General features: G+C 69.2%; 54 protein-coding genes (2 of these 54 only partly in view). 29 read left to right on the plus strand and 25 right to left on the minus strand.

The annotated features are described in order from the left end of the window. On the minus strand, positions 1–332 hold the 5' end (the start) of the coding sequence (thiC, locus tag OIB37_RS18860; RefSeq protein WP_330458771.1) for a phosphomethylpyrimidine synthase ThiC. 1465 nt of this gene lie to the left of the window's left edge; only the first 332 of its 1797 coding nucleotides appear in the window; its start codon is at positions 330–332; its stop codon lies beyond the left edge, outside the window. 237 nt (positions 333–569) lie between these two features. Between thiC and OIB37_RS18865 the strand changes: the two genes are divergently transcribed. Further along, complete coding sequence (locus OIB37_RS18865; RefSeq protein WP_330458772.1) at positions 570–2084, plus strand: YibE/F family protein; 1515 nt, start codon at positions 570–572, stop codon at positions 2082–2084. A gap of 100 nt (positions 2085–2184) precedes the next feature. On the opposite strand, the gene OIB37_RS18870 is transcribed toward OIB37_RS18865, so the two are convergent. From OIB37_RS18870 to OIB37_RS18885, 4 genes are all read right to left on the minus strand, one after another. Then, positions 2185–2622, minus strand: coding sequence for an SsgA family sporulation/cell division regulator (locus OIB37_RS18870; RefSeq protein WP_330458773.1), 438 nt, complete (start codon positions 2620–2622; stop codon positions 2185–2187). Between the two features lie 98 nt (positions 2623–2720). Then, positions 2721–3506, minus strand: a complete 786-nt coding sequence (locus tag OIB37_RS18875) for an IclR family transcriptional regulator (RefSeq protein ID WP_330458774.1) — start codon at positions 3504–3506, stop codon at positions 2721–2723. A gap of 275 nt (positions 3507–3781) precedes the next feature. Beyond that, positions 3782–3994: a DUF5326 family protein gene (locus OIB37_RS18880; RefSeq protein ID WP_330458775.1), complete on the minus strand. Its 213-nt coding sequence runs from the start codon at positions 3992–3994 to the stop codon at positions 3782–3784. 129 nt (positions 3995–4123) lie between these two features. Continuing rightward, positions 4124–4441: a cupin domain-containing protein gene (locus OIB37_RS18885; RefSeq protein WP_330461891.1), complete on the minus strand. Its 318-nt coding sequence runs from the start codon at positions 4439–4441 to the stop codon at positions 4124–4126. Between the two features lie 55 nt (positions 4442–4496). Here OIB37_RS18885 and OIB37_RS18890 point away from each other — a divergent pair, with 55 nt between their 5' ends. The 6 genes from OIB37_RS18890 to OIB37_RS18915 all read left to right on the plus strand — a co-directional run bounded on the left by OIB37_RS18890 (position 4497) and on the right by OIB37_RS18915 (position 9169). Beyond that, a complete protein-coding gene (locus OIB37_RS18890) occupies positions 4497–4874 on the plus strand; it encodes a phage holin family protein (RefSeq protein WP_330458776.1) in 378 nt (125 codons plus the stop codon). Between the two features lie 7 nt (positions 4875–4881). Then, positions 4882–5376 (plus strand): low molecular weight protein-tyrosine-phosphatase, encoded by a 495-nt coding sequence (locus OIB37_RS18895; protein WP_330458777.1) that lies wholly within the window; start codon positions 4882–4884, stop codon positions 5374–5376. Continuing rightward, the gene (locus OIB37_RS18900; protein ID WP_330458778.1) at positions 5369–6520 is read left to right on the plus strand and encodes a cystathionine gamma-lyase; all 1152 of its coding nucleotides are present in this window, start codon (positions 5369–5371) and stop codon (positions 6518–6520) included. The genes OIB37_RS18895 and OIB37_RS18900 overlap by 8 nt, the downstream gene beginning before the upstream one ends. Positions 6521–6728: 208 nt before the next feature. Further along, positions 6729–7634 (plus strand): LysR family transcriptional regulator, encoded by a 906-nt coding sequence (locus tag OIB37_RS18905; protein WP_330458779.1) that lies wholly within the window; start codon positions 6729–6731, stop codon positions 7632–7634. A gap of 88 nt (positions 7635–7722) precedes the next feature. After that, positions 7723–8205, plus strand: coding sequence for an NUDIX hydrolase (locus OIB37_RS18910; protein ID WP_330458780.1), 483 nt, complete (start codon positions 7723–7725; stop codon positions 8203–8205). A 97-nt stretch (positions 8206–8302) separates the two neighbouring features. Further along, positions 8303–9169, plus strand: coding sequence for a GNAT family N-acetyltransferase (locus OIB37_RS18915; RefSeq protein WP_330458781.1), 867 nt, complete (start codon positions 8303–8305; stop codon positions 9167–9169). A 71-nt stretch (positions 9170–9240) separates the two neighbouring features. Here OIB37_RS18915 and OIB37_RS18920 read toward each other — a convergent pair whose 3' ends face one another. Both OIB37_RS18920 and OIB37_RS18925 read right to left on the minus strand, forming a co-directional pair. Next, on the minus strand, positions 9241–9663 hold the full coding sequence (locus OIB37_RS18920; RefSeq protein WP_330458782.1) for a GlcG/HbpS family heme-binding protein: 423 nt from the start codon (positions 9661–9663) through the stop codon (positions 9241–9243). A gap of 124 nt (positions 9664–9787) precedes the next feature. Beyond that, complete coding sequence (locus OIB37_RS18925; protein WP_330458783.1) at positions 9788–10996, minus strand: MFS transporter; 1209 nt, start codon at positions 10994–10996, stop codon at positions 9788–9790. A gap of 143 nt (positions 10997–11139) precedes the next feature. Between OIB37_RS18925 and OIB37_RS18930 the strand changes: the two genes are divergently transcribed. Both OIB37_RS18930 and OIB37_RS18935 read left to right on the plus strand, forming a co-directional pair. Continuing rightward, complete coding sequence (locus tag OIB37_RS18930; protein WP_330458784.1) at positions 11140–11598, plus strand: MarR family winged helix-turn-helix transcriptional regulator; 459 nt, start codon at positions 11140–11142, stop codon at positions 11596–11598. Between the two features lie 10 nt (positions 11599–11608). After that, positions 11609–12061 (plus strand): GNAT family N-acetyltransferase, encoded by a 453-nt coding sequence (locus OIB37_RS18935; RefSeq protein WP_330458785.1) that lies wholly within the window; start codon positions 11609–11611, stop codon positions 12059–12061. An 84-nt stretch (positions 12062–12145) separates the two neighbouring features. Here the strand turns inward: OIB37_RS18935 and OIB37_RS18940 are convergent, their stop codons facing one another. Both OIB37_RS18940 and dnaB read right to left on the minus strand, forming a co-directional pair. After that, complete coding sequence (locus OIB37_RS18940; RefSeq protein ID WP_330458786.1) at positions 12146–13537, minus strand: serine hydrolase domain-containing protein; 1392 nt, start codon at positions 13535–13537, stop codon at positions 12146–12148. A 272-nt stretch (positions 13538–13809) separates the two neighbouring features. Further along, the gene (gene dnaB, locus OIB37_RS18945; RefSeq protein ID WP_330458787.1) at positions 13810–15285 is read right to left on the minus strand and encodes a replicative DNA helicase; all 1476 of its coding nucleotides are present in this window, start codon (positions 15283–15285) and stop codon (positions 13810–13812) included. A 459-nt stretch (positions 15286–15744) separates the two neighbouring features. On the opposite strand from dnaB, the gene OIB37_RS18950 reads away from it, so the two are divergent. Further along, positions 15745–17082: an MATE family efflux transporter gene (locus OIB37_RS18950; protein WP_330458788.1), complete on the plus strand. Its 1338-nt coding sequence runs from the start codon at positions 15745–15747 to the stop codon at positions 17080–17082. A 239-nt stretch (positions 17083–17321) separates the two neighbouring features. On the opposite strand, the gene rplI is transcribed toward OIB37_RS18950, so the two are convergent. From rplI to rpsF, 4 genes are all read right to left on the minus strand, one after another. Continuing rightward, positions 17322–17768, minus strand: a complete 447-nt coding sequence (gene rplI, locus OIB37_RS18955; RefSeq protein ID WP_330458789.1) for a 50S ribosomal protein L9 — start codon at positions 17766–17768, stop codon at positions 17322–17324. 18 nt (positions 17769–17786) lie between these two features. Continuing rightward, positions 17787–18023, minus strand: coding sequence for a 30S ribosomal protein S18 (gene rpsR, locus OIB37_RS18960; protein ID WP_003949403.1), 237 nt, complete (start codon positions 18021–18023; stop codon positions 17787–17789). A 41-nt stretch (positions 18024–18064) separates the two neighbouring features. After that, complete coding sequence (locus tag OIB37_RS18965) at positions 18065–18649, minus strand: single-stranded DNA-binding protein (protein WP_330458790.1); 585 nt, start codon at positions 18647–18649, stop codon at positions 18065–18067. 72 nt (positions 18650–18721) lie between these two features. Further along, the gene (gene rpsF / locus OIB37_RS18970; protein ID WP_330458791.1) at positions 18722–19012 is read right to left on the minus strand and encodes a 30S ribosomal protein S6; all 291 of its coding nucleotides are present in this window, start codon (positions 19010–19012) and stop codon (positions 18722–18724) included. A gap of 276 nt (positions 19013–19288) precedes the next feature. Here rpsF and OIB37_RS18975 point away from each other — a divergent pair, with 276 nt between their 5' ends. The 3 genes from OIB37_RS18975 to OIB37_RS18985 all read left to right on the plus strand — a co-directional run bounded on the left by OIB37_RS18975 (position 19289) and on the right by OIB37_RS18985 (position 22055). Continuing rightward, positions 19289–19606 carry a hypothetical protein gene (locus OIB37_RS18975; protein WP_330458792.1) on the plus strand — a complete coding sequence of 106 codons (318 nt, stop codon included), beginning with the start codon at positions 19289–19291 and terminating at the stop codon, positions 19604–19606. Positions 19607–19821: 215 nt separating this feature from the next. After that, positions 19822–20943 carry a peptidoglycan bridge formation glycyltransferase FemX gene (gene femX, locus OIB37_RS18980; RefSeq protein ID WP_330458793.1) on the plus strand — a complete coding sequence of 374 codons (1122 nt, stop codon included), beginning with the start codon at positions 19822–19824 and terminating at the stop codon, positions 20941–20943. A gap of 80 nt (positions 20944–21023) precedes the next feature. Beyond that, the gene (locus OIB37_RS18985) at positions 21024–22055 is read left to right on the plus strand and encodes an alanine racemase (RefSeq protein ID WP_330458794.1); all 1032 of its coding nucleotides are present in this window, start codon (positions 21024–21026) and stop codon (positions 22053–22055) included. 119 nt (positions 22056–22174) lie between these two features. On the opposite strand, the gene OIB37_RS18990 is transcribed toward OIB37_RS18985, so the two are convergent. Beyond that, entirely contained in the window at positions 22175–23683 is a 1509-nt protein-coding gene (locus OIB37_RS18990) for a glycosyltransferase family 87 protein (RefSeq protein WP_330458795.1), read from the minus strand. 117 nt (positions 23684–23800) lie between these two features. Continuing rightward, positions 23801–26500 carry a transglycosylase domain-containing protein gene (locus tag OIB37_RS18995; RefSeq protein WP_330458796.1) on the minus strand — a complete coding sequence of 900 codons (2700 nt, stop codon included), beginning with the start codon at positions 26498–26500 and terminating at the stop codon, positions 23801–23803. Between the two features lie 363 nt (positions 26501–26863). On the opposite strand from OIB37_RS18995, the gene OIB37_RS19000 reads away from it, so the two are divergent. From OIB37_RS19000 to OIB37_RS19010, 3 genes are all read left to right on the plus strand, one after another. Beyond that, entirely contained in the window at positions 26864–27541 is a 678-nt protein-coding gene (locus OIB37_RS19000) for a PadR family transcriptional regulator (RefSeq protein WP_330458797.1), read from the plus strand. Positions 27542–27585: 44 nt separating this feature from the next. Beyond that, complete coding sequence (locus tag OIB37_RS19005; protein WP_330458798.1) at positions 27586–28668, plus strand: inositol-3-phosphate synthase; 1083 nt, start codon at positions 27586–27588, stop codon at positions 28666–28668. A gap of 148 nt (positions 28669–28816) precedes the next feature. Beyond that, entirely contained in the window at positions 28817–30151 is a 1335-nt protein-coding gene (locus OIB37_RS19010) for an MFS transporter (protein ID WP_330458799.1), read from the plus strand. A gap of 94 nt (positions 30152–30245) precedes the next feature. Here the strand turns inward: OIB37_RS19010 and OIB37_RS19015 are convergent, their stop codons facing one another. Then, positions 30246–31688 carry a CCA tRNA nucleotidyltransferase gene (locus OIB37_RS19015; RefSeq protein WP_330458800.1) on the minus strand — a complete coding sequence of 481 codons (1443 nt, stop codon included), beginning with the start codon at positions 31686–31688 and terminating at the stop codon, positions 30246–30248. Between the two features lie 257 nt (positions 31689–31945). Between OIB37_RS19015 and OIB37_RS19020 the strand changes: the two genes are divergently transcribed. The 7 genes from OIB37_RS19020 to trxA all read left to right on the plus strand — a co-directional run bounded on the left by OIB37_RS19020 (position 31946) and on the right by trxA (position 41791). Continuing rightward, entirely contained in the window at positions 31946–34318 is a 2373-nt protein-coding gene (locus OIB37_RS19020) for a DUF6049 family protein (RefSeq protein WP_330458801.1), read from the plus strand. 46 nt (positions 34319–34364) lie between these two features. Then, positions 34365–36788, plus strand: a complete 2424-nt coding sequence (murJ, locus tag OIB37_RS19025) for a murein biosynthesis integral membrane protein MurJ (protein ID WP_330458802.1) — start codon at positions 34365–34367, stop codon at positions 36786–36788. Between the two features lie 118 nt (positions 36789–36906). Beyond that, a complete protein-coding gene (locus tag OIB37_RS19030; RefSeq protein WP_330458803.1) occupies positions 36907–38628 on the plus strand; it encodes a protein kinase family protein in 1722 nt (573 codons plus the stop codon). A 26-nt stretch (positions 38629–38654) separates the two neighbouring features. Further along, positions 38655–39380 carry an RNA polymerase sigma factor SigM gene (sigM, locus tag OIB37_RS19035; protein WP_330458804.1) on the plus strand — a complete coding sequence of 242 codons (726 nt, stop codon included), beginning with the start codon at positions 38655–38657 and terminating at the stop codon, positions 39378–39380. Next, entirely contained in the window at positions 39377–40276 is a 900-nt protein-coding gene (locus OIB37_RS19040) for an anti-sigma factor family protein (RefSeq protein WP_330458805.1), read from the plus strand. Before sigM ends, OIB37_RS19040 begins: the two co-directional genes overlap by 4 nt. 169 nt (positions 40277–40445) lie before the next feature. Further along, a complete protein-coding gene (trxB, locus tag OIB37_RS19045) occupies positions 40446–41414 on the plus strand; it encodes a thioredoxin-disulfide reductase (RefSeq protein WP_330458806.1) in 969 nt (322 codons plus the stop codon). Between the two features lie 44 nt (positions 41415–41458). Further along, positions 41459–41791: a thioredoxin gene (gene trxA, locus OIB37_RS19050; protein ID WP_330458807.1), complete on the plus strand. Its 333-nt coding sequence runs from the start codon at positions 41459–41461 to the stop codon at positions 41789–41791. A 122-nt stretch (positions 41792–41913) separates the two neighbouring features. Here trxA and OIB37_RS19055 read toward each other — a convergent pair whose 3' ends face one another. The 9 genes from OIB37_RS19055 to rpmH form a co-directional block, all read right to left on the minus strand. Then, positions 41914–42531, minus strand: coding sequence for a GNAT family N-acetyltransferase (locus OIB37_RS19055; RefSeq protein ID WP_330458808.1), 618 nt, complete (start codon positions 42529–42531; stop codon positions 41914–41916). A 317-nt stretch (positions 42532–42848) separates the two neighbouring features. Then, positions 42849–43961: a ParB/RepB/Spo0J family partition protein gene (locus tag OIB37_RS19060; RefSeq protein ID WP_330458809.1), complete on the minus strand. Its 1113-nt coding sequence runs from the start codon at positions 43959–43961 to the stop codon at positions 42849–42851. Then, the gene (locus OIB37_RS19065) at positions 43958–45031 is read right to left on the minus strand and encodes a ParA family protein (protein ID WP_330461892.1); all 1074 of its coding nucleotides are present in this window, start codon (positions 45029–45031) and stop codon (positions 43958–43960) included. The genes OIB37_RS19060 and OIB37_RS19065 overlap by 4 nt, the downstream gene beginning before the upstream one ends. Before the next feature lie 265 nt (positions 45032–45296). Next, positions 45297–46013, minus strand: coding sequence for a 16S rRNA (guanine(527)-N(7))-methyltransferase RsmG (gene rsmG, locus OIB37_RS19070; protein ID WP_330458810.1), 717 nt, complete (start codon positions 46011–46013; stop codon positions 45297–45299). A gap of 117 nt (positions 46014–46130) precedes the next feature. Continuing rightward, positions 46131–46643: a Jag family protein gene (locus OIB37_RS19075; protein ID WP_330458811.1), complete on the minus strand. Its 513-nt coding sequence runs from the start codon at positions 46641–46643 to the stop codon at positions 46131–46133. 15 nt (positions 46644–46658) lie between these two features. Further along, positions 46659–47966, minus strand: a complete 1308-nt coding sequence (gene yidC, locus OIB37_RS19080) for a membrane protein insertase YidC (RefSeq protein ID WP_330458812.1) — start codon at positions 47964–47966, stop codon at positions 46659–46661. A gap of 3 nt (positions 47967–47969) precedes the next feature. Further along, on the minus strand, positions 47970–48335 hold the full coding sequence (gene yidD / locus OIB37_RS19085) for a membrane protein insertion efficiency factor YidD (RefSeq protein ID WP_330458813.1): 366 nt from the start codon (positions 48333–48335) through the stop codon (positions 47970–47972). After that, on the minus strand, positions 48332–48703 hold the full coding sequence (gene rnpA / locus OIB37_RS19090; protein ID WP_330458814.1) for a ribonuclease P protein component: 372 nt from the start codon (positions 48701–48703) through the stop codon (positions 48332–48334). The genes yidD and rnpA overlap by 4 nt, the downstream gene beginning before the upstream one ends. Positions 48704–48724: 21 nt before the next feature. Then, a complete protein-coding gene (rpmH, locus tag OIB37_RS19095) occupies positions 48725–48862 on the minus strand; it encodes a 50S ribosomal protein L34 (protein WP_005482975.1) in 138 nt (45 codons plus the stop codon). 394 nt (positions 48863–49256) lie between these two features. On the opposite strand from rpmH, the gene dnaA reads away from it, so the two are divergent. The 6 genes from dnaA to gyrB form a co-directional block, all read left to right on the plus strand. Further along, positions 49257–51206 carry a chromosomal replication initiator protein DnaA gene (dnaA, locus tag OIB37_RS19100; protein ID WP_330458815.1) on the plus strand — a complete coding sequence of 650 codons (1950 nt, stop codon included), beginning with the start codon at positions 49257–49259 and terminating at the stop codon, positions 51204–51206. 1237 nt (positions 51207–52443) lie between these two features. Continuing rightward, positions 52444–53574: a DNA polymerase III subunit beta gene (dnaN, locus tag OIB37_RS19105; RefSeq protein ID WP_330458816.1), complete on the plus strand. Its 1131-nt coding sequence runs from the start codon at positions 52444–52446 to the stop codon at positions 53572–53574. Positions 53575–53750: 176 nt separating this feature from the next. Further along, a complete protein-coding gene (gene gnd, locus OIB37_RS19110; protein ID WP_330458817.1) occupies positions 53751–54626 on the plus strand; it encodes a phosphogluconate dehydrogenase (NAD(+)-dependent, decarboxylating) in 876 nt (291 codons plus the stop codon). A 54-nt stretch (positions 54627–54680) separates the two neighbouring features. After that, positions 54681–55802, plus strand: coding sequence for a DNA replication/repair protein RecF (gene recF / locus OIB37_RS19115; protein ID WP_330458818.1), 1122 nt, complete (start codon positions 54681–54683; stop codon positions 55800–55802). Further along, positions 55799–56377, plus strand: a complete 579-nt coding sequence (locus OIB37_RS19120; RefSeq protein WP_443058174.1) for a DUF721 domain-containing protein — start codon at positions 55799–55801, stop codon at positions 56375–56377. Before recF ends, OIB37_RS19120 begins: the two co-directional genes overlap by 4 nt. A gap of 395 nt (positions 56378–56772) precedes the next feature. Continuing rightward, positions 56773–57233: the 5' portion of a DNA topoisomerase (ATP-hydrolyzing) subunit B gene (gene gyrB / locus OIB37_RS19125; RefSeq protein ID WP_330458819.1), read on the plus strand. Its footprint extends 1585 nt past the window's final position; only the first 461 of its 2046 coding nucleotides appear in the window; the start codon lies at positions 56773–56775; its stop codon lies off the right edge, out of view.

Genomic DNA, 57233 nt, shown 5'->3' on the forward strand with positions numbered 1-57233 from the left:
GTGTGCTTGATCCCGTCGTCCTCGGGACGGACGGGACGGCCCGCGTACTCCTCGGTGTCACCGCGGGCGATGATCCAGTTCTCCCGCAGCGGCGGCAGACCCCTGCGGACATCGGTCTCGACGAGTGGATCGGTGTACGGGCCCGACGTGTCGTACAGCCTGACCGACTGCCCGTTGGTGAGGTGCACCTGACGGACCGGCACGCGCAGGTCGGGGCGCGAGCCCTCGACATACGACTTGTGCCAGCCGATGGACATCCCGGCTTCCCGCTGCGGCGACCCGTCGGCCGCGCTCTGTGTGGAGGCAGGCGTGCGTGCGTCCTTGTTGGTCATCTGACCTACTCCCTACGCCGGCATTACCCGGTAACAGGTTCAGCGGTCGGCGCAGCGTTTTCCGTCTGCCGATGCTTCCGGTGAAATCACGTTCCACGTGAAACATCGCGAATACGGAGGTCAGCGCCCTCTCAGCCCGGTGCTCCGAGCTCCCGCGTGTGCAAAAGTGTCTCCACGCTAACGTCTTGTGTGGCGCGAAGAACAGTGGGCCTCCCCCGTTCTTGCAATGATCGGGCCGTGACCACGACGCATCAGTCTCCCTACCCACCGCCCGGCCCGCCTCGCCGGCAGGGCACCGGACACGGCGCCCAGCGCGGCTCCGACGGCGGTCACGGCCCCGGCACGGGTTCTGGTGACGGGCACCCGCCCGGGGACGACGGTCATGGGCACGGCGGTCATGGGTCCGGCGGTCATGGGTCCGGCGGTCATGGGCACGGAAGCGATCCCGGCCACTCACACGGTCACAGTCACAGCCACGGACCCGCCGCGCCCGTCTCGAAGCATCTGCGCAAGGTCATCGCGGCGATCCTGGTCCCGTTCAGCGCGGCCGTCGTGGTGGGACTCGTGGTGCTGTGGCCCGGGGGAGCACCACCGCACCAGCGCAGTGGCGTCGGCTTCGACCGCCAGACCCAGCAGGCGACGGTCACCAGGGTCGTCGAGGTGAACTGCGCCTCGGTGAACGCCTCCGGAGGAGCCCCGGCGATTGACCCCTCCACCGTCGGCGACCCGGCGGCGCGCAAGGCGAAGGGCCCCTGCAAAAAGGCGACGGTCCAGGTCGACACCGGCACCGACCGGGGCCGTACGTTCACCGAGATCGTTCAGCCGGACCAGACACGCCAGTTGCACCAGGGTGAGAAGGTCGTGGTCGCCTACGAGCCCTCGGCACCGAAGGACCTGCAGTACTCGGTCGCCGACGTGAACCGGAAGTTCCCCATGGCGTTGCTCGCCGGGATCTTCGCGCTCGCCGTCGTGGTCGTGGGCCGGCTGCGCGGTCTCATGGCGCTGGTCGCGCTGGCGGTCAGCTTCCTGGTGCTGACCCTCTTCATCCTGCCCGCGGTCCTTCAGGGATCGAATCCGCTGCTGGTGGCCGTGGTCGGAGCGAGCGCGATCATGCTGATCGCGCTCTACATGTGCCACGGCCTGTCGGCCCGTACGTCGGTCGCGGTGCTCGGCACGCTGGTCTCGCTGCTACTGATCGGCTTCCTCGGTTCGCAGTTCATCGGCTGGGCGGCGCTCACCGGCAACACGGACGACAACACCGGCCTGATCCACGGTCTCTATCCGTCCATCGACATGAGCGGCCTGCTGCTGGCGGGCGTCATCATCGGTTCGCTCGGCGTCCTGGACGATGTGACGGTGACGCAGACGTCGGCGGTGTGGGAGCTGCACGAGGCCAATCCGGCAATGGGCTGGCGCGGGCTGTACCGGGCGGCCATCCGGATCGGCCGCGATCACATCGCGTCGGTGGTCAACACCCTCGTCCTCGCCTACGCCGGCGCCGCGCTGCCGCTGCTGCTGCTGTTCTCGATCGCGCGCAGCGGTGTGGGGGACGTGGCCAACAGCGAACTGGTGGCGGAGGAGATCGTACGCACGCTGGTGGGCTCGATCGGCCTGGTCGCCTCGGTGCCCGTCACCACCGCTCTCGCCGCGCTCGTGGTGTCGGCCGACCGGCCCGGCCCGAAGACCGAGGCTCCCGCCGACGCCCAGCCCGCTCCCGCGCGCGGCGGCAGGGGACGGCGCCGGAAGCGGTGAGCGGGGCCGGGTGGCCCGGAAGCCCACGCAGAAGCGTTTCTGCACAGACCCAGGAGGCACACCCGGCACGGCGGAGCGTTTCAGCGGATTGCGTGTCTCTTCAGCCGGCGCTCTGCTCCTCGGCCAGGATGCGATCCAGGGCCTCGTCGAGGTGAGCGTCGAAGTCGGCCAGCGCACCCTCCTGGCCGAGCGGCACGAGCTTGTCCGTACGGTCGAGGAAGGCCACGAGCGGCGGCGCCGACGAACGGAACAGCGCCTGATCGCTGCCCACCTGCAGCCTGATCAACACCTCACCCAGCACCTCGGAGTCGGCGGGGGCGATGTGCACGTCCCCCTCACCGCATGGCCGGCCGACCCCGTCGATCATCAGCTCGCGCCCGAAGGCCCAGGTCACCGGGGCATCACCGGGCAGATGGAAAGTAAGACGCACCGCATAGGGATCTCTGGCCTCGTAGCGCAACTCCACCGGAATGCGGAAGGACAGCTCCTCCGAGACGAGGAAGCTCATCATCACTTCTGCCTGTACGGACTCGCGCATCGCCTACCCCGTCATATGACATGGACTGGCCGGGATCGATCCCCTGACCGTGCTCAAATCTTGCTTAACGTACACAGCAGATCACAAGGAGTGAGTTTTCAGATACTGATAGAGAGTGTCAGGGCCCCGAGATGGCGCCCGATCTCGCCCTGCAGCCGCTGAGTGACCGGCATCAGCCGGTCGGCCTGGTGGGCGGGGACCGAGATGGCCAGTGTGGCAGCCGTGGTGCCGACCGTGAGGGGAACCGCGGCGCAAACCGCCCCCAGGGCGTATTCCTGACGCTCCACCACCGGCTCCATGCGCCGCATGCGGGCCAGCCGCCGCAGCAGGGCTCCGTTGTCCCGCACGGTGTACGGCGTGAGGGACTGGGCGGGGTAGCGGGCGAGGTGGTCGCGGCGGGCGTCCTCGTCCAGCTGCGACAGCAGGCACTGTCCGACCGCGTGCGCGTGCCCGGTCTCGCGGAAGTCGGCCCACTCCTCGACCGCCGGCGTCTCCCGGGAGTCGGAGACGCACATGACCTCGATCTCGCCATGCCTGTACATCGCGAAGTAGACGGGTACACCGAGCGAATCACGCCATCGCGCAAGGGTGTCGGCCACCGTGCTGCGACGTTTCTGCTGCGCTCCGCTGCTGCTCAGCCGCTCGGCCGCGGCGCCGAGGAAGAACAGGCCCTTGTCGCGGCGCAGATAGCCCTCGTGCACGAGGGTGCGCAGCAGGTGATAGGCGGTGGGCAGCGCCAGGCCGGTCTCGCGGGCGAGTTGCTTGGCGGGAGCGCCGTACTCGTGTGTGGCGACGGTCTCCAGCAGGCGCATGGCGCGCTGCACCGACCCGATGAGGGTCGCGGAGTGCTTGTCGCGGGCGGCCACGACAGCCGGCCGTTGCATGGGGGGTGCGCAGGACCGGGACGGGGTGGGAGGTGCGTGGGGTCCTGCCGGTGCGGTGTCAACCGTGGCCAAGGGTCACTCCCGAAGCGCGAGGGGTGGGGGCGGCCCGTGCGAAGGAGAGCACGGGTGGGGTGCGTGCCGCCCGTGGGGTCGGGGTCCCACGAGAGTTCCGGACTCTAACCGTCCACCACCGCGCGCAGACGGCCTGCCGGGGAAACTTCCCTCCCCCGAGGGAACCGGTGATCCCTGTTACCGCTCACCGGCTCCCGCGACCCTCACCAGTCGCCGCGTGACGAGGAGTTCGAGGTGAACTTCCGCACGATGTAGACCAGTCCGCCGACCAGGGCGACGAACAGCAGCACCTTGAAGAGCAGGCCGATCACGAAGCTGATCACGGCCCCTATCAGGCCGCCGAACACGACCAGGGCGATGACCGGCACCGCGACCCACTTCACCCACCACGGAAGCCCCGCGAAGATCTCTCGCATGCCCTAGTCCCTTGCGCTCGCAGTTCTCGCTGTCTGTCTTCGATGCTAGGGCCGCGAGGGGCCCCTGTGGGGCCCTCACGGCCCTTGTCCTCCCCTGAACCGACCCTGAGGCAACCCTGAGGGCCGCCCTCACGCCTCGGGCGGAGAGAAGACCACCAGGACCCTCAGATCCTCACTGATGTGATGGAACCTGTGGGCCTCACCGGCCGGCACGTACACCACGCTGCCCCGGGCCACCTCGGTCGTCTCCGCGCCGACCGTGATCGACGCCCGGCCGCTGACGACGAAGTACACCTCGTCCTGGTTGTGCGGCTTCTGCGGGTCGTGCTCACCCGCGTCGAGGGCGTAGAGACCGACCGACATGTTCCGCTCCCGCAGGAACTGGAGGTAGGCCCCTTCGTTGGCGGCCCGTTCCGTCTCCAGTTCGTCCAGCCGGAATGCCTTCATCCTCGTCCGCCCTTGCCCCTGCTCGTCGCCGTCCTGGTCTGCAACGATCAGACACATGAAGAATTTCCTAGTCAAGACGATCGCGAACGCGGGCGCCCTGGCGGTCGCGGTGTGGCTGCTCGACAAGATCACCCTCACCGGTGACAGCACGGGCAAGAAAATCGGCACGCTGGTACTCGTCGCGCTGCTCTTCGGCCTCGTGAACTTCTTGGTCAAACCGATCGTGAAGGTGCTCACCTTCCCGCTGTTCGTCCTGACCCTCGGTCTGATCACCCTGATCGTCAACGCGCTGATGCTGATGCTGACCTCGTGGGTGTGCGGCAAACTCGATCTGAGTTTCCATGTGGAGGGCTTCTGGACCGCCGTGCTCGGCGGCCTGATCATCTCGGTCGTCTCCTGGGTGCTGCATATCGTCCTGCCCGACAAGGACTGAGCACGTCATGACCTACCGCGTCTGTTTCGTGTGCACCGGGAACATCTGCCGCTCCCCGATGGCCGAGTCCGTGTTCCGCGCGCGGGTGGCGGGGGCCGGGCTCGACGGCCTGGTCGAGGTCGACAGCGCGGGCACCGGCAGCTGGCACGAGGGCGAGGGCGCCGATCCGCGCACCGTCTCGGTGCTCGACGAGCACGGCTACGACACCGCGCACACCGCGCGGCGGTTCCGGCCGTCCTGGTTCGCCCGTCTGGACCTCGTGATCGCCCTCGACACCGGCCACCTCAGGGACCTGCGCGGCCTCGCGCCCACCGAGGAGGACGCGCGCAAGGTGCGCCTGCTGCGTTCCTACGACCCGGCGGCCGACGCCGACCCCGACGTACCGGACCCGTACTACGGGGGCCGGGACGGCTTCGAGGAGTGCCTTGAGATGGTGGAGGCGGCGAGCACCGGTCTGCTCGCCGCCGTAGCGGAACGACTGGAGGGGCACGTACATGAGTGACGCCATCGAGGACTCGGGCCGCACCGGTGACGGCACGCGCGCGGTGCGGGCGGGGTTGCCCGAGCCGGTCAAGCACGAACCGACCCTTCCCGGACCGGTGTTCGCCGCGCACTTCCACCTGCCGGGCGAGGTGACGGGACCGTACGCCTACGGCCGCGACGACAACCCGACCTGGACGCTGCTGGAGCGCGCGATCGGCGAGCTGGAGGCGCCCGGGCGGGACGGCGTGGAGACGCTGGTGTTCGCCTCCGGCATGGCGGCGATCTCCGCGGTGCTGTTCTCCCAGCTCCGCGCCGGCGACGCCGTCGTGTTCCCCTCCGACGGCTATCAGGTGCTGCCGCTGGTCCGCGCCCAGCTGGAGGCGTACGGCATCGAGGTGCGCACCGCGCCCACCGCCGGCGACGCGCAGCTGGAGGTTCTCGACGGCGCGCGGCTGCTGTGGATCGAGTCCCCGTCGAACCCGGGTCTGGACGTGTGCGACATCCGGCGCCTGGTGGAGGCCGCCCACGCGCGCGGCGCCCTGGTGGCCGTCGACAACACCCTCGCCACTCCGCTCGGGCAGCGTCCGCTGGAGCTGGGTGCCGACTTCTCCGTGGCCAGCGGCACCAAGCAGCTGACCGGTCACGGCGACGTGCTGCTGGGCTATGTCGCCGGACGCGACAGCGAGGCGATGGCCGCCGTACGCCGCTGGCGCAAGATCGTCGGGGCGATCTCAGGGCCCATGGAGGCGTGGCTCGCGCACCGTTCCATCGCCACGCTCCAGCTGCGCGTCGACCGGCAGAACGCCACCGCCCTCGTGGTGGCCGAGGCGCTCCGGCGGCGGCCGGAGGTCACCGGTCTGCGCTACCCGGGGCTGCCCGACGATCCCTCGCACAAGATCGCCGCGCAGCAGATGCGCCGCTTCGGCTGCGTGGTGTCCTTCACGCTGCCTTCGCGCGCGCGTGCCGAGCGTTTCCTGGAGGCCCTGCGTCTGGTCGAGGACGCGACGAGTTTCGGCGGTGTGCGCTCCACCGCCGAACGGCGCGGACGCTGGGGCGGGGACGCCGTCCCGGAGGGCTTCATCCGCATGTCGGTCGGTGCCGAGGACCCTGAGGACCTGGTCGCGGACGTACTGCGCGCCCTGGACGAGTCCGCCGCCGCGTGAGCGGGGTGGACGGACAGTGGTGAGGGCGGTCCGAGCCTCCCCCCTCGTGGCTCGGACCGCCGGCGGCTCCGCGCGCGAAGAACCGCTCGAACAAGGCTAGTTGACTCTGCGTCAGTGTCCAATCACGGTAACGACAGAGACCTATCGACTTATTTATAGTTGGGGCCTGCCCGGGGCGGAGGAGGGCAGGGAGAGGGGAGGGCGTCCCATGGACCTGGCCTTGCTGCGCACCTTCGTCACCGTGCACCGGGCCGGTTCCTTCACCCGCGCCGCCGCCCTGCTGGGCCTTTCCCAGCCGGCCGTCACCTCCCAGATCCGCACGCTGGAGCGCCAGCTGGGACGCCCCCTGTTTCTGCGGCAGGCCCGCGGGGTGACGCCGACCACCATCGGCAACGAGCTCGCCCACAAGGCCGCACCGCACCTGGACGCCCTGGTGGAGATAGCCGAGAGCGGCTTGGACGACGAGCTGTCGGCCCGCACGCTGCATCTCGCCGGCCCGCCGGAGTTCACCGCTGAACGCGCTCTCCCCGCCCTCACGGAGCTGACCGGTGACGACGGTCTGGGGTTCGCGCTGCGCGCCTCCTTCGGGACCGCCGAGGAGTCCCTGGAGGGACTGGCCGCCGGCCACCACGATCTGGCGATCAGCACGGCCAGGCCACGCGGTGCGCTGCTGACCGCCGGCCTCCTGTGCGACGAGGAGCATGTACTCGTCGCCGCCCCGCACTGGGCCGAGCAGATCGATCCCGGGACGCTGCGGCTCAAGGGAGCGCCCGCCCTGGAGCACCTGCCCGTCCTGGAGGTGCACGAGACGCTGCCGTTCGTCTCGCGCTACTGGGCCTCCGTCTTCGACTCGCTTCCGGCCGCCTCGGGGACCGTCATCGTCCCGGATCTGCGCGCGGTGCTCGCCTGTGCGAGCGCGGGCGCGGGACTGGCGGTGCTGCCCCGCTATCTGTGTGCCGCCGCCCTCGACCGCGGCGAGGTCGTGACGTTGCACGACCCGGCGGTACCACCGCTGCGGACCTACTTCCTGGTGGTGCGGACCGGCACGCTCGCCATGCCGCATATCGCGCGAGCGTACGAGTGGCTCCAGCGGGCGGCCACGAGCTGGTGTTGAGCGCCCCCTCCCTTACGACCCCACCGTGCGATCGACCCGCGGCGTCCCGCGATGTTTCACGTGGAACCAGCCGGGCCACATTTCTCCCATGACCGTCCGACCCGTGGTCAAGCGCACAGCCCGAGCCGTTCTTCTGGACGGTGACGCCCTGATCCTGATCAAGCGCACCAAACCCGGCGTGGATCCCTACTGGGTCACTCCCGGTGGAGGCGTCGAAGCCGGGGACCCGACCGTCGTCGACGCCCTGCACCGCGAGGTGTACGAGGAACTCGGCGCCAAGATCAGCGACGTGGTGCCCTGCTTCGTGGACACCGTGGAACACATCGGCGAGGACGGCGGCGCGACCGGCGTGAAGGTGCAGCACTTCTTCGTCTGCCGGCTGGAGTCCATGGACCCGTCACTGCGCCACGGTCCCGAAGTCGAGGAACCGGCAGGCGAGTACGAGATCGTCCGCGTCCCGTTCACCCGGGTCGGCATCGCCTCGGTCCACCTCGTCCCGTTGTCGCTGCGGCACTACCTGGACGGCAACATCGAAGGCGTCCGAGCCATGCACGCACCCGACCTCGGATGACCGAACGACCTGTGCTGCCGGCGGTATGGCCAAAAGCACGTACGTCCCCATCGAAACGGGTGGACGCCGGGGGCAGCGGTCGGACAGCCTGACCTGCGTGCCGACTCCTTCCCTCGCCGCTCTGCCCATTCGCCGTCTGACGCTCCGCGATCTCACCGCCTGCGCCGACCTCTCCGAGGACCGGGGGTGGCCCCGCGAGGAACACAAGTGGGGGTTCCTCCTCACCGCGGGCAAGGGCTATGGCATCGACGACCCCGACGGCGGACTCGTGGCAGCGTGTGTCGTCACGGAGTACGGCGCTCGGGAACGACCGGACCTCGGCGCCATCGGCATGGTCCTGGTGGCCGAACGCCATGCCCGGAGGGGCGTGGGACGCCGCCTGATGCGGCACATCGTGACGGCCATGGGCACCACACCCCTGACCCTGCACGCCACGCCCTACGGGCGCCCGCTCTACGAGGAGCTGGGCTTCAAGGTCACCGGCAGGGCGGAGATGCTCCGCGGGCACTTCGTCCCGGGCGGTCCGGAACCCCGGGTGGCGACCCGTGCGGCCACCGCCGAGGACCTTCCCGCGATCATCCGTCTCGACGAGGAGGTGTTCGGTGCCGACCGCACTCCTCTCATCACCCGCCTGCCCGCCTTCGCCGACCAGTTCCGGGTTGCGGAGGACGGCGGCCGCATCACCGGCTACACCGCTGCCTGGCCCAACATGGAGACGCAGGTCGTCGGCCCGCTGATCGCGCGTGACACGGAGACGGCCAAGGCTCTCGTCACCTCGCTCGCGGCCCACACCGCGCGACCGCTGCGCACCGACATCGACGTACGGCACGAGGAGTTGCGGGCCTGGGCGAAGGAGCGGGGGCTGGCCTCCGTGGCGGACAACTCCGTGATGACCTACGGCATCACGGACCTCCCGGGGGACTGGACGCGCCGGTTCGCACCCCTGACGGTGGCCGCGGGCTGACCCCGTACGACGAACGCCGGCCCCCGCTCCACGGCGGGGGCCGGCGTTCGTCACCGGAAAGGGGAGGGCGATCAGGCGAGCGCCCGCACGGCAGCGGTGGCGAAGCCGTGGTCCTGGTCGGGGGCACCGCCGCCGACGCCGATCGCGCCGATCAGCCGGCCGTCCCGGTGGACGGGGAGACCGCCGGCGATGAACAGCAGAGGCCGGTCGAGGGCCGTGGGCAGCGTGTGGAAGAGACCGCCGGGCTGGACGGCCTCGACCAGGTCGGCGGTGGCCGCGTTCAGCTGGAGCGCCGTGTAGGCCTTGCGGGTGCTGGTCTCACCGGAGATCAGCACGGCCCGGTCGTCCCGGCGGAAGGCGAGCAGGTGGCCGCCGGCGTCCAGGACGGTGACGCTGACGGTGACACCGGCGTCCTCGGCGGCGCGCCGCGCCGTGGCGACGAGCAGTTCGGCGTCCTCGGTCGTCAGCGGGGCGACGGCGGTGGTGGTGCTCATGGGGGATTCTCCTTGGGTGTTACCGGGATGAGGTGGTGCCGTACGGTCCGGCGGCCGGGGGCGCCCGTGCGGGGCCGGGCGCAGGCCGGAGGCGCGCGGTGCGCGCCCGCCGTACCGGACGGAGTCAGTGGTGGACGGGGGCGCGCTGCCCGGTAGGCACTCCGGCGGCCGCCACGCTGCCGGACGAACCGGTGCGGCGCTCCAGGACGGCCGAGAGGACGGCGAGGACCAGAGCGGCCGCGGCGAGGGCGGCGCCGACCCAGTTCGGGGCGGTGTAGCCGAAGCCGGCGGCGATGACCATGCCGCCCAGCCAGGCGGAGAGCGCGTTGCCCAGGTTGAAGGCGCCGATGTTCACGGCCGACGCGAGGGTCGGGGCGCCGTGGGCCTGGTCGAGGACGCGCTTCTGCAGGGGCGGTACGGTCGCGAAGCCCAGGGCGCCGATCAGCGCGATGGTCACGGCCGCCGCGATCTTGTTGTGGGCGGTCAGCGTGAAGAGGGCGAGGACGACGGCCAGAGCGCCCAGGGAGACGTAGAGCATCGGCATCAGGGCGCGGTCGGCGAACTTTCCGCCAACCAGGTTGCCGACAACCATGCCGATGCCGAACAGGACCAGGAGCCAGGTGACCGAACCGTCGGCGAAGCCGGCGACGTGGGTCATCATCGGGGCGATGTAGGTGATGGCCGCGAAGACACCGCCGAAGCCGAGGACGGTCATCGCCATGGCGAGCAGGACCTGTGCGTTCTTGAAGGCGGCCATTTCGTGCCGCAGGTGCACTCCCTCGGGCCGCGGCATCTCGGGAACCAGCTTGGCGATGCCGACGAGGCCGACGACGCCCAGGGCGGCGACGACGGCGAAGGTGACGCGCCAGCCGACGTCCTGCCCGATGAGCGTGCCCAGCGGGACACCGACGACATTGGCGACGGTCAGACCGGTGAACATCATCGCGATGGCGCCGGCCTTCTTGTCGGGGGCCACCAGTTCGGCCGCGACGACCGAGCCGATGCCGAAGAAGGCGCCGTGAGCCAGGGAGGCGATCACTCGGCCGATCAGCATGACCGAGAAGGTGGGGGCCACGGCGGAGAGCAGGTTTCCGGCGATGAACAGCCCCATCAGCACCATCAGCATCCGCTTGCGCGAGATCTTGGTGCCGAGCACGGTCATCAGCGGTGCGCCGATCACCACGCCGAGGGCGTATCCCGTCACGAGCAGGCCGGCGGTGGGGATGGAGACCCCGAAGTCGCCCGCGACCTCGGGCAGCAAGCCCATGATCACGAACTCGGTCGTTCCGATTCCGAAGGCCCCGATCGCGAGGGCCAGAAGCGCGAGAGGCATGGAGTGGTGCACCTTCCCAGACGGTTGCATGAGCGCTTTGCGTGCGTTCACAATAGTTGCAGACGCGGGTTAAATGCAAGGGCGGGATATTGCGCACGTGCTCTACCCTGGTTTCAGCCGCTCCGTGACGGAGGAAAACGCCAATGACAGCGACAGACCCCGCGCTCACCGCCCTCGCCCAGGGCTGGTGCGCTCTCTCCCTGCTGCACGGGAGGATCGAGACGCACATCGAGCGCGCCCTGCAGGCCCATCACGACCTCAGCGTCCGCGAGTACTCCCTGCTCGACGTGCTCAGCCGCCAGCACGACGGCGAGGGCGGCCATCTGCAGATGAAGCAGGTCGCCGATGCCGTCGTCCTCAGCCAGAGCGCCACGACCCGCCTGGTGACCCGCCTGGAGGACCGCGGCCTGCTGGAGCGCTACCTGTGCCCCACTGACCGCCGCGGCATCTACACGAACGTCACCGAGGCGGGCCTGCGCCTGCTGCGGGAGGCACGGCCCACCAACGACGCGGCCCTGCGCGAGGCCCTCGACGGGGCGGCCAAGAACACCGAACTGGCACCACTGGTCAGGGCCGTGGAGTCCCTCCACCTGCCCGCGTAGGGTGCGGGCCATGGGAGATCTCGAGATACGCCGCGCGACCGAGGACGATGTCCCGGCGATCGTCGCCATGCTCGCCGACGATCCGCTGGGCGCCCTGCGGGAGTCGCCCGACGACCTGACGCCGTACCTGGCAGCGCTCAAGCGCCTGGACGCCGACCCCAACCAGCATCTCGTCGTCGCCGTCCGCGACGGCCGCGTGATCGGAACGCTCCAGCTCACGCTCATCCCCGGGCTCGCCCGCAAGGGAGCGACCCGCGCACTCATCGAGGCCGTACGCGTCCACGCGGACGAGCGAGGCAGCGGACTCGGTGGCCGGCTCGTCCAGTGGGCGATCGACACCGCACAACGCCTCGGCTGTCACATGGTGCAGCTCACCTCGGACAAGTCGCGCACCGACGCCCACCGCTTCTACGAACGCCTCGGCTTCACGGCATCGCACGAGGGCTTCAAGCTGCAGTTGTGAGCGCACGTGCGCGGCACAGGCCAAGTACCTGGAAAAGCGGCCGGTTTCACGTGAAACCGGCCGCTTTTCGCTCGACCGCGGACGCTACACCCGGCCGATCCCCCGCCACCCCTCCGGATCCACTCCACCGGGCACAGGAGCCTCCGGGGCGTACGGCTGGCGGGTGAACACGAACGACCCCAGGTCGAGATGACTCACGGCCCCGTCCGGGCCCCGGACGGGCCGCAGCAGCTCACCGGCGTAGTAGCCCTCCAAGCCCGTCCAAGTGCCGTCCCCGTTCGAGCGGAAGCGGGCACGACGGCCACCTCCGGTCAGCGGCCCCAGTGAGAGGAGACCGTCGGCCGACACCCGCAGAGCGAAGGCATGGGTTCCCCAGTACCACTGCCCGGCCAACTCCAGGACGGCCGGCTCGACTTCCGCCAAGGGCCGCCACGGCTCGGGAATGCGCGGCTCGGCCTCGGCGACGATGCGGACGAGATCGGCACCCACCGCGCCGAGGAGCGGGCCGCTGGTGCAGTTGGCCAGCACCACCGCCGCCACGTCGTCCTCCACGCTGATGGTGAGATTGGCCAGAAAGCCCGGCAGCGAGCCGGAGTGGCCAGCGAGGAGCCTGCCGTCGCGGTGCTGGATCTGCATGCCGAGGCCGTAGGTGGCGCCGTCCCCCACATCCGCGAGCTCCGCCGGTGCCGCGGGGGTACGCATCTCCCGTACCGACTCCGCGCTCAGCACCCGTTCGTCTCCCCTGGCCAGGAAGGCGGCGAACCTCGCGAGGTCACCAGTGGTGGACCACAGCTGCCCGGCCGGTGCCATCCTGCCGAGGTCCTCCAGCGGTTCGGGCAGCAGGGCGTCGGCCCAGGGATGTACCGCCCAGCCGCCCGCGTGCGGCCCTCGAGGCTGGGCACTCGTGCGGCCGAGGCCGAGCGGTTCGAGCACCTCGGCACGCAGCACCTCCTCCCAGGGAGCGCCGCGCAGCTCCTCCACCAGGGCACCGAGCAGTGTGTAACCGGGGTTGGAGTAGTGGTGGCGGCGACCGACGGGATGCCGCAGCGGCTGCTCGCCGAGCACATCGCTCAGCCCGGGACGCAACGAGCCCGGGGTCCGCTCCCACCAGGGCGCCGGGGACTCTGCGGCCAGCCCCGCGGTGTGGGCGAGCAGTTCGGCGATCGTGGCCTCACCGGCGCCGGTGCCCGGCAGATGCTTCTCCAGCGGATCACCGAGGTCGAGCAGTCCCTCGTCGCGCAACCGCAACACCAGTACGGCGGTGAACGTCTTGGTGATGGACCCGATCCGGTACTGCACGTTCTCGTCCGGACCGTGGCCGTCCACCGAGGTCCGCGCCCCGTGCCAGACGGCCCGCCCGCCGCGTACCACCGCGGCCACCAGCGAGGGCGCCCGCCCCTCGGCCTGAGCGACGGCGATCCGGTGTACCAGCGCACGGCGCGTCCCGGGGAGCAGTTCTTCCTGAGATGTCGTCATGCGCCCAGTCCACCGGCTGGACCGCCCCCACGTCGAGTTCGTTTCACCCCGCCTGCCAAAGCCGGGGAACACGGCCGGCGATCACGGCGAGGCTGAGGCGTCCTGCCTACAGGCGGTCGCGGCCTTCGCCGGGCCCACCGGCATCGACCACCTGGCTGTGCGTGAACCGCGGGAGCCCTCCCTCGCGCGCTTCGGCACGGAACCTCCGGTGGACGGCTTCGGGCCGGACGGACACCGGTAAACGGCCTGACCTGCCGGTCTCGGAGCCGGACTCAGGTCTGTGCCATGTCCACGAAACGGGAGTAGTGGCCCTGGAAGGCGACGGTGATCGTGGCCGTGGGGCCGTTACGGTGCTTGGCGACGATCAGGTCGGCCTCGCCCGCGCGCGGGGACTCCTTCTCGTAGGCGTCCTCGCGGTGCAGCAGGATGACCATGTCCGCGTCCTGCTCGATGGAGCCCGACTCACGCAGGTCGGAGACCATCGGCTTCTTGTCGGTGCGCTGTTCGGGGCCACGGTTCAGCTGGGAGAGCGCGATGACCGGGACCTCCAGCTCCTTGGCGAGGAGCTTGAGGTTACGGGACATGTCCGAGACCTCCTGCTGACGGTTCTCGGCACGCTTGGAGCCACCGGACTGCATCAGCTGGAGGTAGTCGATGACGACCAGCTTGATGTCGTTGCGCTGCTTCAGGCGCCGGCACTTGGCGCGGATCTCCATCATCGACAGGTTCGGGGAGTCGTCGATGTAGAGCGGTGCTGCCGAGACGTCCGGCATCCGGCGGGCCAGGCGCGTCCAGTCCTCGTCGGTCATCGTGCCGGAGCGCATGTGGTGCAGCGCGACGCGCGCCTCGGCGGACAGCAGACGCATCGCGATCTCGTTGCGGCCCATTTCGAGCGAGAAGATCACGCTCGGCAGGTTGTGCTTGATCGACGCCGCCCGCGCGAAGTCCAGGGCGAGCGTGGACTTACCCATGGCGGGACGCGCGGCGATGACGATCATCTGGCCCGGGTGGAGGCCGTTGGTCAGGGAGTCGAAGTCGGTGAACCCGGTGGGTACGCCGGTCATCTCGCCGCTGCGTGAGCCGATCGCCTCGATCTCGTCGAGGGCGCCTTCCATGATGTCGCCGAGCGGCAGGTAGTCCTCGCTGGTGCGCTGCTCGGTGACGGCGTAGATCTCGGCCTGGGCGCTGTTGACGATCTCGTCGACGTCGCCGTCGGCCGCGTATCCCATCTGCGTGATGCGGGTGCCGGCCTCGACCAGGCGGCGCAGGACGGCGCGCTCGTGGACGATCTCCGCGTAGTACTCGGCGTTCGCCGCCGTCGGCACGGTCTGGACGAGGGTGTGCAGATACGCGGCCCCGCCGACCTTGTTGATCTCGCCGCGCTTGGTGAGTTCGGCGGCGATGGTGATGGGGTCGGCCGGCTCGCCCTTGGCGTAGATGTCCAGGATCGCCTGGTAGATCGTCTCGTGGGCGGGCTTGTAGAAGTCGTGGCCCTTGAGGATCTCGACGACGTCGGCGATGGCGTCCTTGGACAGCAGCATGCCGCCCAGGACGGACTGCTCGGCCTCCAGGTCCTGCGGGGGCACCCGCTCGAAGGAGGAGCCCGCACCGTCCCAGCCGCCGTTCTCGCGGCCGCGGTCGTGCTGATCGTCACGGCCTCGGACGTCACCGCGGCGGCGGGAGGCAGGCAGACGATCACTGGGTCCGCTGTCGGCCCACGGATCGTCCAGGGGCTCGGAAATACTCACCGAGCGACCTCCTTCCGTCCGCACGGCGGACCTCGCCGTGCCCTCTTTTGTACGGCACGACACTGACAAATAAGAGGCCCAACTCCGGTTCTGACGCGTCGGATTTATGACGTTTCCCAGGCTGCGGGAAGGGAGCGGGCGCCGGATAACGGTAGGCCTGTCGGCACCGTCAGCCAATCTGGTTATCCACAGGCCATGTGGACGACGGCCCCGATGCTGTGGAGAACCTGCCGAAACCTGTGCACGACCCGGTGGACAGCCCTGTGAACAAGCCCTCTATTCCAGCAGCAGTGACCCTCTGACCTGCACCTTTACCGTCCACGGGCTGTGCAGAAGAAAAACTTTCCCGGTAGAGCCAAGATCACTTCGAACGCTGCACGAAAGCGCACGACTCAAGACCCTGAGTAAGGGTCTCTTCACGCTTGCATCGCTTACCTGTGGACGATTAGATTGATGCACATGACACAGGCTCCAGCAACGCCCGAGGCAACCCGCCGTCGGCACGACCGCGAGATCGTCGCACTCGCCGTTCCGGCCTTCGGCGCCCTCGTCGCGGAGCCCCTGTTCGTCATGGCCGACAGTGCGATTGTCGGCCATCTCGGCACCTCGCAGCTCGCCGGTCTCGGCGTCGCGTCAGCCCTCCTCACCACAGCGGTGAGCGTCTTCGTCTTTCTCGCCTATGCCACCACGGCGGCGGTGGCCCGCCGCGTCGGAGCCGGAGACATCCGGGCGGCGCTCCGCCAGGGCATGGACGGCATCTGGCTGGCACTGTTCCTCGGCGCCGCCGTCATCGCCGTGGTTCTGCCACTGGCCCCCGGCATCGTGGACCTGTTCGGCGCCTCCGCCACCGCCGCGCCCTACGCCACCACCTATCTGCGGATCTCTTCGCTGGGCATCCCAGCCATGCTGGCCGTCCTCGCGGCCACCGGCGTCCTGCGCGGTCTGCAGAACACCAGGACCCCGCTGTACGTCGCCGGTGCCGGCTTCATCGCCAACGCCGTACTCAACGTGGGACTCGTCTACGGCGCCGGACTCGGCATCGCGGGCTCCGCCTGGGGCACCGTCATCGCACAGTGCGGCATGGCGGCCGTCTATCTCGGCGTGGTCGTCCGCGGGGCACACCAGCATCAGGCGTCTCTGCGTCCGGACCTCGCCGGCATCAGGGCCTCGGCACAGGCCGGGGTTCCCCTGCTGGTCCGCACGCTGTCCCTACGGGCGATCCTCATGATCGCCACTGCCATCGCGGCACGCCTGGGCGATGCCGACATCGCCGCCCACCAGATCATCCTGTCCCTGTGGAGTCTGCTGGCCTTCGCGCTCGACGCGATCGCGATCGCCGGACAGGCCATCATCGGACGCTACCTCGGCGCGAACGACGCCCAAGGCGCTCGGGAGGCCTGCCGACGCATGGTGCAGTGGGGCCTCGCGACCGGGATCGCCCTCGGTCTGCTCGTCGTGGTCGCCCGACCGCTCTTCCTTCCGCTGTTCACCAGCGACTCCGTGGTCAAGGACGCGGCCCTGCCCGCACTGCTGATGGTGGCGCTCTCTCAGCCCGTCTGCGGAATCGTCTTCGTCCTGGACGGGGTCCTGATGGGCGCGGGCGACGGGGCCTATCTGGCCAAGGCGATGGTCCTCACTCTGGCGGTGTTCGCCCCCGTGGCACTGCTCGTACCCACGCTGGGCGGCGGTCTCACGGCACTCTGGGCGGCCATGACCCTGATGATGGCGGTCCGGCTGCTGACCCTCTGGCTCCGCGCCAGGTCGGGTCGCTGGGTCGTGACGGGCGCGACGCGCTGACCGTTTCACGTGAAACGTGACCACGCCTCCTGTTTCACGTGAAACAGCACTTGCCCACCTGTTTCACGTGAAACGTGAAACTGGTTCGACCCCGCCGGCCCGACACCCGGGCCGATCTCCATCCCGGACCCGGCGCTGGCACCCGCCGCATCCCCGTCCGGGCATGAGAAAGGGGCCGCACCCCCGTAAGGGTGCGGCCCCTTTCACCGGCTCATACGAGCGCAGCGATCATGCGGCGATCAGGCCGCGACGACCTCGAGGATGACCTTGGCGGCAACCTCGGGGTGCAGACGCACGGACGTCTCGTAGGCGCCCAGGGTCTTGATCGGACCGGCCAGCTCGATGCGGCGCTTGTCGACCTCGGGGCCACCGGAAGCCTTGATCGCAGAAGCGATGTCGGCCGGGGTGACGGAGCCGAAGAGACGACCGGCGTCGCCGGAGCGAACGGCCAGACGGACCTTGACGCCCTCGAGCTGGGCCTTCACAACGTTGGCCTGCTCGATGGTCTGGATCTCGTGGATCTTGCGGGCGCGGCGGATCTGCGCCACGTCCTGCTCGCCACCCTTGGTCCAGCGGATAGCGAACTTCCGCGGGATCAGGTAGTTGCGAGCGTAACCGTCCTTGACGTCGACAACATCGCCGGCGCCACCGAGGCCAGAGACCTCGTGGGTGAGGATGATCTTCATGTTTCGGTCACCCTTCCCTTATCGCGCGGTGGACGTGTAGGGCAGCAGCGCCATCTCACGGCTGTTCTTGACGGCCGTGGCGACGTCACGCTGGTGCTGCGTGCAGTTGCCGGTCACGCGGCGGGCACGGATCTTGCCGCGGTCGGAAATGAACTTCCGCAGCATGTTCGTGTCCTTGTAGTCCACGTACGTGACCTTGTCCTTGCAGAAAGCGCAGACCTTCTTCTTCGGCTTGCGCACAGGCGGCTTCGCCATGGTGATTCTCCTGTGTGATCAAGAAGTGGGGATACGAGCCCTTAGAAGGGGGGCTCGTCCGAGTAGCCGCCACCGCCGCCGGAGCTTCCGCCCCAGCCGCCGCCGCCCTGCTGGCCACCGGCGGGAGCGCCGGAAGCCCACGGGTCGTCGGCCGGAGCGCCGCCGCCCTGCTGGCCGCCGCCGGAGCTTCCGCCCCAGCCGCCGCCCTGCTGGCCGCCGCCACCGCCGCCGTAACCGCCCTGGCCACCGCGAGCGCCACCACCGGCGGTCTTGGTGACCTTGGCCGTGGCGTTGCGCAGGCTGGGGCCGACTTCCTCGACGTCCAGCTCGTAGACCGTGCGCTTGACGCCCTCACGGTCCTCGTAGGACCGCTGCTTCAGACGGCCCTGCACGATGACGCGCATGCCCTTCTGGAGCGACTCGGCGACGTTCTCCGCCGCCTGACGCCAGACCGAGCAGGTCAGGAACAGGCTCTCGCCGTCCTTCCACTCGTTCGTCTGGCGGTCGAAGGTGCGGGGAGTGGACGCGATGCGGAACTTCGCGACCGCCGCACCGGACGGGGTGAAGCGCAGCTCGGGGTCATCGACAAGATTGCCGACGACCGTGATAACGGTCTCGCCTGCCATGGGGAACCTCTCGGCGGGTTTGCTCTGGCTGCTTGGTTGCTACTCGAATCCCGAGATCAGCTGAGCCGAAGCTCAGTGCATCTCGGGACGGAGGACCTTGGTCCGGAGGACCGACTCGTTCAGGTTCATCTGGCGGTCGAGCTCCTTGACGACCGCAGGCTCGGCCTGCAGGTCGATGACCGAGTAGATGCCCTCGGGCTTCTTCTTGATCTCGTACGAGAGACGACGACGGCCCCAGGTGTCGACCTTCTCCACCTTGCCGTTGCCCTCACGGACGACGGCGAGGAAGTTCTCGATCAGGGGGGCGACAGCGCGCTCCTCCAGATCGGGGTCGAGGATGACCATCACCTCGTAGTGACGCATGTGGAACCCACCTCCTTTGGACTCAGCGGCCACGGTCGTTCCGTGGCAGGAGGGTTGTTATGCGTGCGCAACGGTATCGGCCGCCACTGACAGGTGGCGGGCTCCGCTGGAGCCCACCGCAGTGACCTGGAAAGGTCTGGGCAGACACCGGTGCAGACGTTACAGACTACCTGCACACCGGCTTCCGGTTGAAATCCGCCGGGGTGGACCGCCAATCTGTACACATCGGGTGTGTATGGCGCTACAGTGCGCCGCGATCCGCAGGAGGTGCCCCACATGGCACAGGCATTGCGACCCAACACCGCCGGATCCCTGTTCGCCACCGACGGCAAGCCCCATCCGCTCCAGGACACCCTCACGGTGGCGACCCTGGTCCTGGGCCTGCTGTCCTTCATCACGTGCTTCTTCGACGGTCTGCACCTGCTCGCCTCCTGGGCCGGGCTGGTGGGGATCCTCGTCGGCGCCTACGGGCAGTGGGTCTCGGTGACCACGCGGGAGCGCTTCGGCCTGATCCTGGGGCTCGGTGCGGCGGGGATCGGCTTCGGGATCGGCATGGCCAACGGCGGCCTGTTCGGCGGTGTCATCGGCGGCTGAGACCGCCTCTCACCGTCCCTTCGCCGACGTGCCTCGGACGTGCCACCGGCCCGGTGGCACGTCCGGGCGACAGCGCGGAACGCCTCGGCGGCCACAAGCAGGGGCGTTGATGCCGTACGCCCCAGTCAGGGCGCTCGCAAGGCGCAGTAGGCTTCGGCGCGAGAGCCGGAGCCCCTGTACCCATGGGGACACACCAGCCCGAGGAGCGCCCCGACATGAGCCTGACCCTGAGGACCATCAGCCGCGAGCAGCATCTGGCATACATCCAGAGCCTGCCGTCGGCCAGCCACATGCAGGTCCCGGCCTGGGCCGACGTGAAGGCGGAATGGCGCTCGGAGAGCCTCGGCTGGTTCGACGAGCGCACCGGCGAGATGGTCGGCGCCGGCCTGGTCCTCTACCGCCAGCTGCCCAAGATCAAGCGCTACCTCGCCTATCTCCCCGAGGGTCCGGTCATCAACTGGTTCGCGCCGAACCTGGACGACTGGCTGCAGCCGATGCTGGCCCACCTCAAGCACCAGGGCGCCTTCTCCGTGAAGATGGGCCCGCCGGTGATCATCCGCCGCTGGGACGCGGAGACCATCAAGAAGGGCATCCAGAGCCCGGACGTGAAGCGCCTGCGCGACATGGAGGCCGACTTCATCGAGCCGCGCGCCTTCGAGGTGGCCGACAAGCTGCGCCGCATGGGCTGGCAGCAGGGTGAGGACGGCGGCGCCGGCTTCGGCGACGTCCAGCCCCGCTACATCTTCCAGGTGCCGCTGGCCAACCGTTCCCTGGAAGAGGTCCACAAGAACTTCAACCAGCTGTGGCGGCGCAACATCAAGAAGGCCGAGAAGGCCGGCGTCGAGGTCGTCCAGGGCGGCTACCAGGACCTGGAGGAGTGGCAGCGGCTGTACGAGATCACGGCCGTGCGCGACCACTTCAGGCCGCGCCCGCTGTCGTACTTCCAGCGCATGTGGACGGCCCTCAACACCGAGGACCCCAACCGCATGCGGCTGTACTTCGCCCGCCACAACGGGGTGAACCTGTCGGCGGCGACGATGCTGATCGTCGGCGGGCACGTCTGGTACTCCTACGGCGCCTCCGACAACATCGGCCGCGAGGTGCGCCCCTCGAACGCGATGCAGTGGCGGATGCTGCGCGACGCCTACGCGCTCGGCGCCACCGTCTACGACCTGCGCGGCATCTCCGACTCGCTGGACGAGACGGACCACCTGTTCGGCCTGATCCAGTTCAAGGTCGGCACCGGTGGCCAGGCGGCCGAGTACCTGGGCGAGTGGGACTTCCCGCTGAACAAGCTGCTCCACAAGGCGCTCGACATCTACATGTCGCGCCGCTGAGCCCCGGCGTTTGATTCCATAGCCTTCACAGCTCTTCCCTCTGATCCACCCCAGCCACGAGAAAGGTCCCGGGTCCGGCCATGGCGCTCACGCTCTACGTCGACACCGCGCGCTGGCGGGCGCACCACAAGCACGTGCAGGAGCAGTTCCCGGGCCTCGTCCCGGTCTGCAAGGGCAACGGCTACGGCTTCGGACACGAGCGGCTGGCGGAGGAGGCCACCCGCCTCGGCTCCGACATCCTCGCCGTCGGCACCACGTACGAGGCCGCGCGCATCAAGGACTGGTTCGGCGGCGACCTGCTGGTGCTGACGCCGTACCGGCGCGGCGAGGAACCGGTGCCGCTGCCGGACCGGGTGATCCGCTCGGTGTCGTCGATCGACGGCGTGTACGGCCTCGTGGGCGCCCGCGTCGTCATCGAGGTGATGTCCTCGATGAAGCGTCACGGCATCAGCGAGCAGGACCTGCCGCAGCTGCACCAGGCCATCGAGAACGTCCGGCTGGAGGGCTTCGCCATCCACCTGCCGCTCGACCGCACCGACGGCACGGACGCCGTCGAGGAGGTCATCGCCTGGATGGACCGGCTGCGTGCGGCCCGGCTGCCGCTGCACACCCTGTTCGTCAGCCACCTCAAGGCCGGGGAACTCGCCCGGCTCCAGCAGCAGTTCCCGCAGACCCGCTTCCGCGCCCGCATCGGCACGCGGCTGTGGCTGGGGGACCACGACGCCACGGAGTACCGGGGCGCCGTCCTGGACGTCACGCGCGTGGCCAAGGGCGACCGGTTCGGCTACCGGCAGCAGAAGGCGGCCTCCGACGGCTTCCTGGTCGTCGTGGCGGGCGGTACGTCGCACGGCGTGGGCCTGGAGGCGCCGAAGGCCCTGCACGGCGTCATGCCACGCGCCAAGGGCGTCGCACGGGCCGGCCTGGCCACGGTCAACCGGAACCTGGCGCCGTTCGTCTGGGGCGGCAAGCAGCGCTGGTTCGCCGAGCCGCCGCACATGCAGGTGTCGATCCTGTTCGTGCCGTCGGACGCGCCCGAGCCGAAGGTCGGTGACGAGCTGGTGGCCCACCTGCGGCACACCACGACCCAGTTCGACCGCCTGCTGGACCGCTAGGGGGTGTCGCCGGCGCCTGCCTGCCCGTCAGGCCCGGCCAGACATGAAGAAGGCCGTACACGGGTGAAGCGTGTACGGCCTTCTTCTTGCCCCTGTCGAGGACGCCGAACGGCGTTCGCTCAGAGCGAACAGTCCTCGTCCGGCGGCGTTTCCGGCCTTCCCCAGCCCACCTGGGACATCTCGTCGTCGTCCATGTGGGCCTGCTGACGGGCCGCGCGTCCGAGCACGAAGACGTCGTCCGCGCCGTCGAGCACGCCGCCCGAGGGATCGTCGTCCCCGTTGCGGCGCACCACGTCCCGCTCCGGCATGAGGATGTCCCGTACGACGACGGCGCACAGGTACAGCGTGCCGAGCAGGTGCAGCGCGATCGCCCACTGGTAGCCGTGGGTCGGCAGGCCCTTGTGGGCGTCTCCGCTGGTCGTGTACGCCAGGTACATCCAGATGCCCAGGAAGTACGCCACCTCGCACGCCTGCCAGATCAGGAAGTCCCGCCACTTGGGCCGGGCGAGGACCGCCAGCGGGACGAGCCACAGGACGTACTGCGGGGAGTAGACCTTGTTGGTGAGGATGAAGGCCGCCACCATCAGGAAGACGAGCTGGGCGAAGCGCGGCCGGCGCGGTGCGGTGAGCGTCAGCGCCGCGATGCCGAGGCAGCACGCCAGCACCAGCACGGTGGCCGCGCTGTTCACGAAGCCGGTGGTGAGCGGGGTGCTGGAGTTCTGGGCCCAGATCAGCCAGAAGGAGCCGAAGTCGACGCCCCGGTCGTGGCTGAACCTGTAGAACTTCGACCAGCCCTGGAAGGCGAACAGCATCACCGGCAGGTTCACCACGAACCAGGCGATCACCGCGCTGCCCGCCGCCTGACCGAACGCCCGCCACCTCCCCGCCCGCCAGCACAGCACGAACAGCGGGCCGAGCAGGAAGACGGGGTAGAGCTTGGCGGCCGTGGCGAGCCCCAGCAGCACGCCGAAGGCGACGGTACGGCCCCGCGACCACATGAGCATCGCGGCGGCCGTCAGGGCCACCGCCAGCAGGTCCCAGTTGATGGTGGCGGTGAGCACGAAGGCGGGGGCCACTGCGACCAGCAGGCCGTCCCAGGGGCGCGTGCGGTGCGTACGGGCCACGCAGACGGCGATGACGGCCGCGCAGGCCATGAGCATGCCGGCGTTGACGAACCAGTACCACTGCTCCTGCTGCTGGATGCTGCCGCTGCCCGGCGTGAGCCACGCGGCGACCTCCATGAACACGCCGGTCAGCACCGGGTACTCGAGGTAGTCCATGTCGCCGGGGAGGCGGTCGAAGTACGGCACGAGCCCGTCGGCGAAGCCCCGCCCCTGGTAGAGGTGCGGGATGTCCGAGTAGCAGGCGTGCGTGTACTGCGAGCTGGCCCCGAAGAACCAGGCGCCGTCGTAGCAGGGCGCCTTCTGGACGAGGCCGAGGGCGAACATGCCGATCGCCACCAGTGCGACGACCCGTACGGGCGTCCACCAGGACGTCCCGAGCAGGGCGTACCGCCCGATGGGGCCACCGATCAGCTCACTGCCGGCCGCGGCGACCTCGTCCTGCCTGGTCGGCCGCACCGGTTCCGGCTCGTGCACGCTCGCTTGCGTCGATTCTGCACTGGGCATGGGCCACATCCTGCCGTACGCGCCTTGCGAACCGGCCCCCGCACGGGGTGCCTGTGTCACGGGGCACGCGAAAGGGGCACCGGTTTCACCCGGTGCCCCTGTCACGTCACGAACGGCTCAGTTCTTCGTCCCGCCGAAGAACCCTCCGCCGTCGCCGTTGGTGCCGTCGGCGCCGCCGTTGCCGCCTCCTCTGGTGCCGGTACCGCTCGTGTCCGTCACCGTGGGTGTGGGCGTCACACCGCCGTCGGCCGCACCGCCGGTGTCCGTGCCTCCGGTCTGGTCGCAGTTCCAGTCCCAGGCGCGGCACGTCTCGGTAGCCGTCGGCGTGGGGCTGGCCGACTCGGTGGGCGACGCGCTCGGCGACGGGGACGAGGTCTGGGTCTCGGCGACCGTCGGAGTGGGCGTCGGGCTCGGCTCGGCGTTGACCACCGTGCCGATCGGAGCCGGCGGCGGGAAGTTCATCACCGGCTGGCCCTGGAGTGCCTGCGCCATGTAGTCGTGCCAGATCTCGGCCGGGAACGAGGCGCCGTGGATCTTCTCCTGGCCACCCGTGTTGTACATCTCCAGGAACTTGCGGTTCTTGTTCTTCGCGTTGTCGTCCATGCGGAACATGCAGACCGCGGTGGACAGCTGGGGGGTGTAGCCCACGAACCAGGCGGACTTGTTGCCGTCGGTGGTACCGGTCTTGCCCGCCACCTCACGGTTCGGCAGCTGGGCCTTGGTGCCGGTGCCCTTCTCGACCACGGTCCGCAGAACGTCGGTGACGTTGTCGGCCACCGCCTTCGAGTAGCCGTCCCGGGGCCTGTCCTCATGCGTGTAGGCCACCCCGTCCTGGTCCTTGACCTGCCTCACGGAGAACGGTTCGTTCTGCTGCCCGCTCGCCGCGAAGGTGGCGTAAGCGCCGGCCATGCGGATGGCGCTGGGGTCGGAGGTGCCGATCGAGAACGACGGGTAGTCGGCGCTGGCCAGGCTCCCCTTGAGGATGCCCGCGTCCAGAGCACTCTGCTTGACCTTGTCCAGGCCGACGTCCATACCGAGCTGGACGTAGGCGGTGTTGACCGACTGCCGCATCGCCTCACGCAGGTCGATCTTGTAGTCCGGCTTGGGGCCGACCGAGGCGTTGTCGTCGTTGGTCTGGAGCCACTCCCTGCCCTTGTCGTCGGTCCAGACCGTCCCGTCGTACTTGCGGATCTTGAGCTTGTTCTTGCCGATGTAGATGCTCTTGGGCGAGGCGACGGTCCGCGCCTCGTTCGGCTGATCGGCTCCCATTTTCGGGTTGAGCACGCCCCACTTCATCGCCGCCGCAAGCACGAACGGCTTGAACGTCGAGCCAACCTGGGCGCCGGTCGCGTCGGCGTTGTCGGTGAAGTGCTTGGTCGCGTCCTCGCCGCCGTAGACGGCCTCGATGGCACCCGAACTCGGGTTCACGGACGCGCCGCCGAACTGGACGTACTTGTCCTCCGGCCGCTGGTCCGGCTTGATCTTCGCCGACCGGACCTTCTCGACGGCCTTCTCGAGCGCGTCGACCTTCTTCTTGTCGAAGGTCGTCCTGATCGTGTAGCCGCCCTGCTGCAGGTCGAGAGCGGTGATGTTCGTGTTGTGAACGATGTAGGACTTGGCAAGGTCGACCAGATAGCCGATCTGACCACTCAGCCGGGTGTTCGAGCGCGGGCTCTTGATGGGCGGGAGGGTGCGGTACTTGTCCCGTTCCGCGGCACTCAGGTGGCCGTACTCGACCATCTTGTCCAGGGTGTCCTGCATCTGCAGCAGGGCCCGCCTGGAGTTGTTGGTGGCGGTGGCGTTCGTATCGAGATACGTGGCGCCCGCCGGGTCGTAGTACGTGGCGCCCTTGACCAGTGCGGCGAGGAAGGCGCACTCACCCGGGTTCAGGTGAATGGCGTCCTTGTTGAAGTACGCCCGCGAGGCCGCCTGGATGCCGTAGGCCCCCCGGCCGAAGTAGGCCGTGTTCAGGTAGCCCGCCATGACCTCGTCCTTTGGGACGGTGGCGCCGACCTTGATCGCGACGAAGATCTCCTTGAACTTCCGGGAGATCGTCTGCGACTGGTCGTTCAGCATGGCGTTCTTGACGTACTGCTGGGTGATGGTGGAGCCACCCTGCGTCTCGCCGCCCCGGGCCATGTTGAAGATGGCGCGCCCGATGCCGCTCGGGTCGACGCCGCTGTCGGTCTCGAAGGTCTTGTTCTCCTGCGAGATCACGGCATAGCGCATCTTCTCGGGGATCTTCGAGTAGTTGAGGTTCTGCCGGTTGACCTCGCCACCGGTAGCGACCATCACCTGGCCGTTGGACCACTCGAAGATGTTGTTCTGCGACTTGGCCGCGGCCGCGACGTTCGGCACGACCACCATCGCGTACCCGACGCCCGCCACGGCCACCAGGCTTCCGACGAAGCCGATGAACATGCCGGTGACGAGCCTCCAGGACGGCACCCAGCGCTGCCATCCGTACTTGCCCGCACGGGGATAGTCGATGATTCGTTTCTTGGCCGGCGGGGCCGAACGCCCTCTGCCGCGTCCTGGACCGGACGGGCCTCCGGGGCCTCCGCGCCGGCCGCTGGGCTCAGCGGCCCGGCGGCGGCTGCCACCACTTCTCTGCGTGGCACGGCGGGATTCGGCGCGGCCTCCGGGTTCCGGACCATAGGAGCCGGATCCGGAACCCGGCTCATAGGAGTCGGCGGAGGACCCGGTGGCGCCTCGCGGTGCCGCGCGGCGTCCGGAGGATGGGTCGGGCTGGCCGCGTCGGGCCGCGGCACGTCCGCCTCCCTGCGGCGGCGGCAGTTTGCGACGGTGCTCGCTCATCGAACGGTTACTCCTCGGGCAGGCGCACCCGTGCGCGCCTGGAAACAGCGACTGGTTTCCGGTCCCCCCGAAATACGGATGCGGTCGGTCACGCATTCACCCGTACTGCACCGAGGACCACGACGCTCCCCAGGCATCACGCGGTTCCCGGTGGTGTGCATGCCGCACAGACTACGCACGCGAAAACCAGCCGAGTCCCGGACTTCCCCCCAAAACAGGCAAGTTGCCTCCTGTGAATCCTTGATGTGATCCCGTTCACCGTCGCCCCTCTTGTCGCATGGGGCAGGCCGTTCTATCGTCTGGATGTATCGAGTCGATACATCAGCGCGAGATAAAGTCGCAGTGGACCGAGAGGAGGCGATCATGAGCCGTCGTTCCGGCATCCTCGAGTTCGCCGTGCTCGGACTCCTGCGCGAGTCTCCGATGCACGGCTATGAGCTGCGCAAACGACTCAATACGTCCCTGGGTGTGTTCCGGGCGTTCAGCTACGGAACTCTCTACCCCTGCCTCAAGACGCTGGTCGCCAACGGCTGGTTGATCGAGGAGCCGGACAACACCCGGGAGGACGCCGCTCCCCTCACCGGACGCCGGGCAAAGATCGTGTACCGATTGACGGCAGAAGGTAAGGAACACTTCGAGGACCTGCTCTCGCAGACCGGTCCCGACGCGTACGAGGACGAGCACTTCGCCGCCCGGTTCGCCTTCTTCGGGCAGACGTCGCGCGATGTGCGCATGCGCGTGCTGGAAGGACGGCGCAGCCGCTTGGAAGAGCGGCTGGAGAAGATGCGGGCCTCCCTCGCACGTACCAGGGAGCGCCTCGACGACTACACGCTTGAGCTCCAGCGCCATGGGATGGAGTCCGTGGAGCGCGAAGTGCGCTGGCTGAACGAGCTCATCGAGAGCGAGCGGGCCGGGCGGGACCGTATGGGTCCCGCTTCCGGAGAGTCCGCTCAGCACGACACCACATCTGGAGCGACGGGCGGCCTGCCCCGTCCCGGGGATCGCCCCGGGACGGATACGCCCGGCGACACCGCCACGTGACGGCCCAGTCAGGGCCTCACTCGTACACACAGGGAGCAACCGGAATGGGTTCGGTTCGCGTAGCCATCGTCGGCGTGGGCAACTGTGCCGCGTCGCTGGTGCAGGGAGTCGAGTACTACAAGGACGCCGACGCCGCGTCCAAGGTCCCCGGCCTGATGCACGTGCAGTTCGGTGACTACCACGTGCGGGACATCGAGTTCGTCGCCGCCTTCGACGTCGACTCGAAGAAGGTCGGCCTCGACCTGGCGGACGCCATCGGCGCCTCCGAGAACAACACCGTCAAGATCTGCGACGTGCCCTCCACCGGTGTCACCGTCCAGCGCGGCCACACCCTCGACGGCCTCGGCAAGTACTACCGCGCCACCATCGAGGAGTCGGACGCCGAGCCGGTCGACGTCGTCCAGGTCCTGAAGGACAAGCAGGTCGACGTCCTGATCTGCTACCTGCCCGTGGGTTCCGAGGACGCGGCGAAGTTCTACGCCCAGTGCGCCATCGACGCCAAGGTCGCCTTCGTCAACGCCCTCCCGGTCTTCATCGCCGGCACCAAGGAGTGGGCGGACAAGTTCACCGAGGCGGGCGTCCCGATCGTCGGTGACGACATCAAGTCCCAGGTCGGCGCCACCATCACGCACCGCGTCATGGCGAAGCTGTTCGAGGACCGTGGCGTGCGCCTGGAGCGCACCATGCAGCTGAACGTCGGCGGCAACATGGACTTCAAGAACATGCTCGAGCGTGACCGCCTCGAGTCCAAGAAGATCTCCAAGACGCAGGCCGTCACCTCCCAGATCCCCGACCGGGACCTCGGCGAGAAGAACGTCCACATCGGCCCGTCCGACTACGTCGCATGGCTGGACGACCGCAAGTGGGCCTACGTCCGCCTCGAGGGCCGCGCCTTCGGTGACGTCCCGCTGAACCTGGAGTACAAGCTCGAGGTCTGGGACTCCCCGAACTCGGCCGGCATCATCATCGACGCCCTGCGCGCCGCGAAGATCGCCAAGGACCGCGGCATCGGCGGCCCGATCCTGTCCGCGTCCTCGTACTTCATGAAGTCCCCGCCGGTCCAGTACTTCGACGACGAGGCCCGCGAGAACGTCGAGAAGTTCATCAACGGCGACGTCGAGCGCTAGCCCGACCCGGCTCCGCGCCGAGCGCCGGCTCGCCGCGGCCCGCCATGGCTCGGTACGGCGAACACACCGAGAGAACGCTCCTGCCAGGGCTGTGAGGGTCCCCGGGTTTCCGACCCGGGGACCCTCCGCGTATGTGAGGCTGGGGCTCATGTCCGTCGTCCGTGACCTGCGTGTCCTGCTGCGTCTGCGCGACTTCCGACGCCTGTTGTACGTCCGTCTCCTCTCCCAGGGCGCCGACGGCGTGTACCAGGTCGCGCTCGCCGCGTACGTCGTCTTCTCCCCGGAGAAACAGACCTCGGCCACGGCGATCGCCTCGGCGATGGCGGTCCTGCTGCTCCCCTATTCGCTGGTCGGTCCCTTCGCGGGCGTCCTGCTGGACCGCTGGCGACGTCGGCAGGTCTTCGTCTACGGCAATGTGCTGCGCGCTCTCCTGGCAGCGGCCACCGCCGTGCTGATGGTCACTCATGCGCCGGACTGGCTGTTCTACGTCTCCGCGCTGTGCGTCACAGCCGTCAACCGCTTCGTCCTGGCGGGCCTGTCCGCCTCGCTGCCGCGTGTGGTGGACGCCGAACGCCTGGTCCTGGCCAACTCCCTCTCCCCGACCGCCGGAACGCTCGCCGCGACCGCCGGCGGCGCCCTCGCCTTCGGCGTACGGCTCGTCGCGGCCGACCCCGATGCCACGGTGGTACTGCTGGGCGCCTGCCTCTATTTGTGCGCGGGCCTGACGTCCCTGAGCATGGCGCCCGCACGGCTGGGCCACGAGAGGGAGGCGACGCCACCACGCCTGGGGACCGCTCTCGCCGGCACGGCTCACGAACTGCTCGCGGCCGTCCGGCACCTGGCCGGCCCCCGACGCAGGGAAGCGTCCTGGGCGCTCGCGGCGATGACCGTGATGCGGTTCGGCTACGGCGCGCTGCTGGTCCTGCTGCTCATGCTGTGTCGGTACGACCTCTCCGCCACCCCCGAGGGCGGTCTCCGGCTGCTGGGCCTGGCGCTGGCAATCTCCGGCGCGGGCTTCTTCGCCGCGGCCGTGCTGACTCCGTGGGCGGCGGGGCGGCTCGGTCCCGGCCGGTGGATCGCGGTGTGCGCAGCCGCTGCCACCGTTCTCGAACCGGCACTCGGCCTCCCGTTCGCCACCGGCCCTCTCCTGGTCGCGGCGTTCGTGCTCGGCCTGATCACCCAGGGCGCCAAGATCGCCACGGACACGCTCGTCCAGGCCTCCGTCGAGGACGGCTTCCGGGGACGCGTCTTCTCCGTCTACGACGTCCTCTTCAACGTCGCCTTCGTCGGCGCCGCGGGAGTGGCTGCCCTGATACTCCCGCCGGACGGCCACTCGGTACCCCTGGTGATTCTCGTCGCCCTCCTCTACGGCACCGTCACGGCGGCCATGACGCGCTTCGAGCGGCACCAGAACAGCGAAAAGGGCGATGTTTCACGTGAAACATCGCCCACCCCGACCAGAGAAGCCGGGTCGAGGACGTGAAAGATCCTGGCCGGACATAAGGAGGCCTGACCATGTTTCGCGTGGTTTCACGTGAAACATGACCAGGCCCTCACCCTCAGCCCGACTCCAGGCCTCAGCTCTGCTCGGCCCACCACTCCTTGAGGGCTGCCACCGCCGCGTCGCGCTCCATCGGGCCGTTCTCCAGGCGCAGCTCCAGCATGTGCTTGTACGCCTTGCCGATGACGGGGCCAGGGCTGACGCCGAGGATCTCCATGATCTGGTTGCCGTCCAGGTCCGGACGGATGGCGTCCAGCTCCTCCTGCTCCTGGAGCTGAGCGATGCGCTCTTCCAGACCGTCGTAGGCGCGGGACAGCGCGGCCGCCTTGCGCTTGTTCCGGGTGGTGCAGTCGGAGCGGGTCAGCTTGTGCAGGCGGTCCAGAAGCGGGCCACCGTCACGGACGTAGCGACGGACCGCCGAGTCCGTCCATTCGCCGGTGCCGTAGCCGTGGAAGCGCAGGTGAAGCTCGACCAGACGCGAGACGTCCTTCACCAGCTCGTTGGAGTACTTCAGGGCCGTCATACGCTTCTTGGTCATCTTCGCCCCGACCATCTCGTGATGATGGAACGAGACCCGGCCGTCCTTCTCGAAGCGGCGCGTGCGCGGCTTACCGATGTCATGCAGCAGCGCGGCCAGACGGAGCACGAGGTCGGGACCGTTCTGCTCCAGCGCGATGGCCTGCTCCAGCACGATCAGCGTGTGCTCGTAGACGTCCTTGTGCCGATGATGCTCGTCACTTTCCAGACGCAGGGCCGGCAGCTCGGGCAGGACGTGATCGGCCAGCCCGGTGTCGACCAGCAGGGCCAGGCCCTTGCGCGGGTGGGCGGACAGGATCAGCTTGTTCAGCTCGTCCCGGACCCGCTCGGCCGAGACGATCTCGATCCGTCCCGCCATCTCCGTCATCGCGGTGACGACCTCGGGGGCGACCTCGAAGTCCAGCTGAGCGGCGAACCGTGCGGCCCGCATCATCCGCAGCGGATCGTCCGAGAAGGACTCCTCCGGCGTACCGGGGGTGCGCAGCACCCGGGCCGCGAGGTCCTCCAGACCGCCGTACGGGTCGATGAACGCCTTCTCCGGCAGCGCCACGGCCATCGCGTTGACCGTGAAGTCGCGGCGGACCAGATCCTCCTCGATGGAGTTGCCGTACGACACCTCGGGCTTGCGCGAGGTGCGGTCGTACGCCTCCGACCGGTAGGTGGTGACCTCGATCTGGTAGCCGTCCTTCTGGGCACCGACCGTGCCGAAGGCGATCCCGACCTCCCAGACGGCGTCCGCCCACGGCCGCACGATCTTCAGTACGTCCTCGGGGCGCGCGTCGGTGGTGAAGTCCAGGTCGTTCCCGAGTCGGCCGAGCAGCGCGTCACGGACCGAGCCGCCCACCAGAGCAAGCGAGAACCCGGCCTGCTGAAAGCGGCGGGCGAGGTCGTCGGCAACGGGAGCGACCCGCAGCAGCTCGCTCACCGCGCGCTGCTGCGCCTGGCTCAGGGCAGCGGGAGTGTCATCGTTGGGGTTCGGCACAACAGAACAGGGTACGTGGCCGAGGCGACCGCGGTCGCCTCGATTGAGCGGCGTGGACGCCTCCCGCCATACCCACACAAGACCCTTCCCTTGCGGCGTACACCCGCTCTCCACTCGATACTGGATATAGAGGACGGGTCGTCGCCGTTTCCCGATCTTGTGGAGCGGTCCGCGGCACTTCACCTCCGCGAGCATCGTTACCATGCGTGGACGCACATTCCGACGACCACTGACGACGACGAGGGACGGGCGAGCGCGTGGCCGAGGCGGCTGACTTCCAGGGGACCAGTGCCTCACCTGCCCGGCACTGGATGCGGCACACCGGGGCACTGCTCGCCGGAGCGCCTCTGCTGGCCGGGCTGCTGCAGCTGCCCGCCGCGGCGCCCGCGCAGGCTGCCTCCTCGGATGCGGTGTCCGTCTCACTGGATTCGCTCAGTCCCACCGCCCCCGGCGACGGGGACACGGTCACGGTGTCCGGCACCGTGACCAACAACGGCAAGCGGACGGTGACCGGCGCCCACGTGGGCCTGCGCGTGGGGCCCGAGCTGAACACCCGCTCGGCGATCGACGCCGTCGCCCGGCACTCCGACGATGTGCAGAACGACACAGGGGCCGAGGTCGGCGGGAAGTACACGCAGAAGTTCGCCAAGCTGACTCCCGGCGTCTCCGAGCACTTCACCATCTCGGTCCCCGTGGACAAGCTCGACCTCGGCGAGGACGGCGTCTACGAGCTCGGGGTCGCCCTGTCCGGCCAGACCTCCGCACGACCCTGGGACCAGGTGCTCGGCATCCAGCGGACGTTCCTGCCCTGGCAGCCGTCCGAGGCCGGCACCAGGACGAAGACGACGTTCCTGTGGCCGCTGCTGTCCACGGTCCACATGACGGCCAGGACGGGCGCCGGGGAGCTGCAGACGCCGGTCTTCCTCAATGACGACCTGGCCAAGGACCTCGGCCCGGGCGGCCGGCTGTCGCAGATGGTGCAGCTGGGCAAGGACCTCGACCTCACCTGGGTGATCGACCCGGACCTGCTGGCCTCGGTGGACGCGATGGCCAAGGGCTACCGGCTCCAGGCCCCCGGCGGGACCACCACCCCCGGTCCCCGGGAGCACCAGGAGCTCGCCAAGCAGTGGCTGGACGGCCTGCAGAAGGCCGTGGCGGGCAAGGAGGTCGTCGCGCTGCCCTTCGCCGACCCGGACCTGGCCTCGCTCGCGCACAACGGCACCAGCGTCACCGGCTCGCTCAGTCACCTCAAGGACGCCACCGACGTCGCCGCCACGACCGTCAAGACCGTGCTCCATGTCACGCCGAACACGGACTACGCCTGGCCCGTGAACGGCGCCGTCGACCCGTCGATCATCAAGGTCGCGACCTCCGCGGGCGCCGACCGGGTGATCGCCCGCAGCGACAGCCTCCAGGAGACCGCCAGGCTGCCCTACACGCCCTCCGCCGCCCGTCCGATCGGCGGCGGCACGACGGCGGTGGTCGCCGACGAGCGGCTGTCCACGGCCTTCGAGGGCGACATGACAAAGGCGGACTCCGCCACACTCGCCGTGCAGCAGTTCCTGGCGCAGAGCCTCGAGGTGAACGCCCAGTCGGACAAGCAGCGCAGCATCGTGGTCGCCCCGCAGCGCATGCCGTCGACGAGCCAGGCACAGGCGATGGCTGCGGCCCTGAAGACGCTCCAGGCCGGCGCCTGGTCCCAGTCCCAGGGTCTGACCGCCGCCGTCAAGGCCAAGCCCGACCCGCGCGCCACCACGCACATCCCCTCGACGTCCGCGTACCCCTCCTCGCTGCGCAGGCAGGAGCTGCCGCGGGCCGCCTTCGAGCAGATCGCGCGCACGCAGGACATGCTCGACAACTTCCAGGTGATCCTCACCGACCAGTCCCGCGTGGTCACCCCGTTCGGGCGGGCCATAAACCGGGAGATGTCCACGGCGTGGCGGGGACACGGCGCGGACGCGGACACCTTCCGCGGTGGCGTGGAGACCTGGCTGGACGGCCTCGCCGACGAGGTCAAGCTGATCGACAAGTCGGAGACCAAGCTCTCCGGCCGCAGCGCGACCATCCCGGTGACCGTCCAGAACAACCTCGTACAGCCCGTCGACCACCTGGTCCTGCGCCTCACCTCGACCATGCCGACCCGCCTGAAGATCGGCGGCAAGGCGTACTTCGAGCAGCGCGTCGAGGTCTCCGGCGGCCACAGCCAGTCGGTGAAGTTCCCCACCTCGGCCAACGCCAACGGCCGCGTCGGTGTCATCGCCCAGCTGTACACCGAGGACGGCCAGGAGTACGGCGAACCGGTCAGCTTCGACGTGAAGGTCACCGAGGTCACGCCCACCGTCATGCTGGTCATCGGCGGCGGAGTGCTCCTCCTGGTCCTCGCCGGCTTCCGGATGTACACCCAGCGCAAGCGCGCGGCGGCCCGGCAGGCCGAGGACGACGGACCCGACGGAGCGGGGGAGAACACCGACGGCGAGCCCGGGAACCCCGATACCCCCGGCGACCGTCTCCCCGAGGAGTCCGACGCCCCGTCCGGGGCAGACGACCCGGACCAGCCGAGTGACCCTGCACCGGACACCGCACCGGAAAGCGCCGACCCTTCGGGGACGGGTGAGAGAGTGGACCGTTGAGCGATGTCGTGGCCGGTGTGGCCCGGGACGATGAGGTGGGGCAACCATGAACGCGCCGTACGACGGTGACCGCGGCCAGGGCGCGGCCGCCGGCTCGGGCTACCCCGAGACCCCGTCCGAGCCGGGCGAGGAGACTCCGCAGCCCGCTGCGGACACGTACCTCCAGGACGCCTACGACCAGGACCCCTACCGGGCCCAGGATCTGACCGCCCAGGACCCGGTCACCGAGGCGCTCTACGACCGGGCCGCGCACCCGCCGCCGGCCCCCGGCACCTACGAGCGGCAGCAGCCGCTGTACGCCTCGCCGGCGCAGTCGCCGTACGCCCCCGACCCGCGCGTGTGGGCCCAGACCCCGGCACCCGAGCCGGACGGCGACGCCACCCAGTTCCTGCCGTACGGCGACGACCCCCGCACCACCCAGTTCGTGGGAGTGGACGACCTGGTCTCCCACTCCGGCGAGGAGTACCACGAGCCGGACGCCTTCGCGCACCTCCTGCGGGACCAGCAGCAGGGCAGTGCGCCCGGGACCACCGAGCCGCAGTCCGTCCCCGGCCCCACCCCGCGCCCCGGACAGCGGCCCGCCGGGCAGTACCAGGCGGCCGGTGGGCCGTACCCGACGCCCCAGGCCCAGACGGGTCAGCAGGCGGGCCAGGACGCCGTGTCCGCCTACCAGGCGGGCACTCACGCCGGAGCCAACCCGGCGCAGGCGCCCGTGCCGGCTGCGGCCGCCGCGGCCCCCTACGCCGCCGGGCCTCCCGGCCCGTCCGGCTTCTCCGGCCCTTCCGGCCCCTCCGGTGCCGCCGAGGCTCCCGTGCCGCCGGCCGCCGCTCCGAAGAAGGGCGGCCGCGCCTCCGGGCTGATGAAGTCCAGTGCCGTCATGGCGGCGGGCACGATGGTCTCCCGCCTCACCGGCTTCGTCCGCTCCGCGCTGATCGTCTCGGCGCTGGGCCTCGGCTTCCTAGGCGACTCCTTCCAGGTCGCCTACCAGCTGCCGACGATGATCTACATCCTCACCGTCGGCGGCGGTCTCAACTCCGTCTTCGTACCCCAGCTGGTACGGGCCATGAAGGAGGACGAGGACGGCGGCGAGGCCTTCGCCAACCGCCTGCTCACCCTCGTGATGGTGGCCCTGGCCGCGCTGACCGGACTCGCCATGTGGGCCGCGCCCCTCCTGGTGCGCCTGCTGTCCAACGAGGTCGCCACCAACCCGGCCGGCAACGAGGTGGCCGTCACCTTCACCCGGTACTTCCTGCCCTCGATCTTCTTCATGGGCGTCCACGTGGTGATGGGTCAGATCCTCAACGCGCGCGGCAAGTTCGGCGCGATGATGTGGACCCCGGTCCTGAACAACATCGTCATCATCGTGACGCTCGGCATGTTCATCTGGGTCTACGGCACCGCCGCCCACTCCGACATGACCGTCACGAACATCCCGGCGCAGGGCCAGCGGCTGCTGGGCATCGGCGTGCTGCTCGGTCTGGTCGTCCAGGCCCTGGCGATGATCCCCTACCTGCGCGAGACCGGCTTCCGGATCCGACCGCGCTTCGACTGGAAGGGCCACGGCCTGGGCAAGGCCGCGATGCTCGCCAAGTGGACGGTCCTGTTCGTCCTGGCCAACCAGGCCGGCGCCATGATCGTCACCCAGCTGTCCACCGCCGCCGGCAAGGACTCCGGCGTCAAGGGCACCGGCTTCGCCGCCTACGCCAACGCACAGCTGATCTGGGGCCTGCCGCAGGCCATCATCACCGTGTCCCTGATGGCCGCCCTGCTGCCGCGCATCTCGCGCTCCGCCGCCGAGGGCGACGGTGGCGCGGTCCGCGACGACATCTCGCAGGGCCTGCGCACAACGGCGGTGGCCATCGTGCCCATCGCCTTCGGTTTCCTCTCGCTCGGCATTCCGATGTGCACGATGATCTTCGGCTCCTCGGGCACCGGTGCGGCCACCAACATGGGCTACATGCTGATGGCCTTCGGCCTCGGCCTGATCCCGTACTCGGTGCAGTACGTCGTCCTGCGTGCCTTCTACGCCTACGAGGACACCCGGACGCCCTTCTACAACACCGTGATCGTGGCGACCGTCAACGCGAGCGTCTCGGTGCTCTGCTACTACCTGCTGCCGGCCCGCTGGGCGGTCGCGGGCATGGCCGCCGCGTACGGCGTGGCCTACGCCATCGGCGTCGGAGTCGCCTGGCGGCGCCTGCGCAAGCGGCTGGGCGGCGACCTGGACGGTGCGCGCGTGATGCGGACCTACGCACGGCTCGCGATCGCCTCGATCCCGGCGGCCCTGCTCAGCGGCGCGGCCTGCTACGGCATCGGGCACACGCTCGGCCAGGGCGTCCTCGGCTCCTTCGCCGCACTGATCGTCGGCGGCGCGGTGCTGCTCGGGGTCTTCTTCGTCGCCGCCCGCCGAATGCGGATCGACGAACTCAACTCGCTCGTGGGCATGGTGCGCGGGCGTCTGGGGCGCTGAGTCGGGGGTAAGCGCACAACCATCGTCCGCCGCTGCGTGTCGTGCATAGCGGCGGACTGTGGGCACAATTGGTTTCGGCGTCGGACAGCGTGCAACGGATGGGGAGGCAGGGACGACGGTGGCGGAACGGAGCACGGCTGCCGTCGACGTGGCAGACAACAGTGGCGAGCAGCCACTGACCGCCAAGGCGGACCAGTCCACGGCCGACGGGGTGGCCCAGAACGCGGAGCGGGACACGGACAACAACGAGGCACAGGGGAGCGGTGGCACCGAGGGTCCCGCGAGCAATCCCCCGCCTCCAGAGCTGCACAGCGGTCACAAGCTGGCCAGGCGCTACCGCCTCGAGGAGTGCATCACCCGTCTGGACGGATTCAGCAGCTGGCGTGCGGTCGACGAGAAACTCCGTCGTGCCGTCGGCGTGCACATCCTGCCGGCGGACCATCCGCGAGGCCGCTCCGTGCTGGCCGCGGCCCGATCCTCGGCGCTGCTCGGTGATCCGCGCTTCGTCCAGGTCCTGGACGCGGTCGAGGAGAACGACCTCGTCTATGTCGTGCACGAGTGGCTGCCCGACGCCACCGAACTGACCGCGCTCCTCGCGGCCGGACCGCTGGAACCGCACGACGCCTACCAGATGGTCAGTCAGATCGCCGCCGCCATGGCGGCGGCGCACCGCGAGGGCCTCGCCCATCTGCGGCTGAACCCGAACGCCGTGCTGCGCACCTCCACCGGGCAGTGGCGCATCCGTGGGCTCGCCGTGAACGCCGCTCTGCGCGGCGTCAGCTCCGACACCCCGCAGCGCACCGACACCGAGGCGATCGGCGCCCTGCTGTACGCGGCGCTGACCCAGCGCTGGCCCTACGAGAACGACGCCTACGGCCTGTCCGGCCTGCCCAAGACCATCGGCCTCATCGCACCGGACCAGGTGCGGGCCGGCGTTCACCGCGGCCTGTCCGAACTCGCCATGCGTGCGCTCGCCAACGACGGCGCCACGGCCTCCCGCCACGAGTCTCCGTGCACCACGCCGGAGGAGCTGGTCAAGGTCATCGGCGAGATGCCCCGCATCCGCCCGCCGGAGCCGGCGTTCACGCCCCCGCCGGAGTACCAGCGCACCACCTACCAGCAGGGCTCGTACGGCCGCCAGACGCCGCACCCGGGCGCCACGCAGCCGATTACGGCCCCGCCGCCCCCGCTGCAGAGCCGCACCGGCAAGGCCCTGAAGTGGGCCGTCTCGGCCCTCCTCATCGCCGCCCTCGGCCTCGGCAGCTGGCAGCTGGCGGACGCCCTGATGGACCAGAGCGGCAAGCCGGACGACGGCAACAAGACGCAGACGCAGGACGACGGCGACAAGAACGTCACGAAGCCGAAGCTGGTACCGATAAAGATCGCAAGTGCCCAGGAGTTCGCCGCCGACGGGAATGCCCAGCATCCCAATGATGTCGCCAAGACCTACGACGGCGACGCGTCGACGTCCTGGAGGACTAAGACCTTTACCGGCGGTCCCGAGATCGCGCCGTACAAGCCGGGCGTCGGCATCACCTATGACCTCGGCTCGGTGAGGAACCTCAGTGCGGCCGCCCTCCAGCTCCGTTACGGCGGAGACCACACGACGGTCGAGCTGTATGCGGCCGACTCACTGGGCTCGCCGTCACTCGACTCGGCACATCGGATCGGCAGCATCACCACCTCGGACAAGACCGCCACGGTGAAGGTCACCAAGCCGGTGAAGACGCGGTACGTCCTCGTATGGCTGACCGCTGTACCGAAATCGGGTCCTGACCCGGTCACGTACTCCGAGGCCGGGTTCAAGCAGGCCATCAACGAAGTCCATTTCACGGGCTGACGTCTCACCCAAGCCGGAGGGGGCAGATGGCTGAGGGCGCCGGATACGACGCAGAGAGCGATCAGAATCTGCTCACCCGCCACGTCAAAGGCGACCCCGATGCCTTCGGGGAGATCGTTCGGAGGCATCGGGACCGGCTCTGGGCCGTAGCGCTCCGCACGCTGGGGGACCGCGAGGAAGCCGCTGACGCCGTCCAGGACGCCCTGGTGTCGGCCTACCGGGCCGCCCACACCTTCCGGGGCCAGTCGGCCGTCACGACCTGGCTGCACCGGATCACCGTGAACGCCTGCCTGGACCGCGCCCGTAAGGCGGCATCCCGGAAGACCGCTCCGGTCGACGACACCGAGCGGCTGGAGCAGTTGCTGGAGCCGCACGAGTCGGCCTCCGCGCCGGCCGAGCGCAACGACGTGCACCGGCAGCTGTTGGAAGCGCTCCGCACCCTTCCGGCGGAACAGCGTGCGGCGCTCGTCCTCGTGGACATGCAGGGCTATCCCGTGGCCGAGGCAGCCCGGATCCTCGATGTGCCCACCGGGACGGTGAAGAGCCGGTGCGCCCGGGGCAGAGCCAGACTTCTCCCTCTGCTCACCCATCTACGACCCGGCAGCCCCGGCGACGAAAAGGAACCCGAGCCGGGACGGAACCGGGTGCAGGGGACATCCGTCCCACCTGCGACAGGTTCTCCAGGTACGGACCGGGGCCATACGGGGTCGAGTGATTCAGCCGTGGTGAAGGGCGGAGGTGGGCGAGCGTGACGTCCTCGACAGACACGGCCGGGCACCCGGACGTCGACGAGATCGCCGACCTCACCGAAGGACTCCTCGCACCGGCCCGCAGCGCGGACGTACAGCGCCACCTGGAGGGGTGTGCGCCGTGCGCGGACGTCCGTTCCTCCCTGGAGGAGATCCAGGGGATGCTGAGCGCCGTACCGACCCCGTCACCCATGCCCGCGGACGTCGCGAGCCGCATCGATGCCGCTCTCGCCGCCGAGGCACGTGTTTCACGTGAAACATCGACCTCGCTCTCGGCCGGCGCCTCGGCTTCGTCGGATTCACGTGAAACCTCGAGCCTGGCCGGCCGCCCCGCCGGACGCCCGCACGCGGCCACCGGCCCGGGGCGCAAGGATCGCGGCCGTGGCCGCCGCAGGCGGACCGTCGCACTGGGAGCTGTGCTCACCGCTGCCGTCCTCGGGACCGGGTCTCTGCTCGTGCTGTCGCTCGGCGGCGGCTCCCCGGACACGACGGCTCACAGCACGCCGTCGGCGTCCGTCTCTGCCTTCTCCGGGTCAAGCATCCAGAACCAGGTGAAGGGGCTGCTCGCGACGAAGAAGGGGCCGCAACGGGGCTCCGAGCGACCGCAGCGGGGAATCGAACCCAAGCAGAGCACGCCCGGGAGCACGGAGAGCGCGAACACCTTCATCCAGACCGCCGTCCCGGTGCCGGACTGCGTCCGGCAGGCGGTCGGCTCCACAGCCGATGTCCTCGGCGCGAAGACCGGCACCTACGCCGGTAGAAGCGCCTACCTCGTCGTGCTCCCCGTGCATGACGATCCCGCTCGGATCACGGCCTACGTGGTCGACGCATCCTGCACCGTGAAGCGGCCCGCCTCCCCCGGCACGGTATTGCTGAAGCAGTCCCTCGTCCGTCCCTGAGACGGCGAAGCCTCGTCTCGGCCCGTCGCGGACCTCCGTCCCGACTGCGATCCTCGTGTGCCCGGGCACGCGGGGAATGCGCGCCCCTTAGGATCCGTTGGGTGGTGTGAGAGTCCCGAGAGGGACTCCCACCGGTCACAGACGTAGACCAGAGACGAGGAATCTAGCCGTGAGCGACGTCCGTAACGTGATCATCATCGGCTCCGGCCCCGCCGGCTACACGGCAGCGCTGTACACCGCGCGCGCGTCGCTGAAGCCCCTGGTGTTCGAGGGCGCCGTCACAGCGGGTGGCGCGCTGATGAACACCACCGAGGTGGAGAACTTCCCGGGCTTCAGCGACGGCATCATGGGTCCCGAGCTCATGGACAACATGCGGGCCCAGGCCGAACGCTTCGGTGCCGAGCTGATCCCGGACGACATCGTCTCCGTCGACCTGACCGGTGCGATCAAGACCGTCACCGACACCGCCGGCACGGTCCACCGCGCCAAGGCCGTCATCGTCGCGACCGGCTCCCAGCACCGCAAGCTCGGCCTGCCGAACGAGGACGCGCTCTCCGGCCGCGGTGTCTCCTGGTGCGCCACCTGCGACGGGTTCTTCTTCAAGGACCAGGACATCGCCGTCGTCGGCGGTGGCGACACCGCGCTGGAGGAGGCGACCTTCCTCTCCCGGTTCGCCAAGTCCGTGACGGTCGTCCACCGCCGTGACTCCCTGCGCGCCTCCAAGGCGATGCAGGAGCGCGCCTTCAACGACCCGAAGATCAAGTTCGCCTGGAACAGCGAGGTCGCCGAGATCCAGGGCGACCAGAAGCTCAGCGGGCTGAAGCTGCGCAACACCAAGACCGGCGAGCTGTCGGAGCTGCCCGTCACGGGTCTGTTCATCGCGATCGGCCACGACCCGCGCACCGAGCTGTTCAAGGGCCAGCTGGACCTGGACGAGGAGGGCTACCTGAAGGTCGCCGCCCCCTCCACCCGCACCAGCCTGACCGGCGTCTTCGCCTCCGGTGACGTGGTCGACCACACCTACCGCCAGGCGATCACCGCCGCCGGCACCGGCTGCTCCTCCGCCCTCGACGCCGAACGCTTCCTCGCCGCCCTCGCGGACGAGGACCAGGCCGAGGCCCAGAAGACGGCCGTCTGACTTTCCTCTCCCCCCACCCCCACCGAACGACTAAGGAGCCCGCCGTGGCCGGCACCCTGAAGACTGTGACCGACGCGTCCTTCGACGAGGACGTCATCAAGAGCGACAAGCCCGTCCTGGTGGACTTCTGGGCCGAGTGGTGCGGCCCCTGCCGTCAGATCGCTCCGTCCCTCGAGGCCATTGCCGCCGAGTACGGCGACAAGATCGAGATCGTCAAGCTGAACATCGACCAGAACCCGACCACGGCCGCCAAGTACGGCGTCATGTCGATCCCGACCCTGAACGTCTACCAGGGTGGCGAGGTCGTCAAGACGATCGTCGGCGCCAAGCCGAAGGCCGCGCTCGTGCGTGACCTCGAGGACTTCATCGCCGAGTGATCAGCCGCCTCCGAGCTGACGGCGCACGTTTCACGTGAAACACGAATGGGCCAACCCCCACGGGTTGGCCCATTCGCATAAGACCTCCGCCTCCGGCCGGCAGCCGACAGCCGGCCCGACCTCTACAGCGGCCGCAGCACGGGCTCCTTCTGGACGGCCCCCAGCAGCCTGTCCAGAGCATGCTCCACGTCTTCCTTCCAGGAGAGCGTCGAGCGCAGGTCCAGGCGCAGCCGGGGATGCGCGGGGTGCTGCCGGACCGTCTTGAAGCCGACGGCAAGGAGATGGTCGGCGGGCAGCAGACAGGCGGGCTCCTTCCAGCGCGCGTCACCGAACGCCTCGACCGCCTTGAAGCCCCGCCGCAACAGATCCTTGGCCACCGTCTGGACCAGGACCCGGCCGAGTCCCTGCCCCTGATAGCCGGGCATGACGAACGCGGTGATGAGCTGTACCGCGTCCGGGGAGATCGGGCTCGTGGGAAACGCGGTCGAGCGGGGAACGTAGGCCGGAGGCGCGTAGAGCACGAAGCCCACCGGCACGTCATCGACGTAGACGACCCGGCCGCACGATCCCCAGTCCAGCAGGACGGCGGAGATCCACGACTCCTTCTCCAGCGCCGATGTACCCGCCCTCAGCGCGGCTTCGCCGGTGACGGGGTCCAACTCCCAGAAGACACACGAGCGACAACGCTGGGGAATGTCTTGAAGGTTGTCCAGCGTGAGCGGTACGAGCCGGCGCCCCATGAAGGCTGTTCCTCGCTTCCTTCGGCCGCCGCATCGCGAGCGGCTGTCAAAGCGCTCCGTTCCCTGAGCAGGCTGCCGACGAATCCGCCGACCGCTCCGAGGCCCAGGCCTGCGCTCACCAGTCCGGTGCGGCTCATCGTTCGCATGGCCTCCGTCTTCCCACTCAGAGATGCCTGCCGGGTGGATGCGCCATACCCGTCCGCATCGTATCCACGATGCGAACCCCTCGATACCGCCTCAAAGCAAAGAGCGGACCGTGTTCCGGTACACACCGGACACGATCCGCTCTCTGTCCCTCGGACGGGAACGCCCGAGGGTCAGGCGTCCTGCTCGTCCTGCTGTTCCTCGAACTCGGCGTCCTGAAGGCCCTTCGGCAGAATCGGTCCCTCGCCCGGGGCGAGGGTGCCGAGGATCCGCTCAAGGTCTTCCACGGAGGCGAACTCGACGGTGATCTTGCCCTTCTTCTGCCCGAGGTCGACCTTCACCCGAGTCTCGAAGCGGTCCGACAGACGCGTCGCCAGGTCGCTCAACGCCGGGGAGACCAGGGCACCGGCCCGCGGACCCTTGGCACGCTGAGGCGCCTGGGGACGCGAGCCCATCAGGGTCACGATCTCCTCGACGGCCCGCACGGACAGACCCTCGGCCACGATCCGGTGGGCCAGGCGGTCCTGCTCCTCCGAGTCCTCGACGGAGAGCAGTGCCCGGGCGTGCCCGGCGGAGAGCACGCCGGCGGCGACCCGGCGCTGGACCGCCGGGGAGAGCTTCAGCAGACGCAGGGTGTTGGAGACCTGCGGACGGGAGCGTCCGATCCGGTCGGCCAGCTGGTCGTGCGTGCAGTTGAAGTCCTTCAGCAGCTGGTCGTAGGCGGCCGCCTCTTCCAGCGGGTTGAGCTGCGCGCGGTGCAGGTTCTCCAGCAGCGCGTCCAGGAGGAGCTTCTCGTCCTCCGTGGCCCTGACGATCGCCGGGATGGCTTCCAGGCCGGCCTCACGGCAGGCACGCCAGCGCCGCTCGCCCATGATCAGCTCGTAGCGCCCGGAGCCCACCTGCCGTACGACGACGGGCTGGAGCAGTCCGACCTCCTTGATGGAGGTCACCAGTTCCTGGAGCGCGTCCTCGTCGAAGACCTCACGCGGCTGGCGCGAGTTCGGCGTGATCGAGTCGAGGGGGATCTCGGCGAAGAAGGCACCCACCGGCGGCGCGGGCGTCTCCGCCGCCAGGCTCACCGGGGTCTCCTCGATGTCCTCCGTGACGGGCGGCAGCGTAGCCACCTTCGCCGCGGCCACTCCGCGGTCGGCCGTCAGTACCGGGCCCACCGCACCAGACGCGGAAGCTCCGCTCCCCGGCGCGGCCGAAACCGGGTTCTTCTCGGTCGGGGCAGCAGGGATCAGCGCGGCCAACCCCCGCCCCAGCCCCCTCCGTCGTTCGTTCACTGGATGCCCTCCACCGTGTTCCGGTCGCTCTGGGCGCCGATGTGAGCGTGCGTCGGGTCGTAGTTGACCCCCACACCCCTCAGCGCAATTTCTCGGGCCGCCTCAAGATAGGAGAGCGCGCCGCTCGATCCTGGATCGTAAGTCAGCACCGTCTGTCCGTAGCTCGGCGCCTCGGAGATACGGACCGAGCGGGGAATGCTCGTCCGCAGCACCTCGTCACCGAAGTGGCTGCGCACCTCTTCCGCGACCTGGGAGGCAAGGCGCGTCCGGCCGTCGTACATGGTGAGCAGGATCGTCGACACATGCAGGGCGGGGTTGAGGTGCCCGCGCACCAGGTCCACGTTGCGCAGGAGCTGTCCCAGGCCCTCCAGTGCGTAGTACTCGCACTGGATGGGAATGAGGACCTCCTGGCCCGCGACAAGCGCGTTGACCGTCAACAGGCCGAGCGATGGCGGGCAGTCGATGAGGACGTAGTCCAACGGCTGCTCATACGCCTGAATCGCACGCAGAAGCCGGCTCTCTCGGGCCACCAGGGACACCAGCTCGATCTCCGCACCGGCGAGATCGATGGTGGCGGGCGCACAGAAGAGGCCTTCGACGTCCGGAACCGGCTGGACGACCTCGGAGAGCGGCCTGCTGTCCACCAACACGTCGTAGACCGAAGGGACATCGGCGTGGTGATCGATTCCCAGCGCGGTGGAGGCGTTGCCCTGCGGGTCGAGGTCGATCACGAGGACGCGGTTACCGTGGAGAGCCAGCGACGCGGCGAGGTTGACGGTCGTCGTCGTCTTGCCCACGCCGCCCTTCTGGTTGGCGACCACCATGATCCGGGTCTGCTCCGGCCGCGGCAGGCCTTCGCCGGCGCGGCCGAGCACCTCCACCGCTAGTTGGGCAGCACGACCGATGGGAGTGTCGTCCATCGGAGGCGGCGTTTCACGTGAAACATCCTCCCCCATCGATTCAGTGCGGGGACCGGGGACCGGATCGGTCATCGGTCCCGCGATGTTGGCGTCGGACCGCACGGATTCACTCTCCTCGACTTCAGGCTCGCAATGAACAGAGCCTCCCATGCCTTCGGGGTCATGAACCAGTGAGCCCTGGCGTTCTGTGGAGAAATCCACCTCTGTGGACAACTCCGGTACCTCTCCGAGTGAACCGAGAGGCTTCCGGTCGCGCGGTTCGGCCGCAGCGCGGCCCCGACTGATGATGCCGTGCAGCAGTGAGCGACGTTTCACGTGAAACACGATGCACAGCAGCGGCGACCGGAATCTCGCGACACTCCGTCCCGTGCAGCCGGGGCAGCTTGTGTGGAGTACGCCGCGTCGTCAAAACAGATCAGCGACGCCTACGCGTCCGACCCGTCCGCGCCGCCTTGGCTCGCTTGGCGGCGAATCGCACACCCCCAGGACTCTCGCCGACCTCCACCCGGACGACGGTGGACAGAGGATCGACCACGCCCTCGCCGACGTGAAGGATGGACGTCGACACCGCGCCGAGCTTGCTGAGCGCGGTACCCGCCGCCTTCAGCTCCTCCTCCGCGGTGTCCCCCTTGAGCGCGAGCATCTCGCCGTACGGGCGCAGCAGGGGAATGCCCCAGGCCGCCAGGCGGTCCAGCGGGGCCACAGCGCGGGCGGTCACCACATGGACCGGCGACACCTTGCCGAGCATCTCCTCGGCGCGCCCCCGGACCACGGTGACGTGGTCGAGTCCCAGCATCTCCACGACCTCGGTGAGGAACGTGGTGCGCCGCAGCAGCGGCTCCAGCAGGGTGATGTTGAGGTCTTCCCTCACCAGGGCAAGAGGGATGCCCGGCAGGCCGGCACCCGAGCCGACGTCGCACACCGTCACCCCCTCGGGAACCGCCTCGGAGAGGACCGCGCAGTTCAGCAGGTGCCGCTCCCACAGGCGCGGCACCTCCCGCGGGCCGATAAGACCGCGCCGAACACCGGCGTCGGCGAGCAGCTCCGCATAGCGGACCGCATCGTCGAAGCGATCGCCAAACACTTCCCGCGCCTGTTCGGGCGCGGGGGGAAGCTCCGCTGCCTCCGTCACGGGGACCGTCCTTCCGTACAGCGCCGGTGCGTCGCGCACCGGCCACCAGAACTACAGGCTGACAAAGTTCGGCCCCGTCTGCTCAACAGACGGGGCCGGTGGAACCAGGGGGGCCGATCAGGCAGGCAGTACGACGACGAAGCGCTGCGGCTCCTCGCCCTCGGACTCGCTGCGCAGCCCGGCGGCCTTGATCGCGTCGTGCACGACCTTGCGCTCGAAGGGCGTCATCGGCTCGAGCTTCACGGGCTCGCCCGTGTTCTTGACCTCGGCGGCGGCCTTGGCGCCCTGCTCGGACAGCTCGGCACGCTTCTTGGCGCGGTAGCCGGCGATGTCCAGCATCAGGCGGCTGCGGTCACCGGTCTCCCGGTGCACGGCCAGGCGCGTCAGCTCCTGAAGCGCCTCCAGCACCTCGCCGTCCCGGCCGACCAGCTTCTGCAGGTCACGGCCGCCGGCGTCGCTGATGATCGATACGGAGGCGCGGTCGGCCTCGACGTCCATGTCGATGTCGCCGTCGAGATCGGCGATGTCGAGCAGACCCTCCAGGTAGTCCGCCGCGATCTCACCCTCCTGCTCCAGGCGAGACAGGGTGTCTGCACCCTCGGCAGCGGCAGAGGTGGTGCCTTCCGTCACGGGATGGGCTCCTTCTTACTTCTTGGACGAGGACTTGGGCCGCTGCGGGCCACCCTTGCGCTGGCCCGACTGGGCCTTGCTGCGGGTGCCGGAGCCGGACTTCTGAGGCTGCTTGGCGGCGTCGGGCTTGCCGGCGGCGGCCTCGGCGTCCTGCGGCTCGTCGGACTTCTCCAGCGACGTGGTCGGCTTCTCCGCCTCGGCGGGGGACGTGTCCTCGCCCGCCTGCTTGGGGCCGGCCTGGCGCTGAGACTTGCTCTGCCGCTTGGGCTGCTGACGTCGCGGGGCACCGGCCGTGGTGGTCGTACCGTCCTCGGCCTGGACCACGACCTGGCTCTCGCTCTTCACCACGGAGCCATCGGCCTGAGCGGAGAGGCCGGCCTTGCTCAGGGCGTTGACGAACTTGCGCTCGGCCTCGTTGCGGTCACGGCCCTTGACGACGATGGCCTTGATGATGTTCTTCTCGCTCCGACGACGGGCCTTGCCGTGGTGCGTGACGTGCTTGGCCAGGCGCTCCAGGTAGGCGCCCTGGGCCTTGGAACCCGGGGTCGGGTTGTTGCGGATGACGAACATCTGCTGGCCCATGGTCCACACGTTGGTGGTCAGCCAGTAGACGAGGACACCGACCGGGAAGTTGATACCGAAGACGGCGAACATGATGGGGAAGACGTACATCAGCATCTTCTGCTGCTGCATGAACGGCGTCTTCACCGTGGTGTCGACGTTCTTCGTCATCAGCTGGCGCTGCGTGTAGAACTGCGACGCCGACATCAGGACGATCATGATGACGGTCACGACGCGCACGTCGGTGACCGAGGCGCCCATCGCGTGGATCGCGTCGGAGCTGTCCTTGAACTTCGCGGCCAGCGGGGCACCGAAGATGTGCGCCTTACGGGCGCTGTCCAGCAGCGACTGGTTGATGACGCCGATGGTCGTGCCCGACGCGATGCCGTTGAGCACGTGGTACAGCGCGAAGAAGATCGGGGACTGCGCCAGGATGGGAAGGCACGAGGACAGCGGGTTGGTACCCGAGTCCTTGTAGAGCTTCATCATCTCTTCGGACTGGCGCTGCTTGTCGTTCTTGTAGCGCTCCTGGATCTTCTTCATCTCGGGCTGCAGCGTCTGCATGGCCCGGGTCGCCTTGATCTGCTTCACGAAGAGCGGGATCAGGCAGATGCGGATCAGGATCACCAGAGACACGATGGACAGCCCCCAGGCCCATCCGGTGTCCGGCCCGAAGATCGCGCCGTACACCGCGTGGAACTGGACGATGACCCAGGAAACGGGTGTCGTGATGAAGCTGAAGAAGCTGGCAATCGTGTCCACTAATCATGCTCCTTGGGCATGGGACGAGGTCTCTGCGGCCGGGCCCGAAGAAGACTCGCAAGAAAGATTCGCTTCGGTGGCCGGTTCAGCGGCGGAGGACCCGCCCTTGCGTGCGCGCCAAGCGTTGCGCAGCAGTTCGTGCCATCGCGGACGCTTACGCGGCGGGACATGGTCCACACCGCCCAGCGACCATGGATTGCACCGGAGGATGCGCCAGGCGGTCAGAGCCGTTCCCTTGATCGCACCATGCCGGTCGATGGCCGTATAGCCGTAGTGGGAGCACGACGGGTAGTACTTGCAGACCGGCCCGAGCAGTGGACTGATCGTCCACTGGTACAGCTTGATCAGAGCCAGCAGCGGGTACTTCATCGCGCGCCCCCTCCCAGCAGCCGCTGAAGAGCGGCGTCCAGGTCTTGGGCCAGCTGTGCGTGGGTCGCGTCACCCGATCCGGGTAGCGCTCGTACGACTACCAGGCTACCGGGGGGAAACTGGGCGACTCGGTCACGCATCAGATGACGCAGTCTGCGCTTCACTTTGTTGCGCACGACCGCTCCACCCACGGCCTTGCTGACGACGAAACCCGCACGCGTCGGGGGAGCGCTCTCCCCAGGCGCGTGCGGGTCCGTGGCACCGCTACGAAGGTGGACGACGAGGGTCGGGCGACCAGCCCGGCGACCTCGTCGTACCGCGGTCGCGAAGTCCTCGCGCCGCCTCAGCCGGTTGTCGGTAGGCAGCACGACGTCACGACCTGATCGGAATCAGGCGGACAGGCTGGCGCGACCCTTGCTGCGGCGGTTCGCGAGAATCGCGCGGCCGGCACGGGTGCGCATCCGCAGACGGAAGCCGTGGGTCTTGGCACGACGACGGTTGTTCGGCTGGAAGGTGCGCTTGCTCACTCGGGGGCTCCAGAAAGAATCGGTGGTTGGCGTGGTGCCGTCCTGGCTGTCACCGTGCGCCCACGAGTAGCTCGCGTCACGCCCGAGTGCACCGCTTCCCGATCACCTGTAGCGATCTGTGCCCATCGGAGGCAGGCGGCAGCAGCCATCGACAACTCGACCTGGTTACGGTACGCGGGGCTACGCCATCCGGTCAAACCGGTGCTAGCCGAGAGACACTGTCCACAGGCTGGGGACAACAACTTGAACCCTACCCGCCGCGCTGACTACCGTGGCTGAACTCCGATTCGTTCCCATATCCCCGCCCGAGCGGGATTGCCCCCGACCTCACCGAGTTTCAACCCCACCCGTCCCACCACCACACGATCGTGGGACCAGCGAGAGAGCGTGCCCTGTGGCTGACGTACCTGCCGATCTTGCCGCAGTGTGGCCACGCGTACTGGAGCAGCTCCTCGGCGAAGGCCGCGGACAAGGCGTCGAGACCAAGGACGAACACTGGATCCGGCGCTGCCAGCCCCTTGCGCTGGTCGCGGACACCGCCCTGCTCGCCGTACCGAACGAATTCGCGAAAAACGTACTCGAGGGCCGCCTCGCGCCCATCGTCGCCGAGACCCTGAGCCGCGAGTGCGGGCGCCCCATCCGCATCGCGATCACCGTGGACGACTCCGCGGGCGAACCCCAGGCCCCGCAGACGCCCTCCACCCAGCCCCAGCAGCAGTCCCGCTACGAGGAACCGGAGCTGCCCTCCGGACCGTACGAGGGCTACGGCCGTCACCGCGGCTCCGATGAGCACCCCGGCGGCGAACAGCCCTCCCGCAACGAGCAGCCGCCCGCCACACGCGGCGACCAGCTGCCCACCGCCCGGCCCGCCTACCCCTCCGAGTACCAGCGCCCCGAACCCGGCGCCTGGCCGCGCCCCGCACAGGACGAGTACGGCTGGCAGCAGCCGCGGCTCGGCTTCCCCGAACGCGACCCCTACGCCTCGCCGTCCCAGGACAACTACGGCCCGCCGGCCCCCGACTACCGGCAGCCGGGCCGGGAACGCCCCTACGGCCAGCAGCGCGGCGACTACGACTCCCCGCGCCACGACCGTCGCGAACGTCGCGAGTACGACTCCGGCCGCTCCGACTACGAGGGCTACGAACCGCGCTCGGAGTACGACCAGCGCGACCCCGTCCGCCGGGAACAGCCCGAGCCGCCCTCCGGCCCCTCCCACCGCGGGGGAACCGGCCGCCCGGACCTGCCGTCGGCCGGAGGCGGCGCGCCCGGCGCGCTCTCCTCGTCCACGTCCGCGGGCGGCGCCGGTGAACCGACCGCGCGGCTGAACCCCAAGTACCTCTTCGACACGTTCGTCATCGGCGCGTCCAACCGCTTCGCACACGCCGCCGCGGTGGCCGTCGCCGAGGCGCCGGCGAAGGCGTACAACCCCCTCTTCATCTACGGGGAGTCGGGGCTCGGCAAGACCCATCTGCTGCACGCCATCGGGCACTACGCACGCAGCCTCTACCCGGGCACCCGCGTGCGCTACGTCAGCTCGGAGGAGTTCACCAACGAGTTCATCAACTCCATCCGCGACGGCAAGGGCGACAGCTTCCGCAAGCGCTACCGCGAGATGGACATCCTGCTCGTCGACGACATCCAGTTCCTCGCGGACAAGGAGTCGACGCAGGAGGAGTTCTTCCACACGTTCAACACGCTCCACAACGCCAACAAGCAGATCGTGCTCTCCTCCGACCGGCCGCCCAAGCAGCTGGTCACCCTGGAGGACCGGCTGCGCAACCGCTTCGAGTGGGGCCTGATCACCGACGTCCAGCCGCCCGAGCTGGAGACCCGGATCGCGATCCTGCGCAAGAAGGCGGTGCAGGAGCAGCTCAACGCCCCGCCGGAGGTGCTGGAGTTCATCGCCTCCCGGATCTCGCGCAACATCCGCGAGCTGGAGGGCGCGCTGATCCGCGTGACGGCGTTCGCCTCGCTCAACCGGCAACCGGTGGACCTGGGCCTCACCGAGATCGTCCTGAAGGACCTGATCCCCGGCGGCGAGGACTCGGCCCCCGAGATCACGGCGACGGCCATCATGGCGGCCACCGCCGACTACTTCGGACTCACCGTCGAGGACCTGTGCGGCACCTCGCGCGGCCGCGCCCTGGTGACGGCACGCCAGATCGCCATGTACCTGTGCCGCGAGCTGACCGACCTGTCGCTGCCGAAGATCGGAGCGCAGTTCGGCGGCCGCGACCACACCACCGTCATGCACGCCGACCGCAAGATCCGCGCGCTGATGGCCGAGCGGCGCTCGATCTACAACCAGGTGACCGAGCTGACGAACCGGATCAAGAACGGCTGACACCGCCGCACACCGCACTGAGGGCGCCTCGGGGACACCCCGGGGCGCCCTTGGCGTACCCGCCCCCAGGCGGATCCGCGTACACGCGCCCGACGACGTCCACACAAGGCCAGATCCGGGTACACGCGCCCGCCCACGTCGACGCGAGGCCAGCTCCGCGTACACGCCCCCGCCCACGTCCATGCCAGGCGCCCAGCACCTCCCGCCGCCCCAGCACGCCCGCATCCCCGCGCAGCCGCCTCAGCACGCCCTCACGCGCACGCCCCGGGCGCCGGGCGCTCTCTCCCGCACGCACCCCCCAGAACGCGCTCCACCGCCCGCACACCACCCCGGTGCGTCTCTCCGCCCCCTGGAGCCGCCCCCTTCGTGCACCTCGCGGGCCGGCGAAATGTCCCCTCGGGGGCCGGAAAACCCCCCGCGACAGCCGTCCGGGACGCCGGCGCCCCCGCCCCGGCCGCTCCTCCCCGGCCACCCGGTGTTCGATTAACTGCCTGGTTACGGCCTTCCTCCACAGATTCGGCGACTTTTTTCCGTCCACATGCTGGGGACTGCGAAGTTGTCCCGAACTGCATCCACAGGGAACCTGGGACTCCACCGTCCCCGCAGCTCAGGGGGCTGTGGAATCGTGGACGAAGGATCTCCACAGGCTGTGGACAACGAGATGGTCCACAGGCTGTGCACGAAGTTTTCCACCGGTAGCCCACAGGTCGGCGGCAGTTGTCCCCAGCGATCACCAGCTTCTCCACATGGCTGTCCACTGTTCGGCAACGAGGCGCCTCCAGTCACCGCGTCGAGTGAAAGGCGTCACACGAAGGTGCCTGGTTGGGCTGTGGGAAACGTGGGTAAACCTGGGGACGCAGCTGGGGAGAACTGCCCTCGCCCTGTGGGCGGTGTGTGCAGAACTTTCTGTTCTCCACAGAAACGGCGAGTTGTCCACTGCCTCCACCCACAGGGTCGGTGGACAAAATTCCTGCTCTGACCTGGGAAAACGTGGTTATCCACTGTATCCACAGCCCCTACTACTACTCCCAACTAGAGAGAGCTAGGAATCCGTTTCGAAGCGGGGCCTGTGCACAACTCGGCCTCTCGAGCTCGGCTGCCCCTGCGACCGACTTGACCCCGACAGGCGCCTACTGTCAGTGCCGTGCGTCAGACTGGTCCCCGGTGTCCTGCCCTCCGCAGTGGGCGGTGACATCGAGTCGGAGGACTCAGTAGCAACAGCAGGAGGCGGCTTACGGTGAAGATCCGGGTGGAACGCGACGTACTCGCGGAGGCAGTGGCGTGGGCAGCACGCAGCCTCCCGGCCCGTCCGCCGGCGCCTGTCCTCGCCGGCTTGCTGCTGAAGGCCGAGGACGGCCAGCTGAGCCTGTCGAGCTTCGACTACGAGGTCTCGGCGCGTGTCAGCGTCGAGGCGGAGGTCGAGGAGGAGGGCACCGTCCTGGTCTCGGGCCGGCTGCTCGCCGACATCTCCCGTGCCCTGCCCAACCGCCCGGTGGAGATTTCCACAGACGGTGTACGGGCGACCGTGGTCTGCGGCTCCTCGCGGTTCACGCTCCACACACTGCCTGTGGAGGAATACCCGGCGCTGCCGCAGATGCCGAACGCCACGGGCACCGTCCCCGGCGAGGTCTTCGCCGCCGCCGTCTCCCAGGTGGCCATCGCCGCCGGCCGTGACGACACGCTGCCCGTGCTCACCGGTGTGCGCATCGAGATCGAGGGCGACACGGTCACCCTGGCCTCCACCGACCGCTACCGCTTCGCGGTCCGCGAGTTCCTGTGGAAGCCGGAGAACCCGGACGCCTCCGCGGTCGCCCTGGTGCCGGCCAAGACGCTCCTGGACACCGCCAAGTCCCTGGGCGCCGGTGACAGCGTCACGCTGGCGCTGTCCGGCTCGGGCGCGGGCGAGGGCCTGATCGGTTTCGAGGGCGCGGGGCGTCGTACGACCACGCGTCTGCTCGAGGGCGACCTGCCGAAGTACCGCACGCTGTTCCCGACCGAGTTCAACTCCGTCGCCGTGATCGAGACCGCCCCCTTCGTGGAGGCCGTCAAGCGTGTGGCCCTGGTCGCCGAGCGCAACACCCCGGTGCGGCTGAGCTTCGAGCAGGGCGTGCTGATCCTGGAGGCCGGTTCCAGCGACGACGCACAGGCTGTGGAGCGTGTGGAGGCGCAGCTGGAGGGCGACGACATCTCGATCGCCTTCAACCCGACCTTCCTGCTCGACGGTCTGAGCGCCATCGACTCCCCGGTGGCCCAGCTGTCGTTCACGACGTCCACGAAGCCCGCGCTGCTCAGCGGCAAGCCGGCGGTGGACGCGGAGGCGGACGACGCGTACAAGTACCTGATCATGCCGGTGCGGCTGAGCGGCTGACTGGCTGTGTCCGAGCGGTCGGCCGGGCCTTCGGGCCGGCCGACCGGGACAAAGCTCCAGGTGGGGGCATACGTATGAGCGCGTATGCCCACAGCTGTGCGTGAGCGTCCGGGTTTAGGCTCGGCTCGGGCACGTGGGTGCCCCTCACGCCACACAGCGACCTAAGGAACACACTGATGGAGCTCGGTCTCGTCGGCCTCGGCAAGATGGGCGGCAACATGCGCGAGCGGATCCGCCGCGCCGGCCACACCGTCATCGGATACGACCGCAACGCCGACGTCGCGGATGTCCACAGCCTGGAAGAGCTTGTGGGCAAGCTCAGCGCGCCGCGCGTGGTCTGGGTGATGGTCCCGGCCGGTGAGCCCACCCAGAGCACGGTCGACCAGCTCGCCGAGCTGCTGGAGCCCGGCGACGTGGTCGTGGACGGCGGCAACTCGCGCTGGACGGACGACGAGAAGCACGCGGAGGAGCTGGCCGCCAAGGGCATAGGCTTCGTCGACTGTGGCGTCTCTGGCGGTGTCTGGGGCCTGGAGAACGGCTACGCGCTGATGTACGGCGGCGACGCCGAGAACGTCGCGAAGGTGCAGCCGGTCTTCGACGCGCTGAAGCCGGAGGGTGACCTCGGTTCGGTGCACGCCGGCAAGGTCGGCGCGGGCCACTTCGCGAAGATGGTCCACAACGGCATCGAGTACGCGATGATGCAGGCCTACGCCGAGGGCTGGGAGCTGCTGGAGAAGGTCGACTCCGTGGAGAACGTCCGCGAGGTCTTCCGTTCCTGGCAGGAGGGCACGGTCATCCGTTCCTGGCTGCTCGACCTGGCGGTCAACGCGCTCGACGACGACGAGCACCTTCAGGGCCTGCGCGGTTTCGCGCAGGACTCGGGTGAGGGACGCTGGACGGTGGAGGCCGCGATCGACAACGCGGTGCCGCTGCCCGCGATCACCGCGTCGCTGTTCGCGCGGTTCGCCTCCCGGCAGGACGACTCGCCGCAGATGAAGATGATCGCCGCGCTGCGCAACCAGTTCGGTGGTCACGCCGTAGAGAAGAAGTAGTCCACAGGGTCGCCTCCGCGATCCGCAATCCCTGGGGGAGGTCGGCGAACGACCATGCACGTGACGCATCTTTCGCTGGCCGACTTCCGCTCGTACGCCCGGGCCGAGGTTCCTCTCGACCCGGGCGTCACGGCTTTCGTGGGCCCCAACGGGCAGGGCAAGACCAACCTGGTCGAGGCGGTCGGCTATCTCGCCACTCTCGGCAGTCACCGCGTCTCCTCCGACGCCCCTCTGGTGCGCATGGGAGCCGACCGGGCCGTGGTGCGGGCGCAGGTCCGCCAGGGTGAGCGGCAGCAGCTGGTGGAGCTGGAGCTGAACCCCGGCCGGGCGAACCGGGCCCGGATCAACCGGTCCTCGCAGGTCAGGCCGAGAGACGTGCTGGGGATCGTGCGGACGGTGCTGTTCGCGCCGGAGGACCTGGCGCTGGTCAAGGGTGATCCGGGTGAGCGTCGGCGGTTCCTGGACGAGCTGATCACCGCGCGTTCGCCGCGGATGGCCGGTGTGCGTTCGGACTACGACCGGGTGCTCAAGCAGCGCAACACGTTGCTGAAGACCGCCGCTCTCGCGCGCCGGCACGGCGGCCGTTCCATGGACCTGTCCACCCTCGACGTGTGGGACCAGCATCTCGCGCGCGTGGGTGCCGAGCTGCTCGCCCAGCGGCTGGATCTGATCGCGGTGCTGCAGCCGCTGGCCGACAAGGCGTATGAGCAGCTGGCACCCGGGGGCGGTCCGCTGGCGCTGGAGTACAAGCCGTCCGCGCCGGGTGAGGCGCATGCGCGTGAGGGGCTGTACGCGCAGTTGACGGCGGCTCTGGCCGAGGCGCGCAAGCAGGAGATCGAGCGGGGTGTGACCCTCGTGGGTCCGCATCGGGATGATCTGGTTCTGAGGCTGGGGCAGCTGCCCGCGAAGGGGTACGCCTCGCACGGTGAGTCCTGGTCCTATGCCCTCGCCTTGCGGCTGGCGTCGTACGAGCTGTTGCGCGCGGAGGGCAATGAGCCGGTGCTGGTGCTGGACGACGTGTTCGCGGAGCTGGACGCCCGTCGTCGGGAGCGGCTGGCGGAGCTGGTGGCGCCGGGTGAGCAGGTGCTGGTGACCGCGGCCGTGGACGACGATGTGCCGGAGCTGTTGGCGGGTGCGCGGTACGCGGTGGCCGGTGGGACGGTGGAGCGCGTATGAGCGCCGGGGAGCCCGCCGGCGAGAAGAAGGTGTCCGGCGGCGCGAGGAAGGCGGGTGACGCCCAGCGGGCGCCCGAGCCGTCCGGTGTCGACCTCGCGCGCGTGGCGTTGCGCGCGGCGAAGGAACAGGCACGCGCGCGTGGGGATGCCGCGCGGCAGAAGAAGCAGGTGCGGCGTGGTGGCGGTCTGCGGTCCGGTGCGCGCGCCGACGGCCGTGATCCGATGGCGCTCGGGGCGGCGATCAACCGGTTGATCAATGAGCGTGGCTGGGAGACGCCGGCGGCGGTGGGCGGTGTGATGGGCCGCTGGCCGCAGATCGTCGGCGAGGACCTGGCCAAGCATTGTGTGCCGCAGCGGTACGACGAGGACGAGCGGGTGCTGTCGGTGAGTTGCGACTCGACGGCGTGGGCGACTCAGCTGCGGTTGCTGGCTCCGACTCTGGTGGCCCGGCTGAACGAGGATCTCGGGCACGGCACGGTGCGGTTGCTCAAGGTCAACGGGCCGGCGGGCCCGGCGCGGAGGTACGGGCCGTTGCGTGCTCCGGGGAGCACGGGGCCCGGCGATACCTACGGGTGACGCACTTCACTCGGGGGTGAGGTGTATCACGTCCGGGGGCCGGCGCGGGGTGCCGTCGTACGTCTGTGCGGAGATGTGGATCACGCGTCGACCCCCCGGTAGCCAAGGGATGACGGCCGAAAGCGCTGAGCGCCGCCGTGAGCCCCTTGGAGCCCCCTTCCGTATATCGGTACCCGGCCGAGACCGGTTCAGGGCGGCACATGGGGACTCAGGTGCCTGCAAGCCCCCATTACTGTCGGCGCTACCGGTAGACTGAAGGTAATCCCGCCCCCATCGTGGGGACCGCCCGGGAAAAGCTGAGCAACGCTGATCAGGGCTTACCAACGCAACATGCCGCAGCCGCTCCGGCAACCTGCCGAAGAGCCCGGCTCGTGCTGTGCCAGAAAGGGCGCTTCGTGGCCGATTCCGGCAACCCCAACGAGAACATCCCTTCCACCGACGCCGGCGTCAACGGCGAGGCCACCGCCTCCACCTCCTACGACGCCAGTGCCATCACCGTGCTCGAAGGGCTGGACGCGGTCCGCAAGCGACCCGGCATGTACATCGGCTCGACCGGTGAGCGTGGTCTGCACCACCTGGTGCAGGAGGTCGTCGACAACTCGGTCGACGAGGCGCTGGCCGGCTACGCGGACACGATCGACGTGACGATCCTGCCCGACGGCGGCGTGCGTGTGGTCGACAACGGCCGTGGCATCCCGGTGGGCATCGTGCCCTCCGAGGGCAAGCCGGCGGTCGAGGTCGTGCTGACCGTGCTGCACGCGGGCGGCAAGTTCGGCGGTGGCGGTTACGCCGTCTCCGGTGGTCTGCACGGCGTGGGTGTGTCCGTCGTGAACGCGCTGTCCACGAAGGTCGCCGT

The sequence above is a fragment of the Streptomyces sp. NBC_00820 genome, assembly GCF_036347055.1.
GTDB lineage: Bacteria > Actinomycetota > Actinomycetes > Streptomycetales > Streptomycetaceae > Streptomyces.

Excerpts from the sequence above, each read along its gene's own strand:
- OIB37_RS18870 (WP_330458773.1), bottom strand. The coding sequence starts at position 2,622 with ATGCGCGAGTCCGTACAGGCAGAAGTGATGATGAGCTTCCTCGTCTCG.
- OIB37_RS18875 (WP_330458774.1), bottom strand. The coding sequence starts at position 3,506 with ATGCAACGGCCGGCTGTCGTGGCCGCCCGCGACAAGCACTCCGCGACC.
- OIB37_RS18880 (WP_330458775.1), bottom strand. The coding sequence starts at position 3,994 with ATGCGAGAGATCTTCGCGGGGCTTCCGTGGTGGGTGAAGTGGGTCGCG.
- OIB37_RS18885 (WP_330461891.1), bottom strand. The coding sequence starts at position 4,441 with ATGAAGGCATTCCGGCTGGACGAACTGGAGACGGAACGGGCCGCCAAC.
- OIB37_RS18890 (WP_330458776.1), top strand. The coding sequence starts at position 4,497 with ATGAAGAATTTCCTAGTCAAGACGATCGCGAACGCGGGCGCCCTGGCG.
- OIB37_RS18895 (WP_330458777.1), top strand. The coding sequence starts at position 4,882 with ATGACCTACCGCGTCTGTTTCGTGTGCACCGGGAACATCTGCCGCTCC.
- OIB37_RS18900 (WP_330458778.1), top strand. The coding sequence starts at position 5,369 with ATGAGTGACGCCATCGAGGACTCGGGCCGCACCGGTGACGGCACGCGC.
- OIB37_RS18905 (WP_330458779.1), top strand. The coding sequence starts at position 6,729 with ATGGACCTGGCCTTGCTGCGCACCTTCGTCACCGTGCACCGGGCCGGT.
- OIB37_RS18910 (WP_330458780.1), top strand. The coding sequence starts at position 7,723 with ATGACCGTCCGACCCGTGGTCAAGCGCACAGCCCGAGCCGTTCTTCTG.
- OIB37_RS18920 (WP_330458782.1), bottom strand. The coding sequence starts at position 9,663 with ATGAGCACCACCACCGCCGTCGCCCCGCTGACGACCGAGGACGCCGAA.
- OIB37_RS18925 (WP_330458783.1), bottom strand. The coding sequence starts at position 10,996 with ATGCCTCTCGCGCTTCTGGCCCTCGCGATCGGGGCCTTCGGAATCGGA.
- OIB37_RS18930 (WP_330458784.1), top strand. The coding sequence starts at position 11,140 with ATGACAGCGACAGACCCCGCGCTCACCGCCCTCGCCCAGGGCTGGTGC.
- OIB37_RS18935 (WP_330458785.1), top strand. The coding sequence starts at position 11,609 with ATGGGAGATCTCGAGATACGCCGCGCGACCGAGGACGATGTCCCGGCG.
- OIB37_RS18940 (WP_330458786.1), bottom strand. The coding sequence starts at position 13,537 with ATGACGACATCTCAGGAAGAACTGCTCCCCGGGACGCGCCGTGCGCTG.
- OIB37_RS18950 (WP_330458788.1), top strand. The coding sequence starts at position 15,745 with ATGACACAGGCTCCAGCAACGCCCGAGGCAACCCGCCGTCGGCACGAC.
- rplI (WP_330458789.1), bottom strand. The coding sequence starts at position 17,768 with ATGAAGATCATCCTCACCCACGAGGTCTCTGGCCTCGGTGGCGCCGGC.
- rpsR (WP_003949403.1), bottom strand. The coding sequence starts at position 18,023 with ATGGCGAAGCCGCCTGTGCGCAAGCCGAAGAAGAAGGTCTGCGCTTTC.
- OIB37_RS18965 (WP_330458790.1), bottom strand. The coding sequence starts at position 18,649 with ATGGCAGGCGAGACCGTTATCACGGTCGTCGGCAATCTTGTCGATGAC.
- rpsF (WP_330458791.1), bottom strand. The coding sequence starts at position 19,012 with ATGCGTCACTACGAGGTGATGGTCATCCTCGACCCCGATCTGGAGGAG.
- OIB37_RS18975 (WP_330458792.1), top strand. The coding sequence starts at position 19,289 with ATGGCACAGGCATTGCGACCCAACACCGCCGGATCCCTGTTCGCCACC.
- femX (WP_330458793.1), top strand. The coding sequence starts at position 19,822 with ATGAGCCTGACCCTGAGGACCATCAGCCGCGAGCAGCATCTGGCATAC.
- OIB37_RS18985 (WP_330458794.1), top strand. The coding sequence starts at position 21,024 with ATGGCGCTCACGCTCTACGTCGACACCGCGCGCTGGCGGGCGCACCAC.
- OIB37_RS18990 (WP_330458795.1), bottom strand. The coding sequence starts at position 23,683 with ATGCCCAGTGCAGAATCGACGCAAGCGAGCGTGCACGAGCCGGAACCG.
- OIB37_RS18995 (WP_330458796.1), bottom strand. The coding sequence starts at position 26,500 with ATGAGCGAGCACCGTCGCAAACTGCCGCCGCCGCAGGGAGGCGGACGT.
- OIB37_RS19000 (WP_330458797.1), top strand. The coding sequence starts at position 26,864 with ATGAGCCGTCGTTCCGGCATCCTCGAGTTCGCCGTGCTCGGACTCCTG.
- OIB37_RS19005 (WP_330458798.1), top strand. The coding sequence starts at position 27,586 with ATGGGTTCGGTTCGCGTAGCCATCGTCGGCGTGGGCAACTGTGCCGCG.
- OIB37_RS19010 (WP_330458799.1), top strand. The coding sequence starts at position 28,817 with ATGTCCGTCGTCCGTGACCTGCGTGTCCTGCTGCGTCTGCGCGACTTC.
- murJ (WP_330458802.1), top strand. The coding sequence starts at position 34,365 with ATGAACGCGCCGTACGACGGTGACCGCGGCCAGGGCGCGGCCGCCGGC.
- sigM (WP_330458804.1), top strand. The coding sequence starts at position 38,655 with ATGGCTGAGGGCGCCGGATACGACGCAGAGAGCGATCAGAATCTGCTC.
- OIB37_RS19055 (WP_330458808.1), bottom strand. The coding sequence starts at position 42,531 with ATGGGGCGCCGGCTCGTACCGCTCACGCTGGACAACCTTCAAGACATT.
- OIB37_RS19065 (WP_330461892.1), bottom strand. The coding sequence starts at position 45,031 with ATGGGAGGCTCTGTTCATTGCGAGCCTGAAGTCGAGGAGAGTGAATCC.
- yidD (WP_330458813.1), bottom strand. The coding sequence starts at position 48,335 with ATGAAGTACCCGCTGCTGGCTCTGATCAAGCTGTACCAGTGGACGATC.
- gnd (WP_330458817.1), top strand. The coding sequence starts at position 53,751 with ATGGAGCTCGGTCTCGTCGGCCTCGGCAAGATGGGCGGCAACATGCGC.
- recF (WP_330458818.1), top strand. The coding sequence starts at position 54,681 with ATGCACGTGACGCATCTTTCGCTGGCCGACTTCCGCTCGTACGCCCGG.
- OIB37_RS19120 (WP_443058174.1), top strand. The coding sequence starts at position 55,799 with ATGAGCGCCGGGGAGCCCGCCGGCGAGAAGAAGGTGTCCGGCGGCGCG.